This is a genomic window from Streptomyces gobiensis (genome assembly GCF_021216675.1).
Lineage (GTDB): Bacteria > Actinomycetota > Actinomycetes > Streptomycetales > Streptomycetaceae > Streptomyces > Streptomyces gobiensis.
Genome location: NZ_CP086120.1, coordinates 4,881,351 through 4,938,245 on the forward strand (window position 1 = coordinate 4,881,351; position 56,895 = coordinate 4,938,245).

Annotated in this window: 52 protein-coding genes (2 of these 52 running past the window's edge); 25 read left to right on the forward strand and 27 right to left on the reverse strand. The window is 69.2% G+C overall.

Translation table 11 applies throughout. The features are described 5' to 3' along the window. Together test1122_RS22665 and test1122_RS22670 are read left to right on the forward strand one after the other, a co-directional pair. On the forward strand, positions 1-95 hold the 3' portion of the coding sequence (locus test1122_RS22665; RefSeq protein ID WP_232271012.1) for a (2Fe-2S)-binding protein. Its footprint begins 766 nt before the window's first position; only the last 95 of its 861 coding nucleotides appear in the window; its start codon lies beyond the left edge, outside the window; its stop codon occupies positions 93-95. Positions 96-241: 146 nt separating this feature from the next. After that, positions 242-1,285 (forward strand): DUF2637 domain-containing protein, encoded by a 1,044-nt coding sequence (locus test1122_RS22670; protein WP_232271013.1) that lies wholly within the window; start codon positions 242-244, stop codon positions 1,283-1,285. A 51-nt stretch (positions 1,286-1,336) separates the two neighbouring features. On the opposite strand, the gene test1122_RS22675 is transcribed toward test1122_RS22670, so the two are convergent. Then, positions 1,337-2,530: a protein phosphatase 2C domain-containing protein gene (locus tag test1122_RS22675; RefSeq protein WP_232271014.1), complete on the reverse strand. Its 1,194-nt coding sequence runs from the start codon at positions 2,528-2,530 to the stop codon at positions 1,337-1,339. 261 nt (positions 2,531-2,791) lie between these two features. Between test1122_RS22675 and test1122_RS22680 the strand changes: the two genes are divergently transcribed. After that, positions 2,792-3,280 carry a DUF456 domain-containing protein gene (locus test1122_RS22680; RefSeq protein ID WP_232271015.1) on the forward strand — a complete coding sequence of 163 codons (489 nt, stop codon included), beginning with the start codon at positions 2,792-2,794 and terminating at the stop codon, positions 3,278-3,280. Between the two features lie 4 nt (positions 3,281-3,284). On the opposite strand, the gene test1122_RS22685 is transcribed toward test1122_RS22680, so the two are convergent. The 7 genes from test1122_RS22685 to test1122_RS22715 form a co-directional block, all read right to left on the reverse strand. Further along, positions 3,285-3,809 carry a methylated-DNA--[protein]-cysteine S-methyltransferase gene (locus test1122_RS22685; protein ID WP_232271016.1) on the reverse strand — a complete coding sequence of 175 codons (525 nt, stop codon included), beginning with the start codon at positions 3,807-3,809 and terminating at the stop codon, positions 3,285-3,287. Positions 3,810-3,811: 2 nt separating this feature from the next. Beyond that, the gene (locus test1122_RS22690) at positions 3,812-5,263 is read right to left on the reverse strand and encodes a DNA-3-methyladenine glycosylase 2 family protein (RefSeq protein ID WP_277879913.1); all 1,452 of its coding nucleotides are present in this window, start codon (positions 5,261-5,263) and stop codon (positions 3,812-3,814) included. A 33-nt stretch (positions 5,264-5,296) separates the two neighbouring features. Then, on the reverse strand, positions 5,297-6,412 hold the full coding sequence (locus tag test1122_RS22695) for an MFS transporter (RefSeq protein ID WP_232272034.1): 1,116 nt from the start codon (positions 6,410-6,412) through the stop codon (positions 5,297-5,299). A gap of 79 nt (positions 6,413-6,491) precedes the next feature. After that, positions 6,492-8,552 (reverse strand): SpoIIE family protein phosphatase, encoded by a 2,061-nt coding sequence (locus test1122_RS22700; RefSeq protein ID WP_232271018.1) that lies wholly within the window; start codon positions 8,550-8,552, stop codon positions 6,492-6,494. Between the two features lie 65 nt (positions 8,553-8,617). Further along, positions 8,618-9,079 carry an SRPBCC family protein gene (locus test1122_RS22705; RefSeq protein WP_232271019.1) on the reverse strand — a complete coding sequence of 154 codons (462 nt, stop codon included), beginning with the start codon at positions 9,077-9,079 and terminating at the stop codon, positions 8,618-8,620. Between the two features lie 89 nt (positions 9,080-9,168). Further along, on the reverse strand, positions 9,169-10,299 hold the full coding sequence (locus test1122_RS22710) for a YihY/virulence factor BrkB family protein (protein WP_232271020.1): 1,131 nt from the start codon (positions 10,297-10,299) through the stop codon (positions 9,169-9,171). A gap of 202 nt (positions 10,300-10,501) precedes the next feature. After that, the gene (locus test1122_RS22715; RefSeq protein WP_232271021.1) at positions 10,502-11,698 is read right to left on the reverse strand and encodes a YihY/virulence factor BrkB family protein; all 1,197 of its coding nucleotides are present in this window, start codon (positions 11,696-11,698) and stop codon (positions 10,502-10,504) included. A 52-nt stretch (positions 11,699-11,750) separates the two neighbouring features. On the opposite strand from test1122_RS22715, the gene test1122_RS22720 reads away from it, so the two are divergent. Together test1122_RS22720 and test1122_RS22725 are read left to right on the forward strand one after the other, a co-directional pair. Next, entirely contained in the window at positions 11,751-13,406 is a 1,656-nt protein-coding gene (locus tag test1122_RS22720) for an acyl-CoA dehydrogenase family protein (protein WP_232271022.1), read from the forward strand. Between the two features lie 100 nt (positions 13,407-13,506). After that, positions 13,507-14,307: a DUF427 domain-containing protein gene (locus test1122_RS22725; protein ID WP_232271023.1), complete on the forward strand. Its 801-nt coding sequence runs from the start codon at positions 13,507-13,509 to the stop codon at positions 14,305-14,307. Between the two features lie 22 nt (positions 14,308-14,329). On the opposite strand, the gene test1122_RS22730 is transcribed toward test1122_RS22725, so the two are convergent. The 3 genes from test1122_RS22730 to test1122_RS22740 form a co-directional block, all read right to left on the reverse strand. Further along, positions 14,330-15,298, reverse strand: a complete 969-nt coding sequence (locus test1122_RS22730) for a carbohydrate kinase family protein (RefSeq protein ID WP_232271024.1) — start codon at positions 15,296-15,298, stop codon at positions 14,330-14,332. A 45-nt stretch (positions 15,299-15,343) separates the two neighbouring features. Next, positions 15,344-16,132 (reverse strand): hypothetical protein, encoded by a 789-nt coding sequence (locus tag test1122_RS22735; protein ID WP_232271025.1) that lies wholly within the window; start codon positions 16,130-16,132, stop codon positions 15,344-15,346. Positions 16,133-16,417: 285 nt separating this feature from the next. Further along, positions 16,418-17,974, reverse strand: a complete 1,557-nt coding sequence (locus test1122_RS22740) for a putative glycoside hydrolase (RefSeq protein WP_232271026.1) — start codon at positions 17,972-17,974, stop codon at positions 16,418-16,420. Between the two features lie 278 nt (positions 17,975-18,252). On the opposite strand from test1122_RS22740, the gene test1122_RS22745 reads away from it, so the two are divergent. The 4 genes from test1122_RS22745 (at position 18,253) to test1122_RS22760 (ending at position 23,393) form a co-directional block, all read left to right on the forward strand. Further along, complete coding sequence (locus tag test1122_RS22745) at positions 18,253-19,125, forward strand: polysaccharide deacetylase family protein (protein WP_232271027.1); 873 nt, start codon at positions 18,253-18,255, stop codon at positions 19,123-19,125. A 260-nt stretch (positions 19,126-19,385) separates the two neighbouring features. Further along, complete coding sequence (ggt, locus tag test1122_RS22750) at positions 19,386-21,212, forward strand: gamma-glutamyltransferase (protein ID WP_232271028.1); 1,827 nt, start codon at positions 19,386-19,388, stop codon at positions 21,210-21,212. A 131-nt stretch (positions 21,213-21,343) separates the two neighbouring features. Next, the gene (locus tag test1122_RS22755) at positions 21,344-21,799 is read left to right on the forward strand and encodes a helix-turn-helix domain-containing protein (RefSeq protein WP_232271029.1); all 456 of its coding nucleotides are present in this window, start codon (positions 21,344-21,346) and stop codon (positions 21,797-21,799) included. A 601-nt stretch (positions 21,800-22,400) separates the two neighbouring features. Next, on the forward strand, positions 22,401-23,393 hold the full coding sequence (locus tag test1122_RS22760; RefSeq protein WP_232271030.1) for an asparaginase: 993 nt from the start codon (positions 22,401-22,403) through the stop codon (positions 23,391-23,393). 170 nt (positions 23,394-23,563) lie between these two features. Here test1122_RS22760 and test1122_RS22765 read toward each other — a convergent pair whose 3' ends face one another. From test1122_RS22765 to test1122_RS22775, 3 genes are all read right to left on the reverse strand, one after another. Beyond that, a complete protein-coding gene (locus tag test1122_RS22765) occupies positions 23,564-24,439 on the reverse strand; it encodes a hypothetical protein (protein ID WP_338423562.1) in 876 nt (291 codons plus the stop codon). Positions 24,440-24,640: 201 nt separating this feature from the next. Beyond that, positions 24,641-24,877: a DUF397 domain-containing protein gene (locus test1122_RS22770; RefSeq protein WP_232271031.1), complete on the reverse strand. Its 237-nt coding sequence runs from the start codon at positions 24,875-24,877 to the stop codon at positions 24,641-24,643. Beyond that, the gene (locus tag test1122_RS22775; protein WP_232271032.1) at positions 24,874-25,572 is read right to left on the reverse strand and encodes a DUF5753 domain-containing protein; all 699 of its coding nucleotides are present in this window, start codon (positions 25,570-25,572) and stop codon (positions 24,874-24,876) included. The genes test1122_RS22770 and test1122_RS22775 overlap by 4 nt, the downstream gene beginning before the upstream one ends. A gap of 88 nt (positions 25,573-25,660) precedes the next feature. Here test1122_RS22775 and test1122_RS22780 point away from each other — a divergent pair, with 88 nt between their 5' ends. The 3 genes from test1122_RS22780 (at position 25,661) to test1122_RS22790 (ending at position 26,999) form a co-directional block, all read left to right on the forward strand. After that, on the forward strand, positions 25,661-25,900 hold the full coding sequence (locus test1122_RS22780; protein WP_232271033.1) for a hypothetical protein: 240 nt from the start codon (positions 25,661-25,663) through the stop codon (positions 25,898-25,900). A 135-nt stretch (positions 25,901-26,035) separates the two neighbouring features. Beyond that, positions 26,036-26,479: a MarR family winged helix-turn-helix transcriptional regulator gene (locus test1122_RS22785; RefSeq protein WP_232271034.1), complete on the forward strand. Its 444-nt coding sequence runs from the start codon at positions 26,036-26,038 to the stop codon at positions 26,477-26,479. Next, complete coding sequence (locus tag test1122_RS22790; RefSeq protein WP_232271035.1) at positions 26,472-26,999, forward strand: aspartate carbamoyltransferase; 528 nt, start codon at positions 26,472-26,474, stop codon at positions 26,997-26,999. Before test1122_RS22785 ends, test1122_RS22790 begins: the two co-directional genes overlap by 8 nt. Positions 27,000-27,535: 536 nt before the next feature. On the opposite strand, the gene test1122_RS22795 is transcribed toward test1122_RS22790, so the two are convergent. After that, positions 27,536-28,102, reverse strand: coding sequence for an HAD hydrolase-like protein (locus test1122_RS22795; protein WP_232271036.1), 567 nt, complete (start codon positions 28,100-28,102; stop codon positions 27,536-27,538). Positions 28,103-28,860: 758 nt separating this feature from the next. Here test1122_RS22795 and test1122_RS22800 point away from each other — a divergent pair. Further along, positions 28,861-29,700 carry a hypothetical protein gene (locus test1122_RS22800; RefSeq protein ID WP_232271037.1) on the forward strand — a complete coding sequence of 280 codons (840 nt, stop codon included), beginning with the start codon at positions 28,861-28,863 and terminating at the stop codon, positions 29,698-29,700. Here test1122_RS22800 and test1122_RS22805 read toward each other — a convergent pair. After that, entirely contained in the window at positions 29,687-31,369 is a 1,683-nt protein-coding gene (locus tag test1122_RS22805) for a PucR family transcriptional regulator (RefSeq protein ID WP_232272035.1), read from the reverse strand. The genes test1122_RS22800 and test1122_RS22805 overlap by 14 nt on opposite strands. 261 nt (positions 31,370-31,630) lie before the next feature. Between test1122_RS22805 and test1122_RS22810 the strand changes: the two genes are divergently transcribed. The 6 genes from test1122_RS22810 to test1122_RS22835 all read left to right on the forward strand — a co-directional run bounded on the left by test1122_RS22810 (position 31,631) and on the right by test1122_RS22835 (position 39,163). After that, positions 31,631-32,539 (forward strand): FAD binding domain-containing protein, encoded by a 909-nt coding sequence (locus test1122_RS22810; protein WP_232271038.1) that lies wholly within the window; start codon positions 31,631-31,633, stop codon positions 32,537-32,539. Beyond that, positions 32,530-33,144: a (2Fe-2S)-binding protein gene (locus tag test1122_RS22815; RefSeq protein ID WP_232271039.1), complete on the forward strand. Its 615-nt coding sequence runs from the start codon at positions 32,530-32,532 to the stop codon at positions 33,142-33,144. The genes test1122_RS22810 and test1122_RS22815 overlap by 10 nt, the downstream gene beginning before the upstream one ends. A gap of 3 nt (positions 33,145-33,147) precedes the next feature. Further along, complete coding sequence (gene pucD, locus test1122_RS22820) at positions 33,148-35,538, forward strand: xanthine dehydrogenase subunit D (RefSeq protein WP_232271040.1); 2,391 nt, start codon at positions 33,148-33,150, stop codon at positions 35,536-35,538. A gap of 227 nt (positions 35,539-35,765) precedes the next feature. Beyond that, complete coding sequence (locus test1122_RS22825; RefSeq protein WP_232271041.1) at positions 35,766-37,214, forward strand: NCS2 family permease; 1,449 nt, start codon at positions 35,766-35,768, stop codon at positions 37,212-37,214. Between the two features lie 56 nt (positions 37,215-37,270). Then, the gene (locus tag test1122_RS22830; protein WP_232271042.1) at positions 37,271-38,440 is read left to right on the forward strand and encodes an XdhC family protein; all 1,170 of its coding nucleotides are present in this window, start codon (positions 37,271-37,273) and stop codon (positions 38,438-38,440) included. Positions 38,441-38,569: 129 nt separating this feature from the next. Beyond that, positions 38,570-39,163, forward strand: a complete 594-nt coding sequence (locus test1122_RS22835) for a lytic polysaccharide monooxygenase auxiliary activity family 9 protein (protein ID WP_232271043.1) — start codon at positions 38,570-38,572, stop codon at positions 39,161-39,163. A gap of 66 nt (positions 39,164-39,229) precedes the next feature. On the opposite strand, the gene test1122_RS22840 is transcribed toward test1122_RS22835, so the two are convergent. The 6 genes from test1122_RS22840 to test1122_RS22865 all read right to left on the reverse strand — a co-directional run bounded on the left by test1122_RS22840 (position 39,230) and on the right by test1122_RS22865 (position 44,508). Continuing rightward, the gene (locus tag test1122_RS22840) at positions 39,230-40,426 is read right to left on the reverse strand and encodes a MarP family serine protease (RefSeq protein ID WP_232271044.1); all 1,197 of its coding nucleotides are present in this window, start codon (positions 40,424-40,426) and stop codon (positions 39,230-39,232) included. A gap of 195 nt (positions 40,427-40,621) precedes the next feature. Further along, entirely contained in the window at positions 40,622-40,825 is a 204-nt protein-coding gene (locus tag test1122_RS22845; protein WP_232271045.1) for a cold-shock protein, read from the reverse strand. A gap of 316 nt (positions 40,826-41,141) precedes the next feature. After that, positions 41,142-41,489 (reverse strand): MerR family transcriptional regulator, encoded by a 348-nt coding sequence (locus tag test1122_RS22850; protein WP_232271046.1) that lies wholly within the window; start codon positions 41,487-41,489, stop codon positions 41,142-41,144. 536 nt (positions 41,490-42,025) lie between these two features. Continuing rightward, on the reverse strand, positions 42,026-43,054 hold the full coding sequence (locus test1122_RS22855) for an endonuclease/exonuclease/phosphatase family protein (RefSeq protein ID WP_232271047.1): 1,029 nt from the start codon (positions 43,052-43,054) through the stop codon (positions 42,026-42,028). A gap of 40 nt (positions 43,055-43,094) precedes the next feature. After that, positions 43,095-43,547 carry a nuclear transport factor 2 family protein gene (locus test1122_RS22860; protein WP_232271048.1) on the reverse strand — a complete coding sequence of 151 codons (453 nt, stop codon included), beginning with the start codon at positions 43,545-43,547 and terminating at the stop codon, positions 43,095-43,097. A 142-nt stretch (positions 43,548-43,689) separates the two neighbouring features. Beyond that, a complete protein-coding gene (locus test1122_RS22865) occupies positions 43,690-44,508 on the reverse strand; it encodes a helix-turn-helix transcriptional regulator (protein ID WP_232271049.1) in 819 nt (272 codons plus the stop codon). Positions 44,509-44,602: 94 nt separating this feature from the next. Here test1122_RS22865 and test1122_RS22870 point away from each other — a divergent pair, with 94 nt between their 5' ends. Both test1122_RS22870 and test1122_RS22875 read left to right on the forward strand, forming a co-directional pair. After that, on the forward strand, positions 44,603-46,294 hold the full coding sequence (locus test1122_RS22870) for an AMP-binding protein (RefSeq protein WP_232271050.1): 1,692 nt from the start codon (positions 44,603-44,605) through the stop codon (positions 46,292-46,294). Continuing rightward, positions 46,291-47,901 (forward strand): AMP-binding protein, encoded by a 1,611-nt coding sequence (locus test1122_RS22875; protein ID WP_232271051.1) that lies wholly within the window; start codon positions 46,291-46,293, stop codon positions 47,899-47,901. The genes test1122_RS22870 and test1122_RS22875 overlap by 4 nt, the downstream gene beginning before the upstream one ends. A gap of 482 nt (positions 47,902-48,383) precedes the next feature. Here the strand turns inward: test1122_RS22875 and gcl are convergent, their stop codons facing one another. From gcl to test1122_RS22900, 5 genes are all read right to left on the reverse strand, one after another. After that, positions 48,384-50,159, reverse strand: a complete 1,776-nt coding sequence (gene gcl / locus test1122_RS22880; protein WP_232271052.1) for a glyoxylate carboligase — start codon at positions 50,157-50,159, stop codon at positions 48,384-48,386. A 198-nt stretch (positions 50,160-50,357) separates the two neighbouring features. Next, the gene (locus test1122_RS22885) at positions 50,358-51,077 is read right to left on the reverse strand and encodes a hypothetical protein (RefSeq protein ID WP_232271053.1); all 720 of its coding nucleotides are present in this window, start codon (positions 51,075-51,077) and stop codon (positions 50,358-50,360) included. Positions 51,078-51,404: 327 nt separating this feature from the next. Next, positions 51,405-52,862, reverse strand: a complete 1,458-nt coding sequence (locus test1122_RS22890; RefSeq protein WP_232272036.1) for a catalase — start codon at positions 52,860-52,862, stop codon at positions 51,405-51,407. 265 nt (positions 52,863-53,127) lie between these two features. Then, entirely contained in the window at positions 53,128-54,036 is a 909-nt protein-coding gene (locus test1122_RS22895) for a 2-hydroxy-3-oxopropionate reductase (RefSeq protein WP_232271054.1), read from the reverse strand. 35 nt (positions 54,037-54,071) lie between these two features. Next, the gene (locus test1122_RS22900; protein ID WP_232271055.1) at positions 54,072-54,914 is read right to left on the reverse strand and encodes a TIM barrel protein; all 843 of its coding nucleotides are present in this window, start codon (positions 54,912-54,914) and stop codon (positions 54,072-54,074) included. A gap of 169 nt (positions 54,915-55,083) precedes the next feature. On the opposite strand from test1122_RS22900, the gene test1122_RS22905 reads away from it, so the two are divergent. From test1122_RS22905 to uraH, 4 genes are all read left to right on the forward strand, one after another. Beyond that, a complete protein-coding gene (locus test1122_RS22905) occupies positions 55,084-55,350 on the forward strand; it encodes a thiamine-binding protein (RefSeq protein ID WP_232271056.1) in 267 nt (88 codons plus the stop codon). Next, positions 55,347-55,727, forward strand: coding sequence for a helix-turn-helix domain-containing protein (locus tag test1122_RS22910; protein ID WP_232271057.1), 381 nt, complete (start codon positions 55,347-55,349; stop codon positions 55,725-55,727). The genes test1122_RS22905 and test1122_RS22910 overlap by 4 nt, the downstream gene beginning before the upstream one ends. Positions 55,728-56,376: 649 nt before the next feature. Next, complete coding sequence (gene uraD, locus test1122_RS22915) at positions 56,377-56,886, forward strand: 2-oxo-4-hydroxy-4-carboxy-5-ureidoimidazoline decarboxylase (RefSeq protein ID WP_232271058.1); 510 nt, start codon at positions 56,377-56,379, stop codon at positions 56,884-56,886. Between the two features lie 3 nt (positions 56,887-56,889). Further along, positions 56,890-56,895, forward strand: the beginning of a protein-coding gene (gene uraH / locus test1122_RS22920; RefSeq protein WP_232271059.1) for a hydroxyisourate hydrolase. It continues 393 nt past the right edge of the window; 6 of the gene's 399 nt are visible here — the first part of the coding sequence; the start codon lies at positions 56,890-56,892; the stop codon falls past the right edge of the window.

Sequence of the window (56,895 nt, forward strand, 5' to 3'; positions counted from 1 at the left end):
GCCTCTTCTACACCATTCGCCCCAAGGACACCTGTGTGACCTGTCCGCGCACCTGTGACGCGGATCGTGTCGAGCGACTGACCAGCGGACGCTAGCCAGTTCGACATAGAACGCCCCTATCCATAGGCGCTGCCGTCCTTTGGCGGTCTCTTATATGGAAAACCCCTGCGGCAAGGCGGAGTTCCGCCAAGATGCTCCGCGAAAGCGAAGCCGCGACCGAGGGTCGAACAAGGGGCACCGGATGAAACTGACAGACATATCGCTGAACTGGGTAATGGCAGGCGTGGTGATGCTCGTCGGCTTCCTCGCTGCCACCTGGGTGATGGCACGCGGCCGCAAGCCACCCGAGGATCCCGCCCAAGCCGATTCCTGGGAACGGGCGGAGGAGCGGCGCCGCCGTAAAGAGACGGTCTACGCCACCGCCTCCTATCTCCTGCTCTTCTGCTGCGCGGGCGTCGCCGCCGCGCTTTCCTTCCACGGTCTGGTCGGATTTGGCCGCCAGAACCTCAATCTCTCGGGCGGCTGGGAGTATCTGGTCCCCTTCGGCCTCGACGGCGCGGCGATGTTCTCCGCCGTGATCGCGGTGCGCGAGGCCAGCCATGGCGACGCCTCCCTGGGCTCCCGGCTGCTGGTGTGGACCTTCGCGGGAGCGGCCGCCTGGTTCAACTGGGTGCACGCGCCGCGTGGATCGGCGCACGCGGGCGCTCCCCACTTCTTCGCCGGGATGTCGCTGTCGGCCGCGATCCTCTTTGACCGTGCGCTCAAGCAGACCCGCAAGACGGCCCTGCGGGAACAGGGCCTGGTACCACGGCCATTGCCCCAGATCCGTGTGGTGCGGTGGCTCCGCGCTCCCCGGGAGACCTACGGCGCCTGGTCGCTGATGCTGCTGGAAAACGTACGGACGCTGGATGAAGCGGTCGACGAGGTTCGCGAGGACCGGCGGCGCAAGGAACAGGAACGTGCCCGCAGGCGGGAGCAGGACAAGCTCGAAAAGGCCCGGCTGAAGGCGCTCAACCGGCAGCACCGGATGTGGCACCGGGAGCAGCCCGGGCAGCAGGTGGAAGTGGAGATCGCCCCCATGTCACCGGGCGCGGTGGAGGCCAGCCAGCTGCCGGTACGGTCGCGGCCCGCCCTGCAGGCCGTGGTGGACGACAGCGGGGACAGCGGCCGTCATGAGTCCATGCGCGGCAAGAGCGATCCGGCCGTCGACGACTCCAGTCAGGCGAGCCCGCGGCTGGACTCGCTGGAGGAGAAACTCGCCGAGATCGAAAGGCAGTTCGGCTGAACGCCGTACGCTCCGTGCCCGGCGCCGCGCTTGCGAAGCGCCGGGCACGGCTCACGCTTCCCAGACGGCCGCGACCGTGCGGTCGTCGGCGTACCCCTTGACCCGTAGCTGCACATCGGCCAGAAACCCGGCCAGGCCCGGGGGTTCGGCTCCGGTCCAGCGCTCAGCCAGCCGGTCGGCGAAGGCGCTCTCGGCGCGCAGCGGCTCCGCGACCCCCGCGCTGCACAGCACCAGGGTGTCGCCCGCCTGGGCGACCGAGGACCGGAAACGGAACGGCGGGCCGGCAGCCGGGGCCGACGGCTCCGGCCCGGCCGTCCGCGCGGGCGCTCCGGGGGCTGCGATGCCCAGGTCCACCGTGCGGTGCGGGTCCCGGTCGGCCAGCGGCGCGGCGCCATGGCCCAGGACCGGAGCACCGTCCGTACCCAGGTGGCGCCCCCTCGGCTCGATGTCCTGCCACTCCCCGCCGCGCAGCCGGAACAGACCGCCGCCGCCCGCGCCGAAGAAGACCCGGATACGGCACCGCGGGTCGGCGGGCAGCAGCATGCAGCGCAGCTCAGCGGTGTATTCAGCGGGGTCGAGGCCCAGCTCGGCCGCCTCCGCCCGGAGCTTGCCCAGGCTACGGGCGGTCAGTCTGCTCAGGCCGGACTTGAGCGCACCCCTGCGGCTCGCCCGGATGTCCTCGGCGAGCCGGAGGTAACTGCGGCCGACGGCTCCGCCGATCCAGTGACAGACATTCCGCGCGGCCCGGTGCCCGGCCTCCGCCGCACGGGGCCCGCTGGCCACGGCGACCAGCAGCAGCGCCGACTCACCGCTGCCGAAGCGGGCGGTGAGCAGCGCATCGCGGCGCGGCTCGCCCCGGTAGCGCGCGGAGTCACCACGCATGGACGCGGCGCGCAGCGTGAGCGGACCGTAGCGGGCCCCGTCGAGCACGGTGTCGGGGGTCAGTTCGTCCAGTCGGTCGTGATCGGCCACGGGCAGCGCGGTCGGCTCGGCCTCGTACGTGGGCGGCCGGTCACCGACGAAGTCGACGGCGAGGACGGCGGGCTCCGCTTCCTGCTCCGCTGCCGGTCCCGGCTTGGGTGCCCGCTGCCGGCGGAGGCCCGGTGCCCCGAGCGTGTGGGCGGCGGAGTCATAGCGGTCGTCGAGGCTGTCCCCCGCCGATGAGCCGCCCGTATCGGGCTCGCCCTTGTCGTACAGCTGGCTCCACCAGTCGGCTGCTCCGGCCCGCTCCCCCTGCTGACTCATCCCTTTATTGTCCATATGACCACGGTGCGGGCCCACCCCCATGAATGATCACATTCAGCCGTTTTGGTTGCTGATGCACCGTCAGTGCACTTCGTATGCCAGTGGGATGGGCTGGCTTACCCCGCCGCCACCGCATCGGTCAATTCAGCCGTGCGGGTGACCTGGGGCCCCATTCCGGCCCCGGCCGGCCGTCCGCTGGCGGGGGCCGGAATGGACCGCCGCAACGCGCGAGGCTGAGCGGCTTCCGGCACCCTTGGGGCCATGACGATGTGGCAGCTCGTGCTGGTAGGGCTGGTGATGCTGCTCGGTCTGCTCGGGACGGTGATGCCGGGTGTGCCTGGCCCGCTGGTCGTCTGGGCTGCTGTCTTCTGGTGGGCCATGGCCGTGCGGTCAGGGGTCGCCTGGTGGGTCCTTATCGCCGCGACGGGGGTGCTTCTGATCAATCAGGCGGTTCAGCTTCTGCTGCCCAAGCGCCGGCTACGGGCAGCGGTGGTACGCCGCCGGTCCCTGCTGCTGGCCGGCGGCACCGGCATCGTTGGCTTCTTCATCGTGCCGGTGATCGGGGTGGTGCTGGGCTTTCTCGGCGGGCTGTACGGCGCGGAGCGCGGCAGGCTCGGCAGCCATGACGACGCGGTCTCCGCCACCCGTTCGATCATGCGCGCCATCGGCCGGAACATACTGATCGAGCTGTTCGCCTGCATGCTGGTGGCGGGAGCCTGGATCTGGGCACTCATCTGGGGCCCAGCCTGAAGATTCAGCCTGAGCGGCTGAGCGTTACCGCAGGGGCGCCTTCGAGGGTGAGCAGCTGCTGCTTGCGTTCCATACCGCCCGCGTAGCCGGTCAGTGCGCCATTGGCGCCGATGACCCGGTGGCAGGGGCGGACGACAAGCAGCGGATTGGCGCCGACCGCGCCGCCGACGGCCCGTGCGGAGCTCACCGGCTTCCCGGCCATCCCGGCCATCGCGGCCAGCTCGCCATAGGTGACCGTGCTGCCGTACGGGATACGGTCCAGCGCCGCCCAGATCCGGTGACGGAAGTCCGTACCGGCCGGTGCGAGCCGCAGGCCGAACTCCTTGAGCTCTCCGGCGAAGTAGGCGTCCAGCTGCCGTACCGCCTCCGTGAGGGCGGCGTCATCCCGGGTCCACTCGGCCCGCACTTGGGCGCGGCCTCGCTGCCCGGGGACGGAGACCGAGGCGAGCACACCCGGCTCGGGCCCGGCGACCAGCAACTCGCCGAGCGGGCTGGGGTGGACGGTGTACAGCATGGTCGAGGTCGACATGGTCAGCTCTCCTGGGTCAGTGCCGCGTTCCAGAGGTGGTGCAGGGCGTAGGAGCGCCAGGGCCGCCACTGTCCGCCGTGGCCGACCCGGCCGCCGACGGCCCCGATGCGCCGCAGGCCGTGGCGTACGCCCCCATCGCCCGGCAGGAATACATCCGGGTCGCCAAGCGCCCGCATGCGGATATAGCCCGCCGTCCAGGGCCCGATGCCGCGCAGCGCGAGCAGCCCCCGCTCCGCCTCGTCCCGGTCGGCGCCGGGGTCGAGGGACACGGTCCCATCGGCGAGCGCGGCCATCACATGGCGCAGGGCGTTACGGCGGGCCTCGGGCATGCCCAGCTCCCGCAGGGCGGCCCCGGCCAGCGCCCCGGCCTCGGGGAAGAGATGGGTGAGCCCGCCGTCGGCCGCCGGAAGCGGCTTGCCGTAGGCCTCGACGAGGGTGCCCGCGAGGGTGCGGGCCCCGCCCACGGTGATCTGCTGGCCCAGCACGGCCCGTACGGCCAGCTCCTGGCCGTCGGCTGCGCCGGGCGAGCGCAGTCCGGGCCGGGCGGCGGCCAGCGGGGCGAGCAGCGGATCGCCGCTGAGCCGCTCGGTGACCGCGTAGGGGTCCGCGTCCAGGTCGAAGAGGCGGCGCAGCCGCTGCACGGCGGCCGTCAGATCGCGGAGGTCCGTGAGGTGCAGCCGGCAGGGCAGCCACCCCGGCCCGCCCCGTTCCCCGACCTCGGCGACGCCATGCCCGTACGGCAGCGCCAGGGTACGGCGGTAGCGGCGGGCTCCCGTCTCCCCGGTCATCTCCTCGATCCCGGGGATGGCACGCCGTCCGAGGAAGCCGAAGATCCCTTCCGTGTCATACGGTCCGCGATAGGCGAGCCGCAGCGTCACCCCGTCTCCGTCGGCCGGTGCCCTGCGCGTGCCGCGCAACTCGCTGGGCGTACAGGCGTACACCTGGCGGATGGTGTCGTTGAACTGCCGTACGCTCGCGAAGCCCGCCGCGAAGGCGATCTCGGTGACCGGCAGCCGGGTCGTCCGCAGCAGCACCCGCGCGGTATGCGCCCGCTGTCCCCGCGCGAGCGCGACCGGCCCGGCGCCCAGCTCGGCGGTGAGCTGCCGCTGCACCTGCCGGGCGCTGTACCCGAGCCGCCGGGCCAGCCCGGCGACGCCCTCCCGGTCCACGATCCCGTCGCCGATCATCCGCATGGCCCGGCCGACGGCGTCGGCCCGTACGTTCCACTCGGCGGAACCGGGCACGGTGTCGGGGCGGCAGCGGCGGCAGGCCCGGAAGCCCGCCGCCTGCGCGGCCGGAGCCGAGGGGTAGAAGCGGACGTTCTGCCGCTTCGGCGTGAGTGCCGGGCAGCTTGGACGGCAGTAGATGCCGGTGGTGACGACAGCGGTGAAGAAGACGCCGTCGAAGCGCTCATCACGGCTGCGTACCGCCTCGTACCTGCTCTCATCGTCCATCACGCGATCCAGTGTGCGCCGCCGCCCGGCCCGTCACTGGCGGAAATCGGACATGGCGATCAGCAGATAGGGCACAGCCGCCACCGCGAAGATCACTCCCGGGCCCGCCCAGAGGGACCCCAGTGCGTACCCCGCGAAGGTCAGCACCGCCACCACCTCCGCGCCGAAGCCCGCCATCGAGGTCACCGTGGCCCGTGCCCGGTCGGCGATACGGGCCTGCAGCCGGGCATCGGCCACCACCATCGCCCACTGGAACACCCCGAACGCGACCGCGACCAGCACCAGCCCGGCCGGATGGCCGCTCAGCGTTCCGGCCGCCAGACAGACCGCGCCAACGGCGAGGACGGGCGCCGCCCAGCGCGCTCCGCGCCCAGCGCACCAGCCACCGGCCACGACACCGACGGTGACCAGCAGCACCAGCAGCGGCACCGTGGTATCGGCGACGCCGGTGGACCGGGCGAGCAGCGGAATGTACTCATCCAGTGAGGTGACACCGCTGACCAGCGCCACCAGCAGCACGGCACGCCCGGCCCCGCGCGCCCGCCGCACCTGGCCGAGGCCGTCCCGGACGACGGCCCCGAAACTCCGCTCGCCAGGCTCCGCGACGGCACGGGAGTCGGGGAGCGTGCGGCCCACAACGGCGCCCAGCAGCGTGACAACGACGCTGGCGGCACCCACCGCCGGATAACCGCCGAGCGCGAACACCGGCGCGGCCAGCGCCGTCGCGGCGAGCTGCGCGGTGGTGGCGATCGCCTGCGTACGGCCCATGACCCGCGCGTACGCCCCGGCGGCGCCGATCCGTGTCAACTCCTCGTAGACCAGCGCCTGAAGGGTGCCGGAACGCAGCGCGCCACCCGCGCCCCACAACACAAAGCCGACAGCGAAGGCCGGGTAGGACGGGAGACAGGTCCACAACGCGTAGCCCGCTGCTGTCAGCAGCGGCGCGATGATCAGCAGCCGTCGGCGGGAGAAGACGTCAGCCCAGAGGCCGGAAGGCACTTCGAGCGCAACGGCCGTCACCGACCAGATGACGAAAAGCGAGGAGATCTCCGCTGCGGAGAGCCCGGTCTCGGCGAAGAGCAGCGCGTAGACCGGGTAGAGCAGTACCAGGTCTTCGCACCAGGCGTAGGCATACAGCCTGCGCGTCAGCTGGGTCTCGGGTGAGGCTCAATGTCGCCAGATCATGGGTTGAGCGTACGACGCGAGCAGCGGCGGACGGAAGGCCCGTTCACTCCGCCGGGCAGACGAACTCGCACCAGACGCGCTTGCCATCCCCGCGCGACTCCACGCCCCACACATCGGCCAGCTGGTCCACCAGCAGCAGTCCCCGTCCCGGGAGCCGCGCATCGCGGGCTGTCCGCAGCTCCGGGTGCTCGCTGGACCGGTCCTCCACCTCGACCCTCAGCCGCCGTTCGGCTCCGCCGAGCAGCCGGATGGTCACGACGGCCCCGCCCTCGGTATGGGTCAGGGCGTTGACCGTGAGTTCATGGGCGGCCAGCTCCACATCGTCGCCGCGTGCGTCGGCGTTCCAGGCGTGGGCCGCCTCACGGACCAGCCGCCGGATTCCCGCCAGAGCCTCCATATCGCCCGGCGCGACCGACTGGAGCCGACGGCCCAGCTGGGGGATCACGGCCCTCTCCCGGCGCAGCAGCACCACCGCCATGTCGTCCACCCCGGACCGCTCTTCGGGCAGCTCGCACAGCCAGTCGGCCAGCTTCCGCAGATCCGCCGGGCCGCGCCCGATGGACTCGGCGAGATTCTGTATTCCGTCGTCGACGTCGGCACCGGGCCGCTCGACGAGGCCATCGGTGAACATCAGCAGGGTCTCCCCGACCTCCAGCTCCATCGCGGTCACGGGATAGTCCAGCGGACCGAGGTTCGGCAGCCCCAGCGGCAGCCCGCCCGTCACCGGGAACAGGCGGCAGGTGCCGTCGGTCCGCTGCAACAGCGGATCCAGGTGACCGGCCCGCACCAGCCGGAGCCAGCCCGTGGTGGGGTCAACCTCGGCGTAGAGGCAGGTGGCGAAGCGGTCGGTGTCCAGATCATGCAGAAAGGCCGAGGCCCGCGCCATCACGGTGGAGGCGGCGTGCCCCTCGGCGGCGTATGCCCGCAGTACGATCCGCAGCTGGCCCATCACCGCCGCGGCATGGGTGTCATGACCCTGTACATCGCCGATCACCGCGGCCACCCGGCCGCCGGGCAGCGGGATCACGTCGTACCAGTCACCGCCGATGTCCCGCACCTGGCGCGCGGGACGGTAGCTCACCGCGGTCTCTATCCCCGGAATGCTCGGGATGGTGTGGGGGAGCATGGCCCGCTGCAGGCTCTCGGCGAGCTCCAGCTCCTGCTCAAACATCTTGGCGCGTTGCAGGCTCTGCGCGATGCTGCTGGTCAGCGCGGTGAGCAGGGCGCGCTCTCCGGGTGGGAAGCTGTGCTTGTCCCGGAAGAGCAGGCCGATCGCGCCGATCGCCCGGCCCTGGGCGATCAGTGGCAGATACGCCGCGGCGGAGGCGTTCAGCGGCGCGATATACGGCCACAGCCGCGGATAGCGGTTGGCGAACTCCTGGCGCGATTCGATGAAGCGGGAGGTCATGGTGCGTACGACCTCGCTCATCGGGAAATCTCCGTCTATCCGGGTGAACTCCAGCTCCGGTACGAAACTGCTGGTGCGCCCCTCGGCGACCAGACGGATGTGCTTGCCCTCAACGAAGCCCATCATGAGGCTGACCGCGCCCATCCGGCCCATGCCCCGGGAGCTCTCCAGCACATCGATGACATCGCTCACGGTGCGTGCTGCGGCCAGGGCGGCGGTGGTCTCCTCCACCACGCTGGTCTCCTGGCGGCGTGCGTCCAGCGTGAGCCGGTCCGTGGAGTGGCTGAGCTCCTCGGTGGCGTCCCGCACAATGCCGATGACGCGGTGCGGCCGCCCCGCGTCGTCCCGCTGGATATGGCCCTGGGTGTGCGTCCAGCGCAACGTGCCGTCCCGGCGGCGGATCCGGAAGTACGCCCCGTAGGACGTCTTGCCGTCCTTCATCGCCTGCGCCACCAGGCCGTCCAGCCGGGCCCCCTCGGTGGACGGCACCCGGCATCGCAGGGTGCCGGGGTCGGAGTCGTATTCATCCGGGCGCAGATCGAAAACAGCGAGCGCCGGTTCGTCCAGATGCATCAGCCCGCTGTCGAGGTCCCAGTCAAAGCTGCCCATCCGGTTCAGCATGAGGGTGGTGTCCGCGCTCGCGGGCCAGTCCTCGGGCGGTGCCACCGCGCCCGATACCGCTGCTCGAGTTTCCATGCCACACCCCCGCCCTGGAAGGCGATCACCACTCACTCTGTCACTCTTCACCCGATTCTTCGACCCTAAGTCACCCTGGTCACCCTAATCGCAATGTCCGCTAGATCCCGTTCGAGCGTCTTGGCTACCGCCCTGCCGCCGAGACCGGTGAAGGCCTTCGCCAGCAGGCCGCTGAACCCGCCCTGCTGCCGGGCGCCGAAGCTCCGGCGTACTACGGTGGCGCCCGCGCCCTGTGGCGTCAGGGTGACTTCTGAGAAGTAGTGAGCGCCACCGGATTCCGTCCCCAGGACATAGCGCGAAGGTTCCTCACACACCGTGACACGCATGTCCTCGGTGACGGTCCGGCCGAACATCCGACGGGTCTCCCGCCAGCCGGTCCCCACCCCGAATGGGCCCTTGGTCAGCACCTCGACCCGCTCCACCCCGCTGAGCACCCTGGGCAGCGCCTTGAGGTCGGTCAGTACCCGCCAGACCTCATCGGCCGAAGCGGCGATCCGCCGCTCCACGACGACCTGCGCAGTTTCCATGGCCCCTCCTTCAGATGGAACAAACACCGCCCGATGGCCACTGGGACACCGCATTGGACAGTCCCGGGGAGAGCGTCCGCAAGACCGCCTTACGGCCGCCGTCTGGCACCGCGGATACGTTCCAGCTGGTTGCGCAGCTCCGAGGGCCGCACCAGCGCACGCCACTGGCGGGCCGCTGCCGGCTCCGCCGCCTCGGTGGTCTCCGCCCGGGAGCGGCGGGCGGCCACAGCGGCGACCATCGCCTCAGCGGCGGCCGCCCTGGCCTGCTCGGTCTCCCGGCGGGCGGCGGCGACGGTGGCCGCCGGCCACACCCGGTCCACAGCGGCGTTGACAGCGGCCCCCACCAGCACCGCGAACGCGGACGTGCCCAGCCACAGCAGCACGGCCACCGGGGCGGCCAGGGAGCCGTAGACGCTCTGCCCCTCCACCGCGTTGCGCAGATACGCCTTGAGCCCGATGGCGCAGAGCGTCCACAGCAGCAGGGCGACCAGGGCACCGGGGATGTCCTCCCGCCACGGCGAACGGACCGGGACGGAGACGTGGTAGAGCGTGGCGAGGAAGGAGACGGCCAGGAGCAGCACCGACGGCCAGTAGAGGATCCGCACCGCCGGCTCCAGCTGCGGCCACCAGCCGACCGCCACGGTCGGGCCGACCAGGGTCATCGGCACCGCGAGCGCACCGACGGCGAGCCCGGCGACATACATGGTGAAGGCCAGCAGCCGGGTCGCCGCTGGATTGCGGTGCCCGTCCAGGCCGTACATCACGGTGATGGTGCCGACGAAGACGTTCATCGCACGGGACCCGGACCACAGCGCGAAGACAAAGCCGAAGGAGAGAACCTCGGGCCGGGCCCCGGAGACCAGATCATCGAGGAGCGGGGTCACCAGCTGCTCGACGCCGCGCTCGGAGAGCATGACCGAGGAGGCGTCCAGGATGTTGTCACGTACGGCCTGCAGGATGGTGGTCCCGGCCACCGAGTCCAGTGCGCTGAGCAGCCCCACCAGGCCGAGCAGCAGCGCGGGCAGCGACAGCATCGTGAAGAACGCCGCCTCGCCCGCCATACCGATGACGCGGTACTCGGCGCAGGAGCGGTAGGTGTCCTTGGCCAGCAGCAAGCAGAGCTTCCGCTTGGGGACGTGCCGGTACCGCGCACGCACCGTCGACGTGCGCGCGGACGACGGCCGTACCGACGGCTGAGGAGGTGGCTGGTCCGGGTGCACGCGCAGACCCTAACCGCAGCGGCTGTGCCACCGGACACCTAAGGGTTGTCCCGTAATCCCCGGTGGACCAGCGAGCGGCGTCAGATGCGGTCAATCGCAAGGCAGCGAAGCGTTCTCATAGTGGGCCTATTCGGACGTTTCGCTAACGCCGCGAGTGGCCGTAGCTGGCGTCGGGAGCCCGCCGGGGATTACGGGACAGCCCTTAGTCCCGGTGGCTCCCCCTGAACCGGGAGCGGATGTCCTCGGGCGGCAGGAACTTCGCCCAGCGCTCCGGGAACTCCGCAGGCTGCCCGGACAGCCCGCCCCCGCTGCCCCCGTCGCCCTCGTAGTCGTCATCGTCGTCCTCATCGCTCTCGTTCTTCTCGCCCCCCTCGTCCTCGCTCTCCGCCGATTCCCTCCTCGCCCGCCGGGCCGCCGCGGCGGCGACCACCTCGGCGGCCTCCTCCTCACGGGCCCGGTCCTTGGCACGCCGCGCCGCCGCGGTGGCCACCGAGGGCCAGACCCGGTCGAAGGCGGCGTTGACGGCGGCCCCCACCAGCACCGCGAAGGCGGAGACGAAAATCCACAGCAGTACGGCGACCGGGGCGGCGAGCGACCCGTAGATGGTGGGTCCTGCCACCGTGCCGGAGAGGAAGACCCGCAGCAGGAAACTGCCGCCCAGCCACATCAGCAGGGCGACCAGGGCGCCGGGGATGTCCTCGCGCCATGGCGAACGGACCGGGACGGAGACATGGAAGAGCGTGGTCAGAAAGGCGATGGACAGCACCACGACCACCGGCCAGTAGAAGACCGTGACCGCCACCTCCAACTGCGGCACCCAGCCGATGACCACATTCGGCCCGACCACCATCAGCGGCAGCGCGATCGCACCGATGAGCAGCGCGATGATGTAGAGGAGAAAGGCCAGCAGCCGGGTCTTGACGATGCCGCGCTGCCCGTCCAGGCCGTACATCACGGTGATGGTGTCGATGAAGACGTTCACCGCGCGGGAGCCGGACCACAGGGCGAGCGCGAAGCCGACGGAGATGATGTCCGGGCGCCCGCCCTTGATGACATCGTCAATCAGCGGGACCGCGATCTGTTTCACACCACGCTCGGAGAGCACCGTCCCGGACGCGTCAAGGATGTTCCCGCGGACGCTGGCGATGGTGTCGGTGCCGATCCAGGCATCCAGATAGCCCAGCAGGCCGATCAGCCCGAGGAGCAGCGGCGGCAGGGACAGCAGCGTAAAGAACGCCGCCTCGGCCGCCAGGCCCAGAATGCGGTATTCGATACAGGAGTTGACCGTGTCTTTCAGCAGCAGCCAGGCGAGTTTCCTTTTGGGAATGTTCCGGTAGAGACGGCTGGTCCTGGTCCGCCGGTCCGACGGCCGACTCGATGGTGAGGAGGCTGCTTGCACCCTACTAACGTATATGGTGACGTGCTGGTCACCTCCGGCCTAGGGTGAGAGCATGCCACCCTCGACACATATCGTGATCAACCAGCCCCCGCCGCTGGTGGACTACGACGTTTTCGCCGCGGACGCCGCTCTCACCGCAGCGGTGGAGCGCTACGTCGCCCCGGAGCGGGCCGCGGAGGCACACGAAGAGCTGACCGCCCTGGGCCGGGTGGCCGGATCGGCCGAGGCACAGAAGTGGGGCGTGCAGGCGAACGAGAATCCGCCGGTGCTGCACACCCATGACCGCTATGGGCATCGCATCGATGAGGTGGAGTTCCATCCCGCCTGGCATCAGCTGCTCGACCGGGCGGTCTCGGCGGGCCTGACTGACGCCTGGTCACGGCCGGACGGCCAGCTGCGCCGCACGGCGTCGTTCTACGTATGGACCCAGGTGGAGGCCGGGCACGGCTGCCCGCTGTCCATGACCCATGCGGCGGTGCCCGCGCTGCGGGCCCAGCCGGAGCTGGCCGCCGAGTGGGAGCCCCGGCTGACCTCAAGGGTCTACGAGCCGGGGCTGCGCCCCGCCGCCGACAAAGCGGGCGCGCTGGCCGGGATGGGGATGACGGAGAAGCAGGGCGGGTCCGATGTACGGGCCAATACGACCCGTGCGGAACCGCTCGCCGAGGACGGGGCCTATGCGCTGACGGGCCATAAGTGGTTCTGCTCGGCACCGATGTCGGACGTTTTCCTGGTGCTGGCCCAGGCCGTCCCCGGCACGGGGGGAGGGGGCCTGACCTGCTTCCTGGTCCCCCGGGTGATGCCGGACGGTACCCATAACTCCTTCCGTATCCAGCGGCTCAAGGACAAGCTGGGCAACCGCTCGAACGCCTCCAGCGAGGTGGAGTTCGACGGCTCGACCTGGGCGCAGCGGGTGGGCGAGGAGGGGCGCGGGGTCGCCACCATCATCGAGATGGTCGCGGCGACCCGGCTGGACTGCGTCACCGGCTCGGCGGCCCTGATGCGCCAGGCCGTAGCCCAGGCGACCCACCACGCGGCATACCGGAGCGCGTTCGGCGGCCCCCTGATCGACAAGCCGCTGATGCGCAACGTACTGGCGGATCTGGCCCTGGAGTCGGAGGCGGCCACCACGCTGGCGCTGCGGCTCGCCGCAGCGTATGACTCCACAGCCGAGCAGGACCGGTACTTCCTGCGGCTGGCCGTGCCGGCCGCCAAGTACTGGGTCACCAAGCGCGCCACCCCGGTGACCGCCGAGGCCCTGGAGTGCCTGGGCGGCAACGGCTATGTCGAGGAGTCCGGCATGCCCCGGCTGCTCCGGGAGTCGCCGCTCAACTCCATCTGGGAGGGCTCCGGCAATGTCCAGGCCCTCGATGTCCTGCGTGCTCTGCAACGTGAGCCCGCGGCCCTGGACGCCTTCCTGAGCGAGATCGGCCAGGCCCGTGGCGCCGACCACCGACTGGACGGCGCCATCAAGGACTTGCTGACGGACCTGGCCGACCTGGACGGCATCGAGGCCCGTGCCCGCCGGCTGGTCGAGCGCATGGCGCTGGTCCTGCAGGGCTCACTGCTGGTGCGGCACGCTCCGCCAGGGGTCGCCGACGCCTTCTGCGCCTCGCGCCTGGGCGGCGACTGGGGCACCGCCTTCGGAACCCTGCCGCACACCCTGGATCTGGCAGGCATCGTCGACCGTGCCCGCCCGGTGCTCGGTTAGGGAACGGGCGTCCGGGCGCCGCGGCCGACGTGCGGTCACCGTCCTCTCCGGGGACGATGGAGGCCAGCGCATGAGCCATCCAGCAGGCGGAGGTCAACGATTGGGTACGCAGTCCGGCAACCGGCCCCACCGTCCCGCCCCGGCCGACGGCATCACCTGGGAGCCCAGCGAACGCTGGGTGCGCGGGACGAAGGGGGATGTCACTGTCGTCGACAGCCGACGGCCCATCCTGGTGTGGGAACGCGGCCGGCCCGTGCCGCTCTACGCCTTCCCGGCGGACGACGTCCGTACGGACGTGCTGCGGAAGGCGGCGAAGCCCGCGACCGGGCGTCACTCGGGTTCAACGGTTTTCTACGACCTTGAGCTCGGGGGCGAGGTCATCGAGAACGCGGCGTGGACCTTCCCCGGCGAGCAGCTCGCCGGGTACATCGCCTTCGAGTGGTTCGGGCGGAATGTGCTTGACCACTGGTACGAGGAGGAGGCGGAGATCTTCGTACATCCCCGAGACCCGCACAAGCGGGTCGACGCGATTCCCAGCAGCCGGCACGTCCAGGTCGAGATCGAGGGCACGGTCGTCGCTGACACCCGCGCACCGGTGCTCCTCTTTGAGACAGGGCTCCCGGTCCGCTACTACCTCCCTCGTGACGACGTCCGGTTCCATCTGCTCGCCCCCACCGATCTGCGCACCCAGTGCCCGTACAAGGGCACGGCGGCGGAGTACTGGTCGTGGGAGGGCGGCGGCGGCGATGTTCCGCCGAACGTAGCCTGGAGCTACCCCGATCCCCTCCCGGCCGTGCAGGAGATCAGGGGCATGGTGGCCTTCTACAACGAGGCGGTCGACATCATCGTCGACGGGGAACGGCTGGAGCGCCCGGTCACCCATTTCAGCCGCTCCCGGTGAAAAACCCGGGGTCGCCCGGGCCTCACCGCAGCTGGTCCCGCCACGGCGGGTTCGCTCCCCGTACCGCGCAGGTGGCGGCCGCCACCCGGGCGCCGAAGGTGAGCGCGGCACGCAGCCGGTCCGTATCCAGGGCTTCGAGGCGGCCGCCGAGGGCGGCGCCCTGGTGCAGGGCGTGCAGGAAGCCCGCCATAAAGGAGTCGCCCGCGCCGACGGTGTCGACGACGGTGGTCGGCGGGGCGGCGATCCGCAGCCGTTCCCCGTTCAGTGAGGCGAAGACCCCTTCGCCGCCCAGGGTGACGACGACCAGCTGGGCGCCGTGACCGTGGAACTCGTCGGCGGCGCGCTCCAGCTCCGCCCCGGGCAGCAGATGTCCGAGGTCATCGTCGGAGAGCCGCAGGATGTCAGCCGCCGCGCACCACCGCGGGAGCCGTGCCCGGTATGCGGCGGGGTCGACGAGCAGCGGCCGGACATTGGGGTCGAGGGATACGGTCGCCCGGGGCCGCGCCTGGGTGAGCAGCCGTTCGATGGCTGCGCCGCCCGGTGGCCGGATCAGCGCGAGCGAGCCGGTGTGCAGACAGGCCATGGAGCCGCCGGTGGCCACCGCCAGCTCGTCGGGCGTCCACTGCCAGTCGGCGGCGCCCTCGGCATGGAAGGAGTAGTCGGCGCGCCCCTCGGTATCGAGATCGGCGACGGCGAGGGTGCTGGATTCCCGGGCGGAGACGGCCGATCCGAGATCCACCCCGGACTGGGCCAAGTGCTCACGGAAGAGCCGCCCGAACACATCGGAGGACAGCCGCCCGAGAAACCGGGTGGGCGTGCCGAGCCGGGCCAGCGCCACGGCCGTATTGGCGGGGCCGCCGCCGGGCAGCACCTCAAGGCCGATGGCGGGCGTGCCGGAGCCCCCGGCCGCCGGGGTGACAAAGGCGTCGGCGACACATTCACCGAGCACGGCGATGGGAGCGGCGGGATCGGGTCGGCTGCTCACGGTCATGTACGGGCCTTTCCTTGGACGAGGACCGGGCGAACAACGCCCCCACTAGCACCCAGTTTCGGGCAGGGGCCGGTCCGGAGAGAGCACGCCTGACAGCCAGGTGGGGACGCCGCCCAGGAGGCGGAACAGTCGCTGGGCCTCCGCCCGCAGCCGCCCCGCCTCCGGCTCCCCCTGGACGCCCGCCAGCGCCACCAGCGCGGGAGCCATGCCCACCAGGAAGCCCAGCTCCTCCCGCAGCCGCAGCGACTCCGTAAACCCGTGCCGGGCCTCGGTCAGCTCCCCGTCGCGCAGCGCGAGACCGGCCAGATGCCGCCAGGTGAAGGAGGACAGCAGCGCGTCCCCATGCGCGGACGCACCCGCGTGCGCGCGGCGGTAGGCGGCCCGCGCCGCCTGCGGATTGTCGGCCAAGTGCTCAGCCAGCAGCCCCCGCCGGAAGTCCAGCACCGACCGCACCGGCGAGTTGGGCGGCAACAGCGCCGCAGCCCGGCCCAGCGCGGCCCGCGCCTCGTCCGCCCGGTCCCGTACCCCCAGCACCGTGGCGGCGTAGGCGAGCTGACCCCGCTCACAGGCGGCCGCGCCCCGCACCACATCGTCCACGGCCAGCGCCTCCGCGCTGCGCAGCGCGTCCTCGGCCTCGGCCCAGCCCCCGGCAGTGAACATGCACCGTTCCACCAGCAGCGCCGCCCGCCGCACCGCCACTGCCGCGTCCTGCTCGGCGCGGGGGGCGATGAGCGCCGCAGCGTCATCCCAGCAGCCCCGAGAACGCAGTCGCCACACCGCACGGTCGCGTGGATCATCCCCCTCACCATGATCCAGCCGTACCGAACGAGACATGGCGGATTCCGCCACAGTGCCCTCCCCAAGCGCGCCGTCGAGCCGGATGTGATCGCATCTCAGCACGGATTGGGGTGATCAGCCAAGGGGCAGGTGTGAATCAGTTCACAAAGTCTGCCGGGTCCGCTTCCGCGGCATCCGCGGCTTCCGCGGACACGATCGCGGTCCCAGCGATGCGCGCGGCAGGGGCGACGGATCGTCGTCTATAGCCTGCACGACGATCCGTCGCCCCTCTATGACACCTGAACTGACATCTGACCTGACAGCTGATCTGTTCAGGTCCGTTCAGGATCCGTCGATGGCGGTCAGTGCGCCGCCGTGGTAGCGGACGCCGGCGTTCCAGAGCAGAAAGGACTTGATTCCGTTGTCCGCGGCGCCCCGTATCTGGGCGGCCACCTCCTTGTTTCCGTAGGAGACCCCCAGAGAGAAGTCCTGGATCCACGGGACGATCTCCGCGCTGGTGTTCTTCGTCTGCTTCGCGAAGTCGGCCAGCGACCGCTTGGTGATGTCGTACGGCTGGGAGTTGGGGTTCTTCACTCCGTACTCACCGGGGTTCCAGTGCGAGGGATAGATCATCGGGGCGATGTAGTCGCAGGCCTGGGCCATCTTGTCGATGTCCTGCCCGATCTCGCGGGGCCGGGTGGTGGCGATGCCGTACACCGACACGCCGAGGAAGGCGCCGTGCTTTCGGACCACGGGGCGGGTCTCGGCGACGAGTTCGGCGATGGAGTCCTCCGGTGAGGTGTCGCCCAGGCCGGGGAAGGACAGCTCGCTCAGCTTGCCGTCGGGGCGGCGGATGTAGTCGTAGAGGATGTCGTCAAAGCCGAGTTCGGCGGCCTCGGCCGCCAGGTCGAGGTGGTACTGGCGCACCTCCTTGTTGGCGAAGTTGGTGAAGGACATCGCACCGTAGTTGGTCGTGGCGCCGTACGGCTGGCCGCTGGTGGTCTGGACGACCCGGTCCCGTTTCCCCTCCTTCCATGACGCGGAGGCCAGGATCGGGTCGCGGAAGGCGACTATGCGTCCGACGACCTTGCCTCCCTCGTCATGGATCTTCTTGATGGCCTTCTTGGCGTCGTAGTACCCCTTCGCCGCTCCAATCTTCTTGGCCAGCGGTACCTGTGACTTATAGCCGATCTCGCCCAGCTCATCCTTGATGTCCAGCTGCACCGCGTTGAGCTTGCCTTCCCGCAGCAGCTTCAGCACGGGCTTGCGCAGCTGGTCGGAGGCCCAGCCGTGGGAGCTGACATGCGCTGCCCGCAGCAGCGGCCGCCGTACGGTGACCGGCACTTCGTGCTTGGCGGCGTTCCCGGCCTCATCGGTAGCGACAACCGGGACCTGTGCGGACGGTTCCTTCAGCTTGACGGAGAAGGTCCCGTCCGGGCCCAGCTCCACCGGCTTTCCGTTGACGGTCACCTTGGCGGCATCCTTCGCCGTCCCCTTGATGGTGGCCGGCGCGTTCAGGCTGTTGGCCTCGACATCGGCCACCTTGAGGACCGGCGCTGTGGTGTCCACGGTGAAGCGGCGGCTCAGCTCGCCGGAACCGAAGGGGGACCGGCCGTCCTTGGCTACCCGCAGCTCATAGTCACCGTCCTTCAGGGGGCCGTGCTTGAGCACCAGTTCACCGTTGACCGACCGGGTCTTGACCGGCTCCCCGTTCAGTCGGACCTGCGCGTTCTTCAGCGCGGAGTCCTCCGACGCGGTAACGACCAGACCGCTGCCGCTACCGCTCGCCGCCTGGGCGTTCAGTACCCCGCTGTCCGGGAGGCCGCGCACCTGGAATCCGGGGTCGTTCGCGGCCCGTACCACGAGCACGGCGCCGACAGCCACTGCCACGGCCAGCACACAGGCCAGAAGGGTGATGATCAGTCTTCGAGGGGAGTGTGTCCGAGAGGAATCCGGGTCCTTCCAGCCGAGCCGCATTGGCACGTCCCCTTTCAGGAGGTCTTGTGCGTCGCTGTCTTCTTTCCATCGCTGCGCTGTCCGTGGCGACCTTGGCGGTCTCCTGTGCCGACTCGGCAGGTGATACGTCCGAGGACGCGGTCCCGCAGACACCCAGTTCTGGGCAGGCTTCCCGCTCAGCACCCTCGAAATTCCCCTCGAAGCCCCCGCATCCGTCCAGCGTGAAGGCCAACGAACTGGCCTCGGTACCTGTGCTGATGTACCACCAGGTCATCAAAAATCCGGGCAGCGTCTACGACCGCACTCCCAAGGACTTCCGGGCCGAGCTCGAACGGCTCGCCCGGGAGGGCTATGTGCCCGTCACCGCCGCCGAGTACAGCACCGGAAAGCTGGACATTCCGGCAGGAACCCACCCTGTCGTCCTCACCTTCGACGACTCCACCGCCAGTCAGCTGAAGCTCGGCTCCGACGGTGAGCCCGTCGATGACTGCGCCGTCGGCATCCTGCTGGATGTCGCCAAGAAGCACCCGGAGTTCCGCCCCGTCGCCACCTTCTTCGTCAACGGTGAGCCGTTCTCGGGAACCGGAGGCGACAAGGCGCTCGGCTGGCTGCACAAGAACGGCTTCGAGATCGGCAACCACACCCTGAATCACGCCAAGCTCAGCGGCCTTCCGGCAGCCGGTGTCCAGCGGGAGATCTCGGCCAACCAGAAGGCCATCACCGCCCACGCGCCGGGTACCAAGGTGGTCTCCATGGGCCTGCCCTTCGGCATTCAGCCCGACCCGGCCGGACTCGCCCTCAGCGGCAGCAGTGCGGGCGTCTCCTACAAACACCATGGTGCCTACCTCGTGGGCTCCAACCCGGCCCCCTCCCCGTACGCCACCTCCTTCGACCCGGTCGGCATCCCCCGTATCCGCTCGGCCGGTCCCGATGATGAGGACGCCGAGTTCGGCTCGTCCCGCTGGCTCGACAAGCTCGCCGACGGCACGGTGTCCCGCTACACCTCCGATGGCGACCCGGACCGCATCTCCTACCCGAAGTCGTCCACGGCCGAGCTCTCGAAGAAACACCGCGACCGGGGCCGGGCCTACTGACGGCTGCCTGACGGTTGCCTGACAGCTGCGCCGAGCCTGGCCACCCGCGTGATCCGGCCATGACCTGACCGGGCTCGGCGTCACCTTGACGGCGGTAGCTGCCGTTGTGGTCGCGGTCCTCGCTGAGCTGGGGTTACCGGCCTTCGACGGATGTTCTGGCGCCAATCTCGTGGGTCCCGGTTGTTCTGGCGGTGGGATGCGGTCAGAGTGCTGGTCACGTACGTCCAGTCACTCCCACCCCCAGGGTTTCCGGAGGCTCCATGCGTATACGCCGTACGGTCGTCGTCACCGCCCTGACCGCGCTCGGCTTCTCCCTCCTGCCGTCCGCCGCCCCAACGGTCGCCGCCACGGCCGGGCATCGGCCACCCGCGAAGGCACCGGTAGCCACCGGCTACGGGGGCGCGGTCTCCAGCGTCAACCCCTATGCCTCGCGGGCCGGGCTGGATGTGCTGCGCGGGGGCGGCAACGCGGTTGACGCGGCCGTGGCCACCGCCGCCGCGCTCGGGGTGGTCGAGCCGTACTCGGCGGGTATCGGAGGCGGCGGCTATCTGGTGCACTACGAGGCGAAGTCAGGCCGGGTGCACACGCTTGACGGCCGGGAGACCGCACCGGCTGCCATGGCGCGGGACGCGTTCATCGACCCCGCCACGGGCAAGCCGATTCCCTTCGACGAGGCCGTCAACTCGGGCCTCGCCGTGGGTGTTCCGGGGACCCCCGCCACCTGGGAGAAGGCTCTTGATGACTGGGGAACGGTGCCGCTGGCCACGGCGCTGCGCCCAGCCACCCGGATCGCTCGGCGCGGCTTCATCGTCAATGAGGAGTTCCGCGCGCAGACAAAGCTGAATGAGGACCGCTTCCGGGACTTCACCTCCACTGCGGAGCTGTTCCTGCCCGGCGGCGAACTGCCGGTGGTCGGCTCCCGGTTCCGCAATCCGGACCTGGCCCGCACCTACCGGCAGCTCGCCAGGGAAGGGGTTGACGCGCTCTACCAGGGGACACTGGGGCGTGACGTGGTACGGACCGTGAAGAGGCCGCCCGTCGCACCCGGTTCCGGACGGACGGTCCGGGCCGGGCTGATGGAGACCATGGATCTCGCCCGCTACGCACCGCTGCCCCAGGAACCGACCCGGGTCGACCACCGGGGCGTCGAGGTGTACTCGATGGCGCCGTCGTCCTCCGGCGGCACCACGGTGGGTGAGGCCCTGAACATCCTCCAGCAGCTCCCCGAACCAGCGGACCGCGCCCAGGCGCTGCACCAGTACCTGGAGGCGAGCCGTCTCGCCTACGCCGACCGCAACCGGTGGGTCGGCGATCCGGCGTACTCCGATGTGCCCGCCGAGGAGCTGCTCTCGCCCGAGTTCGCCAAGGAGCGGGCCTGCCTGGTCCGCCCTGACTCCGCGCTCGCCAGCCCGGTCGCACCTGCCGATCCACGGGTGCCGGGCAGCGGCTGCGAGGCGGGCGGGGGAGGCGAGGAGCCGTATGAGGGCCCCTCAACCACTCATCTGGTGACTGCCGACCGCTGGGGCAATGTCGTCTCGTACACACTCACCATCGAGCAGACCGGTGGCTCGGCCATCACCGTTCCCGGCCGCGGCTTCCTGCTCAACAACGAGCTGACGGACTTCGACTTCACGCCGCTGTCCGACGAGGTCGACGGCCCCAACCTGCCCGGCCCCGGCAAGCGGCCGCGCAGCAGCATGTCACCGACGATCGTGCTGAAGGACGGCAAGCCGCTGCTCGCGCTGGGCTCGCCGGGCGGTGCCACCATCATCACGACCGTCCTGCAGACGCTGCTGAACCGCGTCGAGTGGGGCATGGCGCTGCCGGACGCGGTGGCCGCGCCACGGCTGTCCCAGCGGAACCGGCCGAGCACCGACGCTGAGCCCGCTTTCCTCGACTCGCCCGAGCGGGCGGCGCTGGAGAGCCTGGGACACCGTTTTGTGCCGCCGCCGCGGACCTTCACTCCGGCGCCGGAGATCGGCGCCGTCACCGCCCTCGAGCTCCTCGGCAACGGCCGATTCCAGGCAGTCGCCGAGCCTGAGCGGCGGGGCGGGGGCTCGGCGATGGTGCGGTGGGAACGCCGCTGACGGTCACCAGCAACTGGTGGTTAAGTGGGGACATCGCCACCGTCCGATAATGGGCTGGTGTGCGGTGTCGCCTCCGTGGCAGGATTCACCGCGTGGGTAGTTGCGCTTAACTGACCGTGAGGATGGTACGAATGGCAGCCGGGCTCGCCGAACGGCTCAACTATCTGTTCGCGAATATGCATCCGCCCGGCTCCCCGTACACCAACGCCTATGTGGCCGAGGAGATCAGCCGCAGGACCGACGAGTACGGCGGGATCAGCCTCAGCGAGCAGTATCTGTCGATGCTGCGCAACGCCAAGCGCGCCAACCCCAGTCCGGACGTGCTGCGCGCGCTCGCCAAGTTCTTCGCCGTGCCGGTCGGATATCTGCTGGGTGATCTGTCGCAAGCACAGGCCGAGCGGGTGGAGGAGGAGGTCCAGTTCCTCGTCGCCATGCGCGATCAGCGCGTACGCGCCATCGCGCTGCGTTCTGTCGGCCTGCCGCCCGAGGTACAGGACAGCCTCACCACCATCATCAGCCAGTTCCGCGAGCAGATGAACCTTCCACCGGGCCAGCCGGACCCAGATGGTGGTGAGCTCCGTAACTGACCGCGCCTCCCGGACGAGGCGGCCTTGGACGGGGGTCTGGGCCGCCTGCGACAAGGGCGGCGCCGGGCGGCAGGCCGGCCCGGCGCCGCCCCTGCGACCCACACCCACCGGCTTCTCCCCGGCCTCTCACTGGACTCCCCCAGCTATCGCTGGGAGGTGCCCCCACGCGTACGGAGGTGCGGTGGCGACCCTCGATCCGAGCGTGTGGCTTGATCTCGCTCCCGGCCCGCTGGGATCCGGAAAAGCGAACAGCCATGTGATGCACAACCGTTCCTCCATGAGGTAGAAAGGTCTTGTGCCCGCCCGGTGTGCATCCCCCGTCGCACCGGGCGGGCCTTCGCAAGCCCGGCCCGCGCCCTGTTGTGGGCAGCCGTTCCTCCCCCAGCTACGGCTGGGGGCGCTCCCAGGCGGGAGGCGCCTCCTGGGGGGCGGCCACGTACCCGCCACCTTGAGCTTGTTGGTCTTGATGCGGCCTGCTGTTCCGTGGCAGCTAAGTTCACCGCCGTATCCACTGCTCGGACCGCATCGACCCGATAGCCTGCACGAAGATCCGCGGGATCGGGCACCTGAGAGCTGCGACTAGGGAGCAGTGGGTACGAACATGGCACGCAGGACCGTGGCTGTTTTCTCCCTGGGTGGCACGATCGCGATGACTACTGATGCTGATACAGGAGGCGTCGTACCGGCGCTGTCGGCTCAGGAGCTGCTGGCCGCCGTGCCTTCATTGTCCTCAAGCGGTATCACCTTGAAGGTCCATGACTTCCGTCGGGTTCCGGGTGCTTCCCTCACTTTCGATGATCTCACCGCGCTGTTTGAGGCGATCGACACCGAACTGGATCGCGGTGACGTCGATGGTGTGGTCATCACTCAAGGCACCGACACCATCGAAGAGACGGCCTTTCTCCTCGGCCTGTATCACCACCGTGCGCAGCCCATCGTCGTAACCGGGGCGATGCGGAACCCAACGCTTCCGGGCGCGGACGGTCCAGCCAACATCTACGCAGCCGTGCTGGCCGCCGCCGATCCTTGTCTACGTGGAGCCGGTTGTGTGGTGGTGCTAGGGGACGAGATCCACGCGGCCCGGGCGGTTCGGAAGTCCCACACAACCAGCCCTGCCGCGTTCACCTCCCCGGCATGCGGGCCTGTGGGCCGCATCACTGAGGGGCGTGTGCACCTAGCAGCGAATGTGCCGCCGCGTGCGTCAGCGATGAAGCTTCCGGCTCGAGAAGCGCGCGTGGGCCTGTACACGGTCACCCTCGGCGATGACGGTGTGCTGCTCGATCTGTGGGACGGCAGATGCGACGGGCTTGTGGTCGCGGCCTTCGGTGTTGGCCATGTGCCTGAACGCCTCGTCGAAGGGCTCACCAAGCTCGCATCCCGCGTTCCCGTAGTGCTCGCGTCCCGCATTGGCAACGGGCCCGTGCTCTCCGCCACCTACAGTTTTCCCGGTTCGGAGAAGGACTTGCTCGACCGTGGGCTCATCTGCGGGGGCGACCTCAGCCCGTACCAGGCCCGGCTCCTGCTGCATGCCCTCATTGCCCAGGGAGCCGACCAAGCGACCATCCGCGAGGCTTTCGCTGCGGCGATCAGCTGATCGGTAATCCTCTCGACGCCCCGATCATGCGCGCTCATGATGCTCGCCCAGTCGAGCATTCGGCATGACCGAAGCGGACAGAGAGGAACAAGCCTGAGTTAGGGGCTGCAGGGCGCCACTCAGCAGGCCGAGCAGCCGGTGAAAGGGCGGGCGCTCCGGTGAGAAGCCTGCTATGAGGTGAGGAGTCGGGTGAGGAAGTCCGTGTTGGCCGCGATGTCATGACCGAGCACGACGCTGTGGTGGGGGAGCTTGGCCAACGCGCCAGCGATGTGGGTGCGGGCTTCGGAGCTGCCGCCGCCGTCCACCTTCAGCAGGCCGAAGATGTCGGGGTAGCGGTCCTCGGTGCTCCCGGTCATGAAGTCGGTGTCAGCTAGCGTGCGCTGGTCATCTACTGCGACCGGGGCTGCGCCAGGGTGGATCTGCGGGAACAGCAGCGTGGAGGCCTGGCCACCGGTGGCTAGGGTGAGGCCGAACCAGGCAGCGAACTGGTCGGGAAAGACCTGGCTCTTCAGCTCCCGGGAGCCGTTCTTGTCCCACAGGGGTGTGCGCCGTCCCGCCAGGAGGGCGTCGGTCACTCGTTGATGCTGTGTTGGGTGGAGCTGTTCACCGGCCTTGATGCGGGTGCGGGCGGTGTCGTACCAGCCGAGCGCGTCCAGCAGGCCGAGCCCGATGGCCGCTGCGGCCGGCCAGGGCAGAACGTTCAGCTGGCCTGCGCTGTCGGGACGGATGAAGACGCGGTCGTTGGCCAGTAGTTCCCAGCCGCGGGTGGCCAGCGCGAGTGCGGTGGTGGTCTTGCCCGCGCCTTTGGACCCGAAGGCCAGGAGAGTCTGGTCGTCTCGCACGACGGCGGAGGCGTGCAGCAGGGTCCAGCCGGACCGCAGCAGCATGCCCCGTGCGGTGTCACGGGCGATCCGGGCAGCGGCCAGGGCTACTGGCTCAGCTGCGCATCCGGCGATGTCCAACCGGCGGGTGGCGGGCTCGTGGTGGTAGGCCAGCCCGTCATCGGGGGAGACGGCGGTGACGGTGTCATGGGTGTCGCGGGACACCAGGGTGCGGGTCCTGGCGTAGGCGGTCTCCTCATGCGGGCAGGCGCCCGGCCTGGCGAGAGGGCGAACCTGCGCCGATTCGCCTTGGAGATTCGGATTTACTCCAAGACCGTGCTTATTTACTGGAGTTCGTGCTGATAACCGGGTCGGGGACGAGGATATGCGATGGTGGCCCGCCTCCAGTGACGGAGCGGGCCACTCTCAGCGTCGTCCGTTGCGTACGTCGGCGATGAACGCGTTGAAGCGCTCGGGCCGGATCAGCAGCGCCGGACCCTGGGGGGTTTTGGAGTCGCGGATTGCGACCCCGTTGTAGGTGGTCTGAGTTAGGTCGGCGACCTCCAGGCAGTTGTTGCCGGAGCCGCTGCTGTAGGAGGACTTGAACCAGTCAGCGACACCGGCGAGGTCAGGGGCTGTGAAGGTGCGGGTGGGAGCGGTCATTCGGTGATCTCTCGCGATAGTTGTTGCAGGAACTTCGGGGTGTCCTCGGGCGGCAGGGACGATGCCACCAAGGCGTTGAACTTCCGTGAGAATTTTGCGACCTCGCGGGGTGTGTCGGAGACCGACGATGCGCCCCACGCGTTGTCCACCTGAATCGTGGTCGGCAGTGTGTCACCGAGATTCAGGATGCTGAAGTCATTTACGGCGACATACCCGCGTACGGTATGTGGGAGGACCTGCACGGTCATGTTGTCAAGTGCAGCCAGATTGGTGATCTCGTCGTACTGTTCACGCATGACGTCGGTATCGCCGACGATGTAGCGGAGCGCGGGCTCGTAGAGGATGGCCCACAGCTTGCCGGGCTCCTCATCGCGGGTGAGGTACTCCTTGCGTTTCATTCTCAGCTGTACGCCCTGCTGGATGAACTCGTTGGTGGTGTCCTCGACCTGCTTGGCGATCTCGTACAGGGCCCGTGCGTAGCGCTCGGTCTGCAGCAGGCCCAGGACCACCACCGGATGGAAGGCCTGGATCTCCTGGGCTGCGGACTCAATACCGACGAAGCGCGGCATGCCAGAAGGCATGGACCCTTTGAACTGGGTCCACCACTCCCGGCTGGAGCCTTCGCGCTGGATTGCCAGTAGCCGGTCGACGCTCTCCTCGTCTGTGATCCCGTACCGGGCGAGCAGTTTGCGCAAGTCGGCGCCTGACCGACTGCACCGAGCGCCAGTCGCTGGTTACCCAGACGCAGCTGTTGGATCGGGCAGCCGAGACGGAGGAGAGTCGGTGACCGCCCGGCACTGTCGCCCACGCATTCCTGACTCGGGCGGCGTCCTTGCCGGGATCGCTCTGGCCACCGCGAACCTCCTCGATTTCGGTGCCCAGGTGTATGCAGCCGAGGCCTCGTTCGCGGACAAGGTGGCTACCGCGACCCTGCTCCTGCGGGCGTTCTTGCCCGTTCAGGTCAGCAGCATGCCCACGATCCGCCACAGGTGGACAGGGGTGGCGCTGCGGTGCTGCGGCTGAACCGTCACCTACACGCAGAGGACCCCGGCCGCCATCACGCGGCCGGGGTAACGCCAGCCGCAGTCCGTTGCTCCTCAAGGCCGAGCCACAGGCAACTGGTTGCACAGTCAAACGTTCTGGTTGTATGGTCGAACCATGTCGAGGGATCGCAGGACTGATGACCCGGTTGTTTTCCAGAAGGCACTGGGGAGTTTCATCCGCGCCTTCGGGCTGCACCAGCCGGAAACAACTCCCTGTGGCCAGCCGATCTCCGTCTCCGAGGCGCATGCCCTGGGCGAGTTGGCGCAGGAAGGCGAACTGCGGCAGGTCGAACTGACCCGTCGGCTGCGGCTGCAGAAGAGCACCGTGAGTCGGCTGGTCGGGCAGCTGTCCGCTCGCGGCTGGGTGGAACGCGTCCCGGCACTCGACGACGGACGGGGCGTCGTACTGCGACTCACCTCCTCGGGACGGCGAGCTGCGCAGAACCTGGACGAAGCACGACGGGAGCGGTTCTCCCGACTACTTGAATCGATCCCGGATCACGAACGAGCGGGCGTACTGCACGCCCTCGATGTCATGGTGGAGGCACTGGATGAGTAACGGCAGACGCCGGGCCCTGGGGGCGGGTGCGGCTGTGGCCGTCATCGGCGTGGCGGTGGCTGTGGCCCTGGTGGCCGGCGGATCGCAGCAGGATTCGGGCGACCGGCAGACAGACCGGCAGAAGGCGGTGGCCGAGCGGGGCCAGAGCGTGATGCCCTTCGACCTCGAACAGACCACGCACCGCTTCACGCCCACGGCAACGGGCGGAATCCAGGACGTCGTGGCCGACCAGCGCGGCGATGCCGAGCAGGTCGACCTGATACGCGCGCATCTGCGAAAGGAGGCCCAGGCGTTCAGCCGGGGTGACTTCTCAGACCCATCTCGGATCCACGGCGCGGACATGCCCGGCCTTGCCGAGCTCCAGGACGGCTATGACCGTTTCGAGGTGCGGTACGAGGAACGGGCGGACGGAGCCACCTTGACCTACGCCACGGATGATTCCGCGCTGGTCGACGCCCTGCACAGCTGGTTCGAAGCCCAGCTCGGCGACCACGGCGCGCACGCCAAGCCCGGCCATTGAACCGGCGGCCTGTCGACAAGTGGGAACTGTGAGCTCGGACGTAGCAGCACGTCCGGAGGCCACGATTAGGCGGCTTATGCAAGCTGGTTCGGTCGAGTCGCCGGGGGGCTCGACCCGTCGTGCTGACACCGGATGCACCGTGCTTCTCCCGCATGCCTTGGCGCGCCGGTGTGGCTGGACTACTTCGATGAGGCGGAGCTGCGTGCTCAGCAGGGCACGTGCTTGATGCATATCGGGGAGTTGGACGAGGCCGAGAGTTCACTTGGCGGAGGCGTTGGCGATCCGTCGCAACGGTCGTCGCGATGCCCACCTACGTGACCAGGTGAACTACGGTTTGAGACTTGCCGACATCGCTCTGTCTAAGCGGGATATCGATGGGGCCTGCGAACGAGCGTACGAGGCCGTGAGCGCCAACCGTGGCGTCACGTCCACGAGGATGACTACGAATACCGCTGACTTTATCAGCCGGATTGCGGCATACCGGACCCATAGTGCGGTGCGCGAACTCATCGACATCGCGGAATCCTCGGAGTGAGCTACAAGTCGACAGGTTCTCTTCCCCGTACAGCACGGAGAACGGCCGGGGTATCGGATAGATCGGTGAGAACGACATCGGCCCCTGCTGCAGTCAATTTCTCAGCGGAGGTGGAGCCAGTTGCGACCGCTACGACCCTCGCGCCCCCGGCCTGCGCGGTGGCGATGTCCAGTACCGTGTCGCCGATGATCACGGTGTTGCTGCCGTTGTATGAGTACTTCAGATATTCCTTGGCACGGCACCAGGCGTGGGGCAGCAGTTCCGTGCGCTCAGTGGCGTCGTCGCCGTATGCGCCCGCAGCGAAGTCGATGTGCTCGGCAAGCCCGAAGACGGTGAGCTTCAGCTCGGCCAGAGTGCGCATATTGCCGGTCAGTGCGGACTGATGGACCCCAGGAAGTCCGGAGAGCGCCAGCAGTGCTTCGGCAGCCCCGGGCAGCACTCGACCCGCTTCGGCGAGGAGGCTGCACCGAGCCCGCAGCTCCTCAGCGACAGCCTGAGTGAAGCGACTGATGATCTCGGGTTCAGGATTGATGCCGTGCAGCCGCAGCGTTTCAGCGGTAACTGTCATGCCGAAGTCGTACAGCGTTGGGGTGCCCTTGGTATGCCACCAGCGCAGGGCGCTGGTGATCTCGTCGGCGAGGTTACGTAGTCCGTAGCGCCGTATGGTCGCTCCGGTAATCCGCGCCCAGGAGCTGCCGTCTTCGGTGAGGGCGAACCAGCCGTCTGCCTGCTGGTAGAAGGTGACGTCGGGCAGCTTGGCGGCTAGCGCGAATTATGCGTGACTGCTGAGTTGGCCCAAGTCGAGGCGTTCTTGTCGCCGCCACCGACGGTGTCTGACTTACCGTCCGTGTCGCCGGGCGGGCCCTTCGGTGGTTCCTCCGGCGGCGGCTTACCGTGACCACCCATGAGTGGGTCTCCCTTCGGTTGTCCGTCGCTACAGTTTCGGACCGCCGGGACGTCGGTTCCTATGAGCGTTTATGACAGCACGCCGGGTCCGGTTCAATTCGGGGATGTTTAGGCCGACTTGACACAATGATGCGCGTGACGGTGTACCTTGGGTGACGACTCGCTTCGTTTCCGTAACGAAGCAGCCCTTGGCAGGTGCGGACAACACCGAACCAAGGGCCTACACCGACGAGTGGACAGGACCCACTGACGATGCACTGCGATGTTAGCGCGCCTGTGCGTGCTCCTTTCCTGCAAACCCCTGAAGCGTTGATCTATGAGGTGGGGCTGTCTGATGCCGGGTTGCGGTTGTTGCAGGCGATGGTGAAGCTGGCGCCCCGGAACGGTCGGAACAGTGACGCGGTCGCCAGGGGGTTGGGGATGGGGAAGGAGAAGACCAACGCGGCGCGTAAGTGCCTGCGGGAGCATGGGCATTGGCATGCGCGGAAGCGGCAGAACGGGGAGGGGCGGATTCGGGATCAGCGGATGGCGTCGCTGGTGCCGTTGCGGACGAAGGCGGAGGTGGAGGCCGGGTGGGCGGCGGCTGAGGAGGCCGTACGGCTGGGCAAGGACACGGAGCAGTCGCGGAGGCTGGGGGTGCGGATCCTCAACTCAGCTCAGTGGCAGCCGAAACCGGCCGCCGGTTCGCCCGCTCCACGGCCCGCCCGGCGGCGGCCCCCGGAGGGGCACGAGACAGACGTAGTCCAGACCCCCCTCCCTGTCCCCGCGCAAGCGCCGAAGCCGAAGCCAGCGTCGCAGGCCGGGCCGGAGGGGGAGGCGGGGTTGTCGGCGTTGACGGGGCCGTTGGCCTCGTATGCCGTGCGGGCTGAGGGGGTGTTGATGCGGTTGCGGCGGACGACGCCGGAGCTGGTGTTGTCGGGGGATGACGCGCGGGAGTTGGCGCAGATCGCCGGGCATTATCTGCTGCGGGGTGAGGGGCCGGAGACCATCCGGGCTGTGGTGGTGCAGGGGCTGCCGCCGGAAGGGGTGCGCTCGCCCAGAGGGTTTGTACGGCAGCGGTTGCTGCGGTATCTGCCGCCGCTGCCTGCCTGGGCAAAGCCCAATCTACGGAAGCCGGAGAAGCCCGACCCCGTCCCCGCCGGGCCGGACGAGCCGCCCCGTGCCCGGCCTGGCGAGCCGGCTGACCTGATCCGGCAAGGACACGGCTGGCGAGCCGCCTTTCAGGCCGCCGCTGGCCGGGAAGGGTTCAGCTCATCCTGAGGGCCAGGAAGAAGTCCAGCTTGTCCTCCAGGCGGGAGAGGTCGCGGCCGGTGAGCTGCTCGATGCGGCCGACCCGGTAGCGCAGGGTGTTGACGTGCAGGTGGAGGCGGCCGGCGCAGCGGGTCCAGGAGCCGTCGGAGTCCAGGAACGCTTCCAGGGTGGGGACCAGCTCGGCGCGGTGCCGGTGGTCGTAGTCGCGCAGCGGGTCCAGCAGCCGGGCGGTGAAGGCGCGGCGGACATCATCCGGGACAAAGGGGAGCAGCAGGACATGGGAGGCCAGCTCCTCGTGTCCGGCCGCGCACATCCGCCCCGGGCGGGCCGCGGCCACCCGGCGGGCGTGCCGGGCCTCCTCCAGCGCGCCGCGCAGCCCCTCGGCGGAGTGCACGGAGGCGCTGACGCCCAGGGTGATGCGGCCGTCGTCCGCCAGGCCGCGCTCCAGGGGTTCGCGGACGGAGGCCAGCAGGGCGTCGGCGTGCAGGGCCGGCCCGGCGCCGACCTCGGTGTCCTGGTCGGGTCCCCGGTCGGCTTCGACGCCGGGGATCGGGACCAGGGCCACCGCCTCCTCGCCGGTGTGGGCGACGGCGATCCGGTCCGCCGGGTCGGGGCCCGAGGTGCGCGGGTCGACCAGGGTCTCCTCCAGCAGTGACTGGGCGACCGGGCCGCCGGGGATGTCCCCGCCGGTCCACTCCACCGAGGCCACGACGACCTGCCACTGCGGGGCGCTGCCCAGGCCGGGCAGCAGGACAGGGGCCGCGACCCGCAGCCGGGCCGCGATCTCGGCTGGCGGCGCGCCCGCCTGCACCAGCTCCAGGACCTCCTGGGCCAGCCGGCGGCGTACCGTACGGGCGGCATCGCGGCGGTCCCGCTCCACCGCGATCAGCTGGGTGACGCCCTGCAGCAGATCGATCCGCTCCTCCGCCCAGTCACCGGCGTCCGCCTCCACGGCGAGCAGCCAGTCGGAGAGCACCGTCTCACGCAGATCGCGGCCGTTGCTGCGGATGGGGAAGAGCGAGTATGTGGTCTGGTCGACGATGGTCCGGTGCGGGCCGCGCCGTCCGGTCCGTACGGCCGCCAGATGCTCACCCGCGAGCCGTGCGCACACGGCCGGGGGCAGCTCCGGAGTAGTGGAGCCGGGGGCCGCGCCCGCGACCTGGCGGCCGGTGGGGGAGAGCACCCAGGCCCGCAGATCCAGATCCGAGCCCAGCAGATCGAGCACCACATCGGGGCCGCCGCCCGCCGGGCCCGCGGTCATCATCCGCCGGTGCCGGTCGACGACAGCGGCCAGATCCCCGGCCCGCTCGCCGGAGACCTTGCGCACCACATGCTCGGTGATCGTCGCAAAGGCGACATCCTCGTTGACGGCGAAGAGCGGCAGCCGGTGGTTCGCACAAGCGGCGATCAGATCGTCGGGGATGGCGCCCAACTCGGCCTCGCCCGCCGCCAGTCCGGCGACTCCAGCGGTGGTCAGGGTTCGTACGAAACGCTCAGAGTCGGACGGCTCGTGCCGCCAGGCCAGTCCGGTGAGTACCAGTTCGCCCCCCGAGAGGTAGCGGCTGGGGTCGCGTAGATCGGTGGTCATGACACCGCGGACGGTGCGGTCGAGTTCTTCCTCGCCGCCGAGCAGCCGCAGGCCCAGCGAGGCGGTGTCCAGCAGTGCGCGGAGCCGCATGTCGTCGCTCACCGTTCTGTCGTGTGTTGCCGTAGTAATGACGAGAGGCTTCAGAAACCCGTCTTTCGTTCGAATCTACAAGACGGGGTGGCTGGCCAGCCAATCGCTTCATGCCTTCGGTGACTGCACCGGTTGCTCACACGGACGGTCTACTTGGGCCACACGAGATGAACACCACATGAACGGGCCCCTCAGGCAAGGGCCGAATGGCTCTCAGGCTAGGGCCATACAGCACCTCGAGCGATCCGAGAAGAGACATCCATGGACTTCCTGCGCCCCGCCAGTTGGGAGGAGGCGCTCGCGGCGAAGGCAGAGCACCCCACGGCTGTGCCCATCGCGGGCGGCACCGACGTGATGGTCGAGCTTAACTTTGACCACCGTCGGCCCGAGTACCTGCTTGACCTGAACCGCATCAGCGATCTGCGTGAGTGGGAGGTCGGAGAGGAGAACGTCCGGCTGGGCGCCTCGGTTCCCTACACGAAGATCATAGAGAACCTGCGCGACGAGCTGCCGGGTCTCGCCCTGGCAGGTCACACCGTCGGATCCCCCCAGATCCGTAACCGCGGCAGCGTCGGCGGCAATCTCGGAGCCGCCTCCCCGGCCGGGGACTCCCATCCGGCACTGCTCTCGGCCGGAACCGAGGTCGAGGTGGAGTCGGTGCGCGGCACCCGCTTCATCCCGATCGACGAGTTCTTCACCGGGGTCAAGCGCAACGCGCTCGCCGAGGATGAGCTGATCAAGACCGTGCACATCAAGAAGGCCAGCGGTCCGCAGCAGTTTTCCAAGGTCGGCACCCGTAACGCCATGGTCATCGCGGTCTGCGCGTTCGGTATCGCACTGCACCCCGAGACCCGCACGGTGAAGACCGGCATCGGCTCGGCCGCCCCGACACCCATCCGGGCCCGGGAGGCGGAGGACTTTCTGAACGCCGCGCTCGCCGACGGCGGCTTCTGGGAGAGCGGCAAGATCATTACCCCGTCGATCGCCCGGCAGTTCGGGGAGCTGGCCGCCGCCGCCTGCAACCCCATCGACGATGTGCGCGGCAGCGCGAAGTACCGCCGGCACGCGGTGTCCATCATGGCCCGCCGCACCCTCGGCTGGACCTGGGACACATACCGCGGCATGGGCCACAGCGCCCGTAACTCCGAGGGAGGCGCACAGTGCGCGTGAACTTCACGGTCAATGGCCGTCCACATGAGGCAGACGACGTCTGGGAGGGCGAGAGCCTCCTCTACGTCCTGCGTGAGCGCATGGGCCTCCCGGGCTCCAAGAACGCCTGCGAGCAGGGCGAGTGCGGCTCCTGTACGGTCCGCCTCGACGGCGAGCCGGTCTGCGCCTGCCTGGTGGCCGCAGGCCAGGTCGAGGGCCGCGAGGTCGTCACCGTCGAGGGCCTGGCGGACTACGCCAAGCAGCGTGCCGAGGGCGGCTGCGCCACGGGCGCCTGCGGTGGCGGCGGTACGGACCTGGGCGCCGCCCAGCAGTGGCAGGCCAGGCCCGCCGACTCGCAGACCGGCAAGAACACCCCGCTCTCCCCGGTCCAGCAGGCCTTCATCGACGCCGGCGCGGTCCAGTGCGGCTTCTGCACTCCGGGTCTGCTGGTCGCCGCCGATGAGCTGATCGAGCGCAACCCGCAGCCCAGCGACGCCGACATCCGAGAGGCGCTGTCCGGCAATCTGTGCCGCTGCACCGGCTACGAGAAGATCCTCGACGCGGTCCGCCTCGCGGCGGCGCGCGGCGAGGCGGACACGTCCGCGACCGCAGGAACGGGGGCCTGACCCATGGGTGTCACGCGCACTCCCACCAGCCTCACCCAGGGCAGCCAGACCAAGGGCGGCATCGGCGAATCCACGCTGCGCCCCGATGGCACCCTGAAGGTGACCGGCGAGTTCGCGTACTCCTCGGACATGTGGCACGAGGACATGCTGTGGGGCTTTACGCTCCGCAGCCCGCACGCGCACGCCGAGATCAAGTCGATCGACACCTCCGAGGCGCTGGCGCAGGCCGGTGTCTACGCCGTGCTGACCTACGACGATCTGCCGACCGAGGTCAAGAACTACGGTCTGGAGATCCAGGACACCCCGGTACTGGCCCATGGCCGGGTACGGCACCACGGTGAGCCGGTGGCCATTGTCGCCGCCGACCACCCGGAGACCGCGCGCCGCGCCGCCGCGAAGATCAAGGTCGAGTACGCCGAGCTGCCCGTCGTCCACGATGAGGAGTCCGCGCTCGCCGAGGACGCCCCGCTGCTGCACGAGGGCCGCGACGACCATCACGCCGGTCATGTGCCGCACCCGAACGTCGTACACCGGCAGCCGATCGTCCGTGGCGATGTGGCAGCGGCCAAGGCCAAGGCCGATGTGATCGTCTCGGGCGAGTACGAGGTCGGCATGCAGGACCAGGCCTTCCTCGGCCCGGAGTCCGGCCTCGCCGTACCGGCCGAGGACGGTGGCGTCGATCTGTACATCGCCACCCAGTGGCTGCACTCGGACCTCCGGCAGATCGCCCCGGTGCTGGGTCTGCCCGAGGACAAGGTGCGGATGACGCTCTCCGGCGTCGGCGGTGCCTTCGGCGGCCGGGAGGATCTGTCCATGCAGATCCACGCGTGCCTGCTGGCGCTGCGCACCGGCAAGCCGGTCAAGATCGTCTACAACCGGTTTGAGTCCTTCTTCGGCCATGTCCACCGGCACCCGGCCAAGCTCTGGTACGAGCACGGGGCCACCAAGGACGGCAAGATCACGCACATGAAGTGCCGGATCGTGCTGGACGGCGGCGCCTACGCCTCCGCGTCCCCGGCCGTCGTCGGCAACGCGTCGTCCCTGAGCGTCGGCCCGTATGTCATCGACGATGTCGAGATCGAGGCCATCGCGCTCTACACCAATAACCCGCCCTGTGGCGCCATGCGCGGCTTCGGCGCGGTGCAGGCGTGCTTCGCCTATGAGGCGCAGATGGACAAGCTCGCGGAGAAGCTGGGCATGGACCCGGTGGAACTCCGCCAGCTGAACGCCATGACGCAGGGCACGATCATGCCCACCGGCCAGGAGGTGGACTCCCCGGCCCCGGTCGCCGAGATCCTCCGCCGGGTCAAGGCCATGCCGCTGCCGCCCGAGAAGCAGTGGGAGACCGGCGATGAGTCCGGCACCGACACCGATGTACGGGCCCTGCCCGGCGGGCTGTCCAACACCACCCATGGTGAGGGCGTCGTCCGCGGTGTGGGATATGCCGTAGGCATCAAGAACGTCGGTTTCTCCGAGGGCTTCGACGACTACTCCACGGCCCGCGTCCGGCTTGAGGTCATCAACGGCGAGCCGGTCGCCCTGGTGCACACCGCGATGGCCGAGGTCGGCCAGGGCGGCGTCACCGTGCACGCCCAGATCGCCCGCACCGAGCTGGGCGTCACCCAGGTGACCATCAACCCGGCCGACACCCAGGTCGGCTCGGCGGGCTCCACCTCAGCCTCCCGGCAGACGTATGTCACCGGTGGCGCGGTGAAGAACACCTGTGAGGCCGTCCGCGAGAAGGTGCTGGAGCTGGGCCGTGCCAAGTTCGGCACGTACCACCCCGCCTGGGCCACCGCGGAGCTGCTCCTGGAGGACGGCAAGGTCGTCACCGACGGCGGCGAGGTGCTGGCCGACCTGGTGGACGTCATCGAGGGCGAGTCGATCGACATCGAGCTCGAATGGCGGCACCGCCCGACCGAGGCCTTCGATCTGAAGACCGGCCAGGGCCAGGGTCACGTCCAGTACTCCTTCGCGGCCCACCGTGCGGTCGTCGAGGTCGACACCGAGCTCGGCCTGGTCAAGGTCATCGAACTGGCCTGCGCCCAGGACGTCGGCAAGGCGCTCAACCCCCAGTCCGTCGTCGGCCAGATCCAGGGCGGTACGACCCAGGGCCTCGGCCTGGCGGTCATGGAGGAGATCGTCGTGGACCCGAAGGCCAAGGTCCGCAACCCCTCCTTCACCGACTATCTGATCCCGACCATCCTCGACACCCCGACCATCCCGGTCGATGTCCTGGAGCTGGCCGACCCGAACGCGCCCTACGGCTTGCGGGGTATGGGCGAGGCACCCACGCTCTCGTCCACCCCGGCCGTGGTCGCGGCCATCCGCCAGGCCACCGGCCTGGCCCTCAAGCGCGTGCCGGTCCGTCCCGAACACCTGACCGGCACATGAAAAACTTCCGGTCGGGGCCGTCGCCCCGCCTGGAAGCTCCGCCCCTACCGCCCCCCACATAAACCCCCCATACCCCCCACGTATCACCCCCCACGTAACCCCCCCATATGAGCAGCACCCAGTAAGTACCCACGTTCGTCTCGGGCCGTTCCCCGCGTCGTGCATCCCAAATCCCGCGCGGTTCAACCGTTCTGCGGGTGCCCCTGTGAACCTTGGGAGTTGGCACAATGGCACAGTCATCAGTAGAGCCGAAAACCTCACCAGAGGCCTCAGGCACCGGCTCTCGCCCACCCGCTGGAAGAGGCTGGCTCGACCGGTACTTCCACATATCAGCACGTCAGTCAACGGTGGGCCGGGAGGTCCGCGGCGGCATCACCACCTTTATGGCGATGGCGTACATCCTCCTGCTGAATCCGCTCATCCTGAGCGTCGAGGACGTCAACGGCAACACGCTCAACGCCTCCGCGGTCGTGACCGCGACGGCGTTGGCCGCCGCGGTGACGACCATCCTGATGGGTGTGATCGGCAAGGTGCCGCTCGCGCTCGCCGCCGGACTCAGCGTCTCCGGCGTCCTGGCGACTCAGGTCGTCCCCGGCATGACCTGGCCGCAGGCCATGGGCATGTGCGTGATCTACGGCGTCCTGATCATGCTTCTTGTGATCACCGGTCTCCGTGAAAAGATCATGAACGCGATCCCGATGGGGCTCAAGCACGCCATCACCATCGGTATCGGACTCTTTGTCGCGATGATCGGCCTGGAGAAGGCTGGCTTCGTCGGCCGTGGCGCCGAAGGCGGTCCGCCGGTCACCCTTGGTGTGGGCGGCCATCTGGCGGGCTGGCCGGTCTTCGCCTTCTGCATCACCCTGCTGGCCATCTTCATGCTGCTGGCCCGCAACATCCCCGGGGCGATCCTGATCGGTATCGGGGTGGGCACCGCCTTCTCCCTGGCCGTCACCTGGATCTACGGCCTGACGGACAAGGACTGGGGCCTGTCCAGCCCGGAGATCTCCGGCAGCCTCCTCTCCTCGCCAGACTTCAGTCTCTTCGGGCAGGTTTCATTCGGCGGCTTCGCCAAGCTCGGCGCGACGACGGTCACCATGATTGTCTTCACCCTGGTACTGGCGGGCTTCTTCGACGCGATGGCCACCATCATCGCCGTCGGCCAGGAGGCCAAGCTGGCCGATGCGAAGGGCCGGATGCCCGGTCTCAACAAGGCCCTGCTGATCGACGGTGCCGGTGGCGCCATCGGCGGTGCCTCCAGCGCCTCGGGCCAGACGGTCTTCATCGAGTCGGCCAGTGGTGTCGGCGAGGGCGCCCGGACCGGTCTGTCGGCCACCGTCACCGGCCTGATCTTCGCCGCGATGCTGCTGTTCACCCCGCTGGCGGGGCTTGTTCCTGGTGAGGTCGCTGCTGCCGCTCTGGTGGTCATCGGCGCGATGATGATGCAGAACGCCCGGCACGTGGACTGGAAGGACCGCTCGATCGCCATCCCGGTCTTCCTGACCGCGGTACTGATGCCGTTCACCTTCAACATCGTCACCGGTGTCGCTGCGGGCGTCATCGCCTACAGCGCGATCAAGCTTGCGCAGGGCAAGTGGCGCGAGCCGGGACTGTTCATGTGGATCCTCACGGCGCTGTTCATCTTCAACTTCGCCTTCAACGACATCGGGCACTGAGCCCGGGGAGGGACCAATGCCGTGCCCTCCCCGCAACCGCAGACAAGGAGACTGCCATGCTGGACATCGCCGAAGAGCTGAGCCGGTGGTGCGAGCAGGGACGTGACTTCGCCGTCGCCACCGTGGTGGCGACAAACGGCAGCGCGCCCCGTCAGCCTGGCGCGGCCCTCGCGGTCGACGCCGAAGGCACGGCGATCGGCTCAGTCTCCGGCGGTTGCGTGGAGGGCGCGGTCTACGAGCTGTGCCAGCAGGCGCTCGAGACGGGTGAGTCCGTCACGGAGCGCTTCGGGTACAGCGATGAGGACGCCTTCGCCGTGGGCCTGACCTGCGGCGGCGTTATCGATGTCCTTGTCACCCCCGTACGCGCGGGGACATCCCGGGCTGCCGATACGGCGCTCCGCCCGGTCCTCGCCGAGGCGCTGGCCGCCGCCGCCAGAGGGGAGGCGGCGGCGGTCGCGCGCATTGTCTCGGGCCCCGCTGACCTGATGGGCCGGGCGCTGTATGTGCGTCCGGACGCTACGTATGAGGGCACGCTCGGCGGCCACCCCGAGCTGGACCGTACAGCTGCGGCTGAGGCCCAGGCCCTGCTGGACGGTGGCCGGACGGCCACCGTCGAGATCGGCGCCGACGGCAGCCGCTGCGGTGAGCCGGTCATCCTGCTGGTCGAGTCCAGTGTGCCGCCGCCACGGATGCTGGTCTTCGGCGCCATCGACTTCGCCTCGGCCCTGGTCCGTATCGGAAAATTCCTGGGCTACCACGTCACGGTCTGTGACGCCCGGCCGGTCTTCGCCACCGCCACCCGCTTCCCCGAAGCCGACGAGATCGTCGTCGACTGGCCGCACCGCTACCTCGACAGCCAGGAGCTGGACAGCCGTACCGTGCTGTGTGTCCTGACCCACGATGCCAAGTTCGACATCCCGCTGCTGGAACGCGCGCTGCGGCTGCCCGTCGCCTACGTCGGCGCGATGGGCTCCCGGCGCACCCATGAGGATCGCCTGCAGCGGCTGCGGGACGCCGGGGTCTCTGAGCTGGAACTGGCCAGGCTGCGCTCTCCGATCGGCCTCGACCTGGGCGCCCGTACGCCCGAGGAGACCGCGCTGTCCATCGCCGCCGAGATCATCGCGAGCCGCCATGGCGGCTCCGGTGTCCCGCTCACCGGAGCACACACACCCATCCACCACGATGGCGCCTCGGCTCCGACGGGCCGTATCGGATCGGTGGCCTGAGCGGCGCCGGGCCACGTACGCGCATGGGTCTGGACGTGCCCAAGCGCCAGCGCTAGCTTCATAGTTGGTCTGGACCAACTCCGAAAACGCTCTCAGAACTCCCCACGTTCTTCAGGCAGGAGCGGAAGCATGCGCAAAAACCTCACAGCGGCGGCGGTTGCCTTAGGCATCGCCTCGGCGGCGGTCTTCGCCACGGGCGGTTCGGCCGCGGCACACGGCTATTCGACCTCTCCCGTAAGCCGTCAGATGCACTGCGCCCAGGGCACGGTCAGCAACTGCGGCCAGATCCGGTGGGAACCGCAGAGCGTCGAGGGACCCAAGGGCTTCCCCGGCGCGGGCCCGGCTGACGGCCGGATCTGCGCGGGCGGCAACTCGCGGTTCGCCGAACTCGACGACCCCCGTGGCGGCTCCTGGCCCGCCACCCAGCTGCGCGGCGGCCAGGGCTACACCTTCACCTGGCGGAATACGGCTCCGCACCGCACGACCGACTACCGGTACTTCATCACCAGGAACGGCTACAACCCGAACCGTCCGCTCACCCGGGCGGACCTCGAACCCGCGCCGTTCCTGACCGTGCCGATGGGCGGGCGGCAGCCCGGTACGACCGAGAGCCACTCGGGCACCATCCCCAGTGGCAAGTCCGGGAAGCACATGATCCTGGCGGTCTGGAACATCTACGACACCGGTAACGCCTTCTACGCCTGCTCGGACGTGCGGTTCTGAGCGGCGGCTGATGACCGGCTACCGGTGACCGGGCCGGGCCGCACCGGTGCGGCCCGGCCCCGGACCTCAGACGGCGGCGCGGTTGCCCGTGTTCACCGGTCGGGTCGCGGCGTCGCCCTGCTGGGCGGCTTGCTGGACCTGGTCGGCGGTGAGCGCGTAGCCGGTGCCCGGGTCGGTGGCGGAACGGGCGAAGATCACCCCGTACACCCGCCCGTCCGTGGTGAGCAGCGGGCCGCCGGAGTTCCCCGGGCGGACCGTGGTGCGCAGCGGATGGATATCGCGGGTGACCATACTGCTGCCGTAGATGTCCTGGCCCCGCGCGGTGGCGCGGCCCGCGACGGTGGCGGCGCGCAGATCGAGGCCGCCGTTCTCCGGGTAGCCCGCGACCACGGCGGGGGCGCCCCGGGAGCCATTGGTGGCGAAGCTCAGCGCGGGGGCGTTCAGCTCCGGCACCCGGAGCACGGCGACATCCGTGGCCGGGTCGAAGTAGACCACCGTGGCCTGGTAACGCGGCCCCACACCGCCGACCCGCACGGTGGGGTTGGTGACGCCCGCGACCACATGGGCATTGGTCATCACCCGCTTGTCGGCGTAGACGAAGCCGCTGCCCTCCTGGCCCTGGCGGCGGCCGTCCACCGAGGCTATGCCCTCGACCTTGACCGTGCTGCGCTGGGCCGCGTTGACGGCGGCCGGGGTGACGGCGTCCCCGGTGGGTTCGGCCACCCCGGTGACCGGCTCGTTCTCAAAGGGGTTGAAGACCTGGGGGAAGCCGGCCGTGGTCAGCGCGCCGGTGGCCCGGCTGAACCAGGTGGGGGCCTGCTCCGGCATCCGTTCGTGCACCGTGCCGAGTACGGCGGAGCCGCGTATGGCCTGGTTCACCTCCGGTGAGGGCGAGGAGACCAGCGCGCTCGCGGCCACCCACGCGACCAGCAGCACGGCGACCGCGTTGGCGAGCGCACCACCGACCCCGTCCACCCAGCGGACCGGGGCCCAGCTCAGTGAGCGACGCAGCTGCCAGGCGAGCCGGGACGCGAGCGCGTGCCCGGCGGCTGCGGGCAGCAGCACCGTCAGCATCGCCACGAGGGTGGCCATCGTGGTGCCCGTCTCGACGAGATCCAGCGTGAACGGCAGCAGCCATACGCCGACCACCGCACCGCCGACAAAACCGGCCAGCGCCACCAGGCCCGCCACGAGGCCGCGCTGGTAGCCCGAAACGGCGAACGCGGCTACCGCCAGCAGCAGCAAGAGATCGAGCAGGTTCACCAATCGTCCCCTTTCGCCCTACATCCCCCGTGAGCCCGCGCTGGGGCGCTGACCCTGTAAAACGTTGGGCGACGTCCGTGTGGTTCCCTCCTGTGATCCAGCGTGATCAGCGCCTCATCCGTGTCGGCAGCCGAGAAAACGAGCTGGGGCCCGCACCTTAAGGTGCGGGCCCCAGCTACGTCGTGTGCTTCAGCGTCAGGCGGGAACGATGTTCTCCGCCTGCGGGCCCTTCTGGCCCTGCGTGACGTCGAAGGTCACCTTCTGGCCTTCCTGCAGCTCGCGGAAGCCCTGGGTGGCGATGTTCGAGTAGTGGGCGAAGACGTCGGCGCCGCCGCCGTCCTGCTCGATGAAGCCGAATCCCTTTTCCGCGTTGAACCACTTCACGGTGCCAGTAACCATGCCATGTCTCCTTCGGGGCAGTGCTCGGGGCTCACACTGTGCGAGCCCCGCGTCGCCGTGATGATTGCCCCGCCCGGAAAACACCGGAAATACAAAGCGCACCCGCTGGCGCAGCGGGCCAGCCAGCGCACTTGAAGTCTTTTGGGAACCACAACTGCAACGGAGATCAACAGTAGCATGGTGAAATCGACTGGGCACGGTGAGTAATCTGGCTCCGCGGCGGCGATAGACAGCCGCTTGTGCTGGGCTCAGTGCTCTACGCGTCGGGGTGGCGCTCTACGCGTCGGCGGTGGCGGCGCGGTGGCGGCCCCCGTCGTCAGGAGTCGCTGGTGCCGTCTGACTCGGGTGCGCTCTGGCGCAGTTCCTCGTTGAGCCGCAGTGCCTCTTCGAGCTGGTCTTCCAGGATGATGATGCGGCAGGCGGCATCGATCGGGGTGCCGCCGTCAACCAGCTCGCGGGCGCGGGCGGCGATGCGCAGCTGATAGCGCGAGTAGCGGCGGTGGCCGCCTTCCGAGCGCAGCGGGGTGATCAGGCGGGCTTCACCGATGGCCCGGAGGAAGCCGGGCGTGGTGCCGATCATCTCTGCGGCGCGGCCCATTGTGTACGCGGGGTAGTCGTCATCGTCGAACCGGTCGGTAGCGTGCGGCTTGGCTTCTGGGGGCATTTGCACCTCTAACCTCTTGTGGGACGCGTCGAGGGGCCCCGGCGCCGTACGGCACCGGGGCCCCGAGGGGTTTCAACACCATCTACCAGCGCTGTGCGCCGGCTTTCGTTTTCCGCATGTCCGCCTGGAAGGCCGGAGATGCGTGGATCGCGAATGTGTGACCGGGGACCACCTTCCATTCCGGGGCCTGCGGTACCCGAGTGAGCTGGTTCCTCGCTCGGGCGATCCTGATGGCGTCTGCTCCTCTCTGATCTTCTGGCCGGTACTGCTTGTCTTCTTGTTGTCCTCTTGCGGTACTCCGCCGCGGCCCCGGAGGCCGCCGACCCGGCAATCAGCCTCAGGGTCTCCCTGCACTTCCCGACCCCAGGACTCCACTGCCGTGCCGTGTACCGCACGCGCCAGTTCGTATCTGGCGCCTCCATGACTTCGTTGGCTACGCGAGAAAATATAGCGAGGCGAGAACGTGATGTCTACCGTAGCCACGACAGATTTTCTGAGTGCGGGAGAGAGAGGTTGTTCGCTCCCGTGGCCCAGCGTTAATACACCTTGACGTCGACCAGCAGGGCCCGGTGGTCCGTGTCCGGCAGGTCCAGGAACTGGCTGCTGATCGGCGTCAGAGTCTCGCTGACCAGGATGTGGTCGATCTGGGCGCCCAGCGGGGGAGCGGTGAGGGCGGGCCAGGTGGGCGTGCGGGAGTGGCCCAGCAGCCGGGCGCTGTCCCGTAGCCCGGTGTCCAGGATGGCGCGGAAGGTGGCATGGTCCTGGGAGGAGTTGAAGTCGCCCGCGATGACCGTCCGGGTGTCGCCACGGTCGGCGGCGACCTTGCCCAGCGCCGCCAGCTCCGCGTTCCAAGCGGTCATGGAGTCCAGCCGGGGCGGCATGGGGTGGGCCACCTGGATACGGACCGGCGTGGCGTTGGGGCCGACCTCGGCCACCGCGCTGGGCATGGAGAGCGTGGCCGGGATCTCCCGCTCGTCCTTCAGCGGATAGACGCTGAGCAGCGCTGAGCCCTGGGCGGCGCTGCCGCCCGTGATGAGCCGGTACGGGTAGGCCTCACGCAGTTCCTGGCTCTCCAGGGCGCTCGCGCAGCGGTGGTCGCACTCCTGTACGGAGACGAGATGCGGCCGCTCCCGGCGCAGTACATCCAGCAGGCCCCCGGTAGCGTTGCCGAACTCCAGATTGGCGGTCAGTACCCGAACCTGCGCCAGCGGTGGTTCCTCCGGGATGATCTGCTCGGAGCCGTACGGCTGGATGTACCACGCGGTCGCCCCGAGCGCGGCCAGCGCCCAGGCCAGCAGTAGTGGCTGCCGCGCCAGCACGGCGCACAGCAGCGCGAGCCACCCCGGGATGAGGAACCACGGCAGAAACGCCAGCAGCTGGGGGAGCGGGGCGGGGCCATCCGTGTCGAGTCCCCGCGCGACCAGCGGCAGGCTGATCGGGAGCAGCAGCAGGCCCGCGCACCAGGCCAGGGGCCTTCGGTGGCGGGCCCGTCGTCGCTGGGGCACCCGTGCGGGCTCCCGTACGGGCTGTGATGTGGTGAGGTGGTCGTCTTCCCCCGTGTACACCCCTCGATAGTGCCTTACCGAGGTGCGGGTGCCGGGAAGGTCAGTGCTGAAGCTCACCCTTCAGCATGTCACCCCACCCTGCCTGGATCATGGTCTGGAAAGCCCACTTCCCGTCTGATTTCACCAGGATGTCCGCATAGCGCATCTCCTGTGTCCCGCCGTCCATCGTCATCGTCGCCCGGGTAATGACGATCGCGAGTGAACCGCTGAGGAAGAAGGGTGTACGGACCGACTCGAACTGGACGTCCTCGCCGCCGTCCCCCATGACCTGGGTCATGGTGGTGGTGAACTGCCCCTGGTCCCACTGGCCCGACCAGCCGTTGCCGGCCGAGTCATCGGTCACCAGGTTGAGCGGGAACACCGCCATATCGGCCATGTGCTGGATGTCGGCGCTGGTGCTGTGCGCGTCGTACTGGCGGAACCATTCCGCCAGGCTGTGGCGGTCCTCGTCGGTCGGGGTGAAGCCGGTGATGGTTTCGGCGTCGAACGGCATGGTGGTGGGTGCCCCCTTGGTATGGCCGAGCTGAGACAGGGAGGGTACTTCCCGCCTCGCAGGTAATCAAACTTGATTAGCGGCGCCCGTACGTGCGGGCTGTGGCAACGCGGCGGCGTGGCAGGCACACCACCGCCGCGCGTCAGGGCAGGAGCCCCGCCCGCCGGGCCGCGACCACCGCCGCCAGCCGGGTATGCACGCCCAGCCGCCGCATGGCCGAGCGCAGATACCCCTTCACCGTCTCCGGGCTGACCCCCAACCGCTCCGCGGCGTCCGCGTTGGTCGCCCCGGCCGCCACCCAGGCAAGTACGTCAAGCTCACGCGGTGCGAGCGAGACCGCCCCGGCCGGACCGGCGCTCCCGGCCGCCGCCGTGGCGAGCCGCCCGCACGCGGCCAGCAACTCCTCCCGCAGCACGGGATCGTCAATACGAGGGGCCAGCGCACGCAGTTCCGCATGCGCCCCGCGGACCTCTTCCCAGCCCGGCGGACCGTGCACCCGGGATGCCAGCTGCCGCGCCTCGTCCCGTACGGCCAGCGCCTGCTCCGCGTCACGTGCCACGGCCACCGCCGCCGTCAGCACCCGGTCCCCGAAGGGAAGCGGCTCGCGCAGCGCCCCGTACAGGACCCCGCGGACCCGCCGGCGTACCACCAGTGGGACCGCCAGCACCGCGCACAGCCGCTCGGCGCCGACTTCGGCGTCGTACTCATGGCTGATGGAGCGCGAGGACCGGTAGTCAACCACCGCCACCGGCCGCTGCAGCGCCAGGCACTTGCCGCCCAGACCGCTGCCCGCCACCACCCGCAGTCCCCGCAGCGCATCGGTCACCGTGCCGCTCAACTGGTCGATCCGTAACTGACGATGGGTGTCCAGCAGTCCGCCGAAGGCCACCGGCAGCCCACAGGCACGGCGCAGTTCCAGCAGCGCCGCCCGTATCTCCGCGGTCTCGCCCGGCTCCGGCATGGCCCCGTCCTTCCTCATCCCCCCTTCCGGGGGTAGTGAGTTCCGTTCCCCTGAGTACACGATGCTCACGACCGCAGGACAAGGGGGAGGACACATGACGGCAATTCATCCCACAGCTGGTCCCACCGAGGAGTTCCGGTCCGCCCGTGACATTCTGCTGCGGCATCGCGAGGATTACGCGGCAGCCTGTGCGGAGTTCACCTGGCCGGCTCCCGAGCACTTCAACTGGGCACTTGACTGGTTCGACCGGATCGCGCGGGGCAATGACCGTACGGCGCTGCACATCGTCGAGGAGGACGGCAGCGAGCGGCGGATCTCCTTTGACGCCATGCGGGTACGCTCCGACCAGGTCGCCCGCTGGCTGCGTGAGCGGGGCGTACGGGCCGGGGACCGGGTGGTCGTCATGCTCGGCAACCAGGTGGAGCTGTGGGAGACCCTGCTGGCCGCCATGAAGCTGCGCGCCGTCGTCATTCCCGCCACCCCGCTGCTCGGCCCGGCCGATCTCGCCGACCGGATCGAACGGGGGGAGGCCGGGCATGTGGTCGTACGGGCTCAGGACACCGGGAAGTTCGCTGGGCTGCCCGGCGACTACAGCCGTATCGCGGTCGGCGGGGCCGAGCCGGGATGGCTGGCCTATGAGGACGCCTACGACAGACCGGCGGAGTTCATGCCGGATGGCGTCACCCGGGCCGACGACACCCTGCTCCTCTACTTCACCTCCGGCACCACCGCCCAGCCCAAGCTCGTTGAGCACACCCATGCCTCCTATCCCATCGGCCATCTGTCCACGCTGTACTGGATTGGGCTGCGCCCGGGCGATGTCCACCTCAATATCTCGTCACCCGGCTGGGCCAAGCACGCCTACAGCAACTTCTTCGCGCCCTGGTCGGCCGAGGCGACTGTCCTTGTCGTCAACTACGCACGCTTTGACGCCGCCCGGCTGATGGCGGAGATGGACCGCGCCCAGGTCACGACCTTCTGTGCGCCGCCCACGGTGTGGCGGATGCTGATCCAGGCCGACCTGGGGCAGCTCCGTACCCCGCCACGGGAGGCCGTGGCGGCGGGCGAGCCGCTCAATCCTGAAGTGATCGAACGGGTGCGGTACGGCTGGGGCGTTACGGTCCGGGACGGCTTCGGCCAGACCGAGACGAGCCTCCAGATCGGGAACTTCCCCGGCCAGCCGCTGAAGACCGGCTCGATGGGGCTGCCCAGCCCCGGCTTCGCCATTGAACTCATCGACCCGGTCAGTGGTAAACCGGGAGCCGAGGAGGGCGAGATCTGCCTTGATCTGACCCGCCGTCCGGCCGGACTGATGACCGGCTACCGGGGTGACGCCGAGCGCACGGCGGAAGCGATGGCGGGCGGCTACTACCGCACCGGCGACATCGGAGCCCGGGACGCGTACGGCTATATCACCTACATCGGACGCGCCGACGATGTCTTCAAGGCCTCCGACTACAAGATCTCCCCCTTTGAGCTGGAGAGCGCCCTGCTCGAACATGAGGCGGTCGCCGAGGCCGCGGTCGTGCCCTCACCGGATTCGCTGCGGCTCGCGGTGCCCAAGGCCTATGTGCTGCTGGCCGAGGGCTGGGATCCCGGACCCGGGACCGCTGCGGCGATCTTCGCGCACTCCCGGTCGGTCCTCGCCCCCTACAAGCGGATCCGTGTGCTCGAGTTCGCCGAGCTGCCGAAGACCGTCTCCGGGAAGATCCGCCGGGTCGAACTGCGCGTCCACGCGGCCCGCGCGGACAGCCGGTCCGCCGAGTACCGGGAGGAGGGCCGATGAGCCAGCTCTCCTACGCACAAGGCGCTGAGGACACCTCGCTGCTCGCCGACACCATCGGGGCCAGCCTCGCCCGGGCCGTCACCGCGTACCCCGGGCGCGACGCGCTGGTGGATATGCCCTCGGGCCGTCGCTGGACATATGAGCGCTTCAGCAGAGACGTTGACGCCGTCGCCCGCGGACTGCTCGCACAGGGCGTCGGCCGGGGTGACCGGGTCGGGATCTGGGCCGTCAACTGCCCGGAGTGGGTGATGGTGCAGTACGCCACCGCCCGGATCGGGGCGATCATGGTCAACATCAACCCCGCCTACCGGACGCATGAGCTGGCCTACGTGCTGAACCAGGCCGGAATCGGGGTGCTGATCTCCTCCGTTGTCTACAAGACAAGCCACTACCGGCGGATGATTGAGGATGTACGCAGCGAATGCCCGGCGCTGCGTGAGGCCGTCTATATCAACGACCCGAGCTGGGACGCGCTGATCGAGAGCGGCGCAGCGGTGCCGTACGAGCGGCTGGCCGAGCGGGAATCCGGGCTCTCCTGCCACGACCCGGTCAATATCCAGTACACCTCCGGCACCACCGGTTTCCCCAAGGGCGCGACGCTTTCGCACCACAACATCCTCAACAACGGTTATTTCGTCGGGGAGACGCTCGGCTACACCGAGGCCGACCGGATCTGTGTGCCGGTCCCCTTCTACCACTGCTTCGGCATGGTCATGGGGAATCTGGCCGCCACCAGCCATGGCGCCTGTGTTGTCATCCCGGCCCGTACCTTTGACGCCGAGAAGACCCTGCACGCGGTGGAGCGTGAACGGTGCACCTCGCTCTACGGGGTGCCGACGATGTTCATCGCGGAATTCGGTCTGCCGGACTTCGCCACCTACGATCTCTCCTCCCTGCGCACCGGCATCATGGCCGGATCGCCGTGCCCGGCCGAGGTGATGAAGCGGGTCGTCGCCGAGATGGGGATGGCCGAGGTCTCCATCTGCTACGGGATGACGGAAACCTCACCCGTCGCCACCCAGACCCGTCGCGACGACGATCTGGAGCGCCGTACCAGCACGGTCGGGCGGGTGCTGCCGCATATCGAGGTCAAGGTCATCGACCCGGCGTCCGGGCGGACGGTGGAGCGCGGGGTGCCGGGTGAGCTGTGTACCCGGGGCTACAGCGTGATGCTGGGCTACTGGAATCAGCCCGAGCGGACGCAGGAGGCGGTGGACGAGGCCGGCTGGATGCACACCGGTGATCTGGCCGTGCTGCGCGCGGACGGCTACGTACAGATCGTGGGCCGGATCAAGGACGTGATCATCCGGGGTGGCGAGAACATCTACCCACGGGAGATCGAGGAGTTTCTGCACGGGCACCCGAAGATTTCCGATGTGCAGGTCGTCGGCGTCCCGGACGCGGCGTACGGGGAGGCGGTGCTGGCCTGTGTGATCCTGCGGGATCCCGCGGACGTCATCACCCATGCGGAGGTGGTGGAGTACTGCGAGGGGAGGCTGGCGCGGTACAAGGTGCCGCAGCGGGTGCGGGTGGTGGATTCGTTTCCGATGACGGTAAGCGGCAAGGTACGCAAGGTAGAACTCCGCGCCCGCTTCTCCACCCAGTAACGGGGCTCCCGCCCCGGGGCCCTTCCCCGGGGCGGGGGTGGGGACCTCTGTGCCCGCCCCTTCCCGGGTGTGCCGGTATGCGGCTCCGCCGCGTGGCGGGGCTTCGCCCGGCTGCGGGGGTGCCGGGGGTGGGCTTCCCCGATTCCCGCCCCTTCCCGTAACCGGGCCAACCCCGGGGCCCCGGGGTTGGCCCGGTTACGGGCCGGTGGCCGGGTTGTGCCCACCAGGCGTCGCGAGCTCCGCCCCGGGGGTGGGCCGGAGCGTTGTGGCTGGTGTGGGTGGGTGGTTGCGTAGCAGGGCGGGCCCACAGCCCCTCACGGGGCTGCGAGTGCCCACAACACGGGGCTCTGGGGTGGCGCTCGCCCCTCTACGCAACCCACCGCCCACCCCAGCGCCCCGGCGCTCCGGGCCGCCCCGCCGCAGGGCGCCCCGCCGGGGCGGGGTTGGGGAGGAACCCCGCCCCGGCGGGGCACGGGCTGCCTCTACCTCAGGGGGGCTATTGAGGTGGGGGCGTGGGATGCCTCCGTGGCGAGGTCCTCGAACTCGTTGATCTGGTCGATCTGCAGGCCCATCGAGATGTTCGTGACCCGCTCCAGGATCGCCTCCACCACGACCGGAACACGGTGTTCGGCGGCCAGCTTCTTCGCCTCTTCGAACGCCGGCACCAGGGCGTCCGGCTCGGTGACCCGGATCGCCTTGCAGCCCAGGCCCTCGGCGACCTTGACGTGGTCGACGCCGTAGGCGCCCAGCTCCGGGGCGTTGATGTTCTCGAAGGAGAGCTGAACCTGGTAGTCCATGTCGAACATCCGCTGAGCCTGGCGGATCAGGCCCAGGTACGAGTTGTTCACCACGACATGGATATAGGGGATGTTGAACTGGGCGCCGACCGCCAGCTCCTCGATCATGAACTGGAAGTCATAGTCGCCGGAGAGTGCGACGACGCTCGCCTCGGGGTCGGCGGTGGCCACGCCGAGCGCCGCCGGGATCGTCCAGCCGAGCGGACCGGCCTGGCCGCAGTTGATCCAGTGGCGCGGCTTGTAGACGTGCAGGAACTGCGCACCGGCGATCTGCGAGAGGCCGATGGTGGAGATGTACCGGGTTTCGGGGCCGAAGGCCTTGTTCATCTCCTCGTAGACCCGCTGCGGCTTGATCGGCACATTGTCGAAGTGCGTACGGCGCTGCAGCTTCGCCTTGCGCTCCTGGGTGGCGGCGGCCCATGTGCTGCGGTCCGGCAGCTGGCCGGCGGCCTTGAGCTCCTTGGCCACCTCGACGAAGAGCTCCAGCGCGGCCTTGGCGTCGGAGACGATGCCGTAGTCCGGGGCGAAGATCTTGCCGATCTGGGTGGGCTCGATGTCGACGTGGACGAACTTCCGGCCCTCGGTGTAGACATCCAGCTTGCCGGTGTGGCGGTTGGCCCAGCGGTTGCCGATGCCGAGGACGAAGTCCGAGTCCAGGAAGTTGGCGTTGCCGTAGCGGTGTGAGGTCTGCAGGCCCACCATGCCGGCGTTGAGCAGGTGGTCGTCGGCGATGGCGCCCCAGCCCATCAGGGTCGGAATGACCGGAATGCCAGTGAGCTCGGCGAACTCGACCAGGAGCTCGGAGGCGTCGGCGTTGATGATGCCGCCACCGGCGACGATCAGCGGGCGCTCCGACTCGGCCAGCATGGCGAGGGCCTTCTCGACCTGCTTACGGGTCGCCGCGGGCTTGTGGAGCGGCAGCGGCTCGTAGGTCTCGGGGTCGAACTCGATCTCGGCCATCTGGACATCGATCGGCAGGTCGATCAGGACCGGGCCTGGCCGCCCCGAGCGCATCAGATGGAAGGCCTCCTGGAAGACGCCGGGAACCTGGGCGGGCTCCAGGACCGTGGTGGCCTTCTTGGTGACCGTCGCCGCGATGGAGGAGATGTCAACGGCCTGGAAGTCTTCCTTGTGGATGACCGCGGTGGGCGCCTGGCCGGTGATGCAGAGGATCGGGATGGAGTCGCCGATGGCGGAGTACAGGCCGGTGATCATGTCCGTACCGGCCGGGCCCGACGTACCGATGCACACACCGATGTTGCCGGCCTTGGTCCGGGTGTACCCCTCGGCCATATGGGACGCGCCCTCGACATGGCGGGCGAGCTTGTGCTCGATCCCGCCGCTGGCACGCAGCGCCGAGTAGAAGGGATTGATCGCCGCGCCCGGCACACCGAACGCGGTGTCCACACCTTCGCGCTTGAGGATCTCAACTGCCGCGCGAGCGGCGGTCATTCGAGGCATTTGAGTACTCCTGAGTGGGCCGTCGAAGCCTGGCGGGCTGTTCCCGCTGTTTTCCGTAATGCGGAAGTAGTGTTCTGCTATATGGAAGCAATGTAAGACGCGGCTATCCACGAGTCAAGGGAAGGAGGCCGGAGAATGGCCGTGAAAAGGTGTTTTCGGCCGGTCGGGGCCGGTCGCGGGCCGGGAACGGCCGCGGTCTTACGCCCCGGTGCGGATCAGCTGGTCGGCGGCGTCATTGACCGGCTGCGGAGTGCCGGTCAGGTCCAGTACGAACAGCGGCAGACCCAGCTCGTCCGCGCGGGAACGGGCGTCGCGCGCGAACCCCGCGAGCGAGAAGCAGACGGCGACCGCCGACTCATGGAGGCCGTTGAGCCACAGCGTCTCGATGCCCCGCAGGGTGGTCGGCGAGGTGGTGGGATCGACCTGGGCGACGACCCCGGGGCCGCGCAGGTCGACCCCCGAGGCGGTGCGGGTCTCCACGGCGCGTACCTCAGCGAAGCCCAGCCAGCGCAGATACTGCCCCGCGGCCAGCACCGCGTCGCGCGCGGTGCGGATCGTCACCGGGCGGAAGGCGGGGCGGTTGGGAACCGCCGGCTGGGGGCAGTCTGTGGCGTCCACCGGGGGGACGGAGGGCTGGGGTACCGCCGCGTCCGCCGCGGCACCGTCCACGGGCAGCCGCAGCAGGGCACCACAGCCACAGCCCAGCTCCGGATGTGGCCACTCCTCCCGGCGGCCGCAGGTCCCGCAGCGCACGGCCACCCAGGAGTCCGCCCAGGTGCGGTGCTGGATCCGTACCGGAACGCCATCGTGGAGCAGTGGCGGGGTGACCGGGGCGCCGCACGGACATGGGTATGTGGGCGGGGCGTACGCGTGCTCACGACGGCACACCGGGCAGCGCACCGGCACATTCTCCGTCATCTCTGCCATCCTCGGATCCACCACGGGACGTTGGGTCAGTGCGACTGTGCCCATCGTCCCTGATCCGCGGCGCCGTGGGGAGAGATTCCCGGCAGGGAGTGCCAGAAGCGCCGGGAGCATCAGGGCGGATCTCGCGCGAAGGCCCCGCGTGCCGCGGGGCCTTCGTGGTGGTGACGCCCGACGGTGCGAGGCTGGGCGCGACAGGACGTTCGCGCCGCCGGGCGGGTTCGCGGGAGATTCGCGGGAGAGGTGCTTTGTTCCCGTACCGCCAACCACCCCTCATGCACGGATCGGCGGTACGGGAACGCGCTCGGGCTGACCTCCCAATCAGCCTTCGCGCAGCTCGCGCACGGCCTCCTCGACGCGCTTGCCGTAGTCCGGGTCAGCAGCGTGGAAGTGTGCGAGGTTCTTCTCGACGACGTCATCGCGGGTGACCTGGGAGAGACCGCCGGCGATGTTCGCGACCAGACGCTGCTTCTCGTCCTCGGACATCAGCCGGTAGAGCTCACCGGCCTGGAAGAAGTCATCGTCCTTGGAGTGCGCCGGGGCCTCATGGGTGCCGGTGTGGCCGGAGAGCGCGAAGGGAGCGGCCAGCGGCTGGCCGGTCTGGACGGGACCGTCGTAGGAGTTCGGCTCGTAGTTCTTGGCGTGACGGCCCTGGCCGTTGGCGGCCATGAAGCCGTCCCTGCCGTAGTTGTTGGCGGTGGTCGCCTTGGGGGCGTTCACGGCCAGCTGGGTGTGGTTGACGCCCAGCCGGTAGCGGTGCGCGTCGGCGTAGGCGAAGAGCCGGCCCTGGAGCATCTTGTCCGGGGACGGGCCGATGCCGGGCACGAAGTTGTTCGGCGAGAAGGCGGACTGCTCGACCTCGGCGAAGACGTTGTCCGGGTTGCGGTCCAGGACCAGACGGCCCACCCGCTGCAGCGGGTAGTCGCTGTGCGGCCACACCTTGGTGAGGTCGAACGGGTTGAAGCGGTAGTCCGCGGCCTCGGCGGCCGGCATGACCTGGACGTACAGGGTCCAGGACGGGTGCACACCGCGCTCAATGGCCTCCAGCAGGTCCGTCTGGTGGCTGTTGGCGTCCTTGCCCGCCAGCTCGGCGCCCTGCTCGCTGCTCAGGCAGCGGATGCCCTGGTTGGTCTTGAAGTGGTACTTGACGAAGAAGGCCTCGCCCTCGGCGTTCGTCCACTGGTAGGTGTGCGAGCCGTAGCCGTTCATATGGCGGTACGAGGCCGGGATGCCGCGGTCGCCCATCAGCCAGGTGATCTGGTGGGTGGCCTCGGGGGCGTGCGCCCAGAAGTCCCAGACGTTGTCCGGCTCCTGCTTGCCGGTGAACGGGTCACGCTTCTGCGAGTGGATGAAGTCGGGGAACTTGAGCGGGTCCTTGATGAAGAACACCGGTGTGTTGTTGCCGACGAGGTCGTAATTGCCCTCTTCGGTGTAGAACTTCAGGGCGAAGCCACGCGGGTCACGTACGGCGTCGGCGCCACCGAGGTTGTCGGCCACGGTGGAGAAGCGGAGGAAGACCTCGGTGCGCTTGCCGATCTGGCTCAGAAAGTCCGCGCGAGTGAAGCCGGTGACGTCGTCGGTCACCTCGAAGTGGCCGTAGGCACCGGAGCCGCGGGCGTGCACGACGCGCTCCGGGATGCGCTCGCGGTTGAAGCGGGCGAGCTTCTCCAGCAGGTGCTGGTCCTGGAGCAGGAGCGGGCCACCGACGCCGGCGGTGGCAGAATTCTGGTTGTCTGCGACTGGTGCGCCGGACTCCGTAGTGAGAGTCCGCGCCGTCAGCGTGGGCTTCGACATGGTGGCCTTCCTGGTTCTGAATCCTGGACGGAAACCAACTTCCGCCAGTTGGAAGCGTATGTATGCCCGGGAAGGACGTCAACAATTTGTTGAGAAAAGCGCTCTGTGGTCGCGCGTGCACCGTCCGTGCACGGCAGAGCTCAGCAGGCGCTCCCGGTAGGCATTCCCAGCAGGTGTAGGACGGGCGGCAGCGGCGCTGGGCGCGACAGGACAGGTTGTCACGCCGCTGCCGCCCGGGTTCGGGGGCGGCTCAGCCGTTGATGTTGCTGCCGGAGAGCCGCTCGACAGCGCGCAGCAGCGCGGAGTGGTCCAGGCCGCCGTCGCCCTGGGCACGGAGCGAGGCGACAAGCTGGGCGACGACCGCGCCGACCGGCAGAGCGGCACCGACATTGCGGGCGGCGTCGGTGACGATGCCCATGTCCTTGTGGTGCAGGTCGATCCGGAAGCCCGGCTTGAAGTCCCGCTTCTTGAAGTTCTGCTTCTTGCGGTCCAGGACCGTGGAACCGGCCAGACCGCCCGCGAGCACATCCAGCGCGGCGTCCAGATCGACCCCGGACTTCTCCAGGAAGACCACGGCCTCGGCGCAGGCCTGGATATTGACCGCGACGATCAGCTGGTTGGCGGCCTTCACCGTCTGGCCGGCGCCATGCGGGCCGCAGAGAATGATGGTCTTGCCCAGCGCCTCGAAGATCGGCTTCACCCGGTCGAAGTCGGCCTGCGTGCCGCCGACCATGATGGACAGAACGGCCTCGATGGCACCCGCCTCACCGCCGGAGACCGGGGCGTCCAGGACCTTGAGGTCCTTGCCCGCCTGGGCGGCGGCCTCAGCCACCGCGATGGAGGTCTGCGGGGTGATGGAGGACATGTCGATGATCGTGGCGCCCTGCCTGGCGTTGGCGATCACACCGTCCTCGGACAGGATGACGGCCTTCACGTGCGGGTCGGCCGGGACCATGGTGATCACGACATCGGCGTCCTTGACCGCCTCGGCGATCGAGGAGGCCGCGGTGCCGCCGTTCTTGGCGAGGCGGTCAAGCTTGTCCTGCTCCAGGGTGTAGCCGGTGACCGAGTAGCCAGCCTTGATCAGGTTCTCGGCCATCGGGGAGCCCATGATGCCCAGGCCCACCCAGGCGATCTTCGGAAGTGCTGTGTTGCTCATGAGGTGCCTTTCAGCGGTTTGCGTGCGGGGAGAAGTCAGTGCTGGGCGGCGCGCAGCGGGGCCGGAAGCCACTCGAAGGCGCTCGCGCTCGGCTTGTCACCGGGCTTGTACTCAAGACCGGTCCAGCCGTCGTAACCGGCCTTCTTCAGCCGGTCGAGCAGGTCGGTGAAGTCGAGGTCACCGGTGCCGGGGGCGCCACGGCCGGGGTTGTCCGCGATCTGCACATGGCCGGTCTTGCCGGTGTACTTCTCGATGACCTCGTGGAGGTCCTCGCCGTTCATGGACAGGTGGTAGAGATCCATCAGGAACTTGGCGTTCCCAAGGCCGGTAGCGGCATTGACCTTGTCCACCACATCTACGGCCGACGGAGCGCTGACCAGCGGGTACAGCGGCGACTCCGGGGCATTGAGCGCCTCGATCAAGAGGATCGCGCCGACCCGGTCGGCGGCGCGGGCGGCCAGCGTCAGATTCTCCAGCGCCAGCTCGTCCTGGACGGCGGGGTCCACGCCGTCGACCCGGTTGCCATAGAGCGCGTTGAGCGCCTTGCAGCCCACCGAAGCGGCGAAGTCGGCGGCGACATCGATGTTGGCCCGGAACTTCTCCGACTCCTCGCCGGGGATGGACAGCGCACCACGGTCCGGGCCCGGCAGCTGTCCCGCGTAGAAGTTCAGCCCGGTGAGCTGGGTGCCCGCGTCCTCCAGGGCGCTGCGCAGCGCGTCGAGTTCGGCCTGCTCGGGGACGGGGGCATCGACCCATGGCCACCACAGCTCCACCGCGTTGAAGCCGACCGCGGCGGCAGCCGCCGGGCGCTCCAGGAGCGGGAGCTCGGTGAAAAGGATCGAGAGGTTCACATTGAAGCGCGTATCCGTGAAGCCCATGAGGGGTGTGCGCTCCTTCCGTATCGCGGAAGTTATTTTCTATCTTGTGGAAGAGTGCCGCCGACCTCGGGAGGCTGTCAAGAGGAGAATCCGAATTGGCCTGATTTGCCATGGTCGCGTGTGGATTCGAGGGGGTGGCTCGAATGGCGCGGCAGGGTAATTTGAGGTCGTGCGATTGAAAGTGGAGTTCACGACCGAGCCGTTCGATCTTGACGAGGCGCCGCACCATGCGGTGGTGGCTCGCGAGATCGTGCAGGCCGCTGACCTGGATGCCGTCGACGTCGGCCCCTTCGGCAATACGGCCGAGGGGGCCGCGGAAGATGTGCTTGCCGTAGTGAACGCGATGCTACGTCGAACGCTTGAGGCTGGGGCCACTCGTGTGTCATTGCAGGTGAATTTGGTCGAATCAGACGACCAGGCGGTGGGTGACGCATGAGTAGCTTGGGCGAACACCCATTCATTACGGCCGTGAAGCCACTGGTTGACGCCATGGGCGGTGAGATGATCGCCCCGGAGCAGGCCGAGGGGGACGATGTGGTCCTCGCCTGGGAGGGCGAGGATGTGCTGGCCGTACGGCTGCCGAATCTGTCGGACTCGCTGGATCATCTCCTGGCCGACCTGGAGCGCAGGCACGGTAAGCCGCTGTCGGAGCTCGACCGCAGGACCAAGCAGTCCGTGGTCCGGATCCTTGAGACGCGTGGCGCGTTCACTGTCCGTCATGGCGTCGAGACGGTCGCGAGCGCGCTCGGCGTCAGCCGGTTCACCGTCTACAACTACCTGAACAGGGAAAACGGCTCCAAGCCCCCCAGCTAGGCCCCCGGGCCTGGCTTTTCCCCAACCCCGCCCCGGCGGGGCGCCCTGCCGCGGGGCGGCCCGGAGCGCCGGGGCTGGGGTGGGTGGTGGGTTGCGTAGAGGGGTGGACGCAGCCGCGAACCCCGAGGTGTTGTGGGCACTCGCAGCCCCGCGAGGGGCGTGGGCCCGCCCTGCTACGCAACCACCCACCCACACCAGCCACAACGCTCCGGCCAGCCCCGGGGCGGAGCTCGCGACGCTTGGTGGGCACAACCCGGCCACCGTCCGCACCCGGCCACCCCGGGGCCCCGGGGCGCGAGCCCCGGTTACGGGAAGGGGCGGGAATTGGGGAGCCCCACCCACGGCACCCCGCCGCCGCGGGCGAAGCCCCGTCACGCGGCGGAGCCGCGTGACGGGGCAGCCGGGAAGGGGCTTTGGCTTTGCGCGGGGCCAGGGTCGGCACCGGGCGGCCCGGTGAGCCCGCGCTGATGGCCGGGGTTCCCGGGGCGGAGCCCTGCCGTGTGGGGGAGCCGCAGGTCGGGTGGAGGCGGATGCGGAGCGTGGCCGGTAGGTTACTTCCGACGCGAGTTTCAACAAAGTGTTGACGCCGGGTGGCCAGCAGGTTTAGCTATTGACCTAGCCCGAACCGCACCATGGCCCCGGAGGTCCCGTGACTTCGAGTTCGACACCGGGTCTGACCTGGTTCAACACCGCCGAGGAGAGCGCCGCCCGGGCGGCGCTTCACGAGGTGTGTGCCTCGACGGCCTGGGGGAGCAAGCTGCTCGCCCAGCGCCCCTACCCCAACGTGGCGGCCCTGTTCACCGCGAGCGACGCCGGTATGGCCGAGCTCACCGCGGCGGACCTGGCCGAGGCGATGGCGGGGCACCCGCCGATCGGCCGGCCGAAGCCAGGCGACCCGACCTCATCCCGCGAGCAGCGGGGGATGGCCGGAGCCTCCGAGGAGCTCAAGGCGGAGATGCTCGAGCTCAACCTGGCCTACCAGGACAAGTTCGGCCATGTCTTCCTGATCTGTGCCACGGGCCTCACCGGAGAGCAGATGCGGGACGCGGTGCGGACCCGTCTTGAGAACACTCCGGAGCAGGAGCGGGAGAACGTCCGCACCGAGCTGGTGAAGATCAACCGCATCCGGCTGACCCGCCTCGTAGCAGAAGGAGCCTGAGTCGTGAGC

What these genes read in the sequence shown, in the direction of transcription:
- test1122_RS22805 (WP_232272035.1), bottom strand. Translation starts at nt 31,369, where the DNA reads ATGCGGCTCCGCGCACTGCTGGACACCGCCTCGCTGGGCCTGCGGCTG.
- test1122_RS22685 (WP_232271016.1), bottom strand. Translation starts at nt 3,809, where the DNA reads ATGTCGACCTCGACCATGCTGTACACCGTCCACCCCAGCCCGCTCGGC.
- test1122_RS22865 (WP_232271049.1), bottom strand. Translation starts at nt 44,508, where the DNA reads ATGCCGGAGCCGGGCGAGACCGCGGAGATACGGGCGGCGCTGCTGGAA.
- test1122_RS22850 (WP_232271046.1), bottom strand. Translation starts at nt 41,489, where the DNA reads ATGCCCCCAGAAGCCAAGCCGCACGCTACCGACCGGTTCGACGATGAC.
- test1122_RS22735 (WP_232271025.1), bottom strand. Translation starts at nt 16,132, where the DNA reads ATGTCTCGTTCGGTACGGCTGGATCATGGTGAGGGGGATGATCCACGC.
- test1122_RS22705 (WP_232271019.1), bottom strand. Translation starts at nt 9,079, where the DNA reads ATGGAAACTGCGCAGGTCGTCGTGGAGCGGCGGATCGCCGCTTCGGCC.
- test1122_RS22760 (WP_232271030.1), top strand. Translation starts at nt 22,401, where the DNA reads ATGGCACGCAGGACCGTGGCTGTTTTCTCCCTGGGTGGCACGATCGCG.
- test1122_RS22810 (WP_232271038.1), top strand. Translation starts at nt 31,631, where the DNA reads ATGGACTTCCTGCGCCCCGCCAGTTGGGAGGAGGCGCTCGCGGCGAAG.
- test1122_RS22835 (WP_232271043.1), top strand. Translation starts at nt 38,570, where the DNA reads ATGCGCAAAAACCTCACAGCGGCGGCGGTTGCCTTAGGCATCGCCTCG.
- test1122_RS22770 (WP_232271031.1), bottom strand. Translation starts at nt 24,877, where the DNA reads ATGACCGCTCCCACCCGCACCTTCACAGCCCCTGACCTCGCCGGTGTC.
- test1122_RS22885 (WP_232271053.1), bottom strand. Translation starts at nt 51,077, where the DNA reads ATGACGGAGAATGTGCCGGTGCGCTGCCCGGTGTGCCGTCGTGAGCAC.
- test1122_RS22755 (WP_232271029.1), top strand. Translation starts at nt 21,344, where the DNA reads ATGGCAGCCGGGCTCGCCGAACGGCTCAACTATCTGTTCGCGAATATG.
- test1122_RS22670 (WP_232271013.1), top strand. Translation starts at nt 242, where the DNA reads ATGAAACTGACAGACATATCGCTGAACTGGGTAATGGCAGGCGTGGTG.
- test1122_RS22700 (WP_232271018.1), bottom strand. Translation starts at nt 8,552, where the DNA reads ATGGAAACTCGAGCAGCGGTATCGGGCGCGGTGGCACCGCCCGAGGAC.
- test1122_RS22845 (WP_232271045.1), bottom strand. Translation starts at nt 40,825, where the DNA reads ATGGTTACTGGCACCGTGAAGTGGTTCAACGCGGAAAAGGGATTCGGC.
- test1122_RS22860 (WP_232271048.1), bottom strand. Translation starts at nt 43,547, where the DNA reads ATGCCGTTCGACGCCGAAACCATCACCGGCTTCACCCCGACCGACGAG.
- test1122_RS22910 (WP_232271057.1), top strand. Translation starts at nt 55,347, where the DNA reads ATGAGTAGCTTGGGCGAACACCCATTCATTACGGCCGTGAAGCCACTG.
- test1122_RS22870 (WP_232271050.1), top strand. Translation starts at nt 44,603, where the DNA reads ATGACGGCAATTCATCCCACAGCTGGTCCCACCGAGGAGTTCCGGTCC.
- test1122_RS22875 (WP_232271051.1), top strand. Translation starts at nt 46,291, where the DNA reads ATGAGCCAGCTCTCCTACGCACAAGGCGCTGAGGACACCTCGCTGCTC.
- test1122_RS22680 (WP_232271015.1), top strand. Translation starts at nt 2,792, where the DNA reads ATGACGATGTGGCAGCTCGTGCTGGTAGGGCTGGTGATGCTGCTCGGT.
- test1122_RS22675 (WP_232271014.1), bottom strand. Translation starts at nt 2,530, where the DNA reads ATGAGTCAGCAGGGGGAGCGGGCCGGAGCAGCCGACTGGTGGAGCCAG.
- test1122_RS22720 (WP_232271022.1), top strand. Translation starts at nt 11,751, where the DNA reads ATGCCACCCTCGACACATATCGTGATCAACCAGCCCCCGCCGCTGGTG.
- test1122_RS22800 (WP_232271037.1), top strand. Translation starts at nt 28,861, where the DNA reads ATGGGGAAGGAGAAGACCAACGCGGCGCGTAAGTGCCTGCGGGAGCAT.
- test1122_RS22830 (WP_232271042.1), top strand. Translation starts at nt 37,271, where the DNA reads ATGCTGGACATCGCCGAAGAGCTGAGCCGGTGGTGCGAGCAGGGACGT.
- ggt (WP_232271028.1), top strand. Translation starts at nt 19,386, where the DNA reads ATGCGTATACGCCGTACGGTCGTCGTCACCGCCCTGACCGCGCTCGGC.
- pucD (WP_232271040.1), top strand. Translation starts at nt 33,148, where the DNA reads ATGGGTGTCACGCGCACTCCCACCAGCCTCACCCAGGGCAGCCAGACC.
- test1122_RS22895 (WP_232271054.1), bottom strand. Translation starts at nt 54,036, where the DNA reads ATGAGCAACACAGCACTTCCGAAGATCGCCTGGGTGGGCCTGGGCATC.
- test1122_RS22730 (WP_232271024.1), bottom strand. Translation starts at nt 15,298, where the DNA reads ATGACCGTGAGCAGCCGACCCGATCCCGCCGCTCCCATCGCCGTGCTC.
- test1122_RS22690 (WP_277879913.1), bottom strand. Translation starts at nt 5,263, where the DNA reads ATGGACGATGAGAGCAGGTACGAGGCGGTACGCAGCCGTGATGAGCGC.
- test1122_RS22790 (WP_232271035.1), top strand. Translation starts at nt 26,472, where the DNA reads ATGAGTAACGGCAGACGCCGGGCCCTGGGGGCGGGTGCGGCTGTGGCC.
- gcl (WP_232271052.1), bottom strand. Translation starts at nt 50,159, where the DNA reads ATGCCTCGAATGACCGCCGCTCGCGCGGCAGTTGAGATCCTCAAGCGC.
- test1122_RS22785 (WP_232271034.1), top strand. Translation starts at nt 26,036, where the DNA reads ATGTCGAGGGATCGCAGGACTGATGACCCGGTTGTTTTCCAGAAGGCA.
- test1122_RS22900 (WP_232271055.1), bottom strand. Translation starts at nt 54,914, where the DNA reads ATGGGCTTCACGGATACGCGCTTCAATGTGAACCTCTCGATCCTTTTC.
- test1122_RS22825 (WP_232271041.1), top strand. Translation starts at nt 35,766, where the DNA reads ATGGCACAGTCATCAGTAGAGCCGAAAACCTCACCAGAGGCCTCAGGC.
- test1122_RS22795 (WP_232271036.1), bottom strand. Translation starts at nt 28,102, where the DNA reads ATGACAGTTACCGCTGAAACGCTGCGGCTGCACGGCATCAATCCTGAA.